Raw genomic sequence first — 52,753 nt, 5'->3', positions numbered from 1 at the left:
TACCGCAGTGGCTGATCGCCCTGGTGGCCCTCGCGCTGGTGGTGAGCATCAACCTCATCTCGGTGAAGTGGTTCGGCGAGCTCGAGTTCTGGGCCGCGCTGATCAAGGTGGTCGCGCTGGTCGCCTTCCTGATCATCGGCACGGTCTTCCTCGCGGGACGTTTCACCATCCAGGGGCAGCACACCGGTCCTAGCGTCATCGCCGACAGTGGCGGGCTTTTCCCCGCCGGCATACTTCCGCTCGTCCTGGTCACCACCGGTGTTGTCTTCGCCTATGCCGCAGTGGAATTGGTCGGTACGGCGGCGGGTGAGGCGGAGAACCCGGAGAAGATCATGCCGCGCGCGATCAACTCCGTGATCGCCCGGATTGCGCTGTTCTACGTCGGGTCGCTGGTGCTGCTCGGGCTGCTGCTGCCCTACACCGCCTTCAAGGACGGTGAGAGCCCCTTCGTCACCTTCTTCTCGCGGATCGGCGTGGATGGGGCCGGCTCGGTGATGAACCTCGTGGTGCTGACCGCGGCCTTCTCCAGCCTCAACGCCGGTCTGTATTCGACCGGCCGGATCCTGCGCTCGATGTCGATGAACGGCAGTGCGCCCACCATCGCGTCGCGAATGTCGAAGGGCGGTGTGCCCTACGTCGGCATCCTCGCCACCGGCGCGGTCGCGCTGATCGGCGTCGGCCTGAACGCTGTGGTGCCGGACAAGGCGTTCGAGATCGTATTGAACATGTCGGCGCTCGGCACGATCGTCGCGTGGGCCGCGATCGTGGTCTGCCAGCTGCAGCTGTGGCGCTGGTCGCGCACCGGTCGCGCGGAGCGTCCGTCCTTCCGGCTGATCGGCGCGCCCTACACGAGCTTCGCGACGTTGGCCTTCCTCGTCACCGTGGTTGGTCTGATGGCCTTCAGCGACGACGAAGTGCAGCGGGGCGCGGTGATCGCCATGGTCGTGGTCGTTGTTCCGGCGCTGGTCGGCGGCTGGTTCCTGGCGCGTAAGCGGGTGCTGCGCGTCGCGGAGGTCCGTCAGGGCGTCACCGGGCAGTTCCCGGTTCTGGCCGAGCGGCCGCCGCGCAAGAACGCGGCGGGTGGCGATACGGTGGTGATTCTCGACAAGCCCGACGAGGAGTGAGCCAGCCTCCGCCCCGGGCGCTACCGCCCGGGGCGGATAACCTATTCCCAATGTTGGGAACAATACTAACGCGCATCGACAGGTAGCGGACCAGAATGAAACCCCGATCGAACGGTGGGTCTGAGAGGTTCGTATGCCGGAGCACCCCAGCGCATCCGACCGTCCACTCGCGCATCCGTGGGCGAATCGGCGAATGCGCGGCACCGAGGTGCCTCGGCGAAGTTCTCACCCATGGGCGACTCGGCACCTGCTCAAGACCGAGATCCCCCCACGGCTGCCCAATCCGTGGTCGACGCCTCAATTTGCCGAGGGGCAGCCGAAGCAGCGTGCCGTCGCCGTCGAGTCGATGCCGAGCATCGTCGAACGCACGGCCGCTGCGGACATCGCGTCCATACCCTCCTCGGAACTCACGATCAGCACCGCCGAGCTGCTCGACGGCCTTCTGGAATCGGATCCCGGTTCCGGCCGCAGCGGCCGGTCGCGACCGAGCGGGCGAAGGTTGGGTGACGGCCTCGTGTCCATGCCCAAGGTGAGCCCGCTCGATCCGCGTTCCGCGGTCATGCAGAGCCCGGAAATGCCGGAGCACAAACGGTTTTGCTGGAAGTGTCAGCAGCCGGTCGGCCGCACCACAGACGCCGGGCCCGGCGTGGTGGAGGGCGAGTGCGGCCGGTGCGGATCGCCGTTCAACTTCCGACCCTCGCTCCAGCCGGGGGAGATGGTCGCCGACCAATACGAGGTGCAGGGCTGCCTGGCCCACGGCGGGCTCGGCTGGATCTATCTCGCTGTCGATCGCAACGTGAGCGACCGCTGGGTGGTCTTGAAAGGGCTGCAGAATCCGCTCGACTTCGAGGCTCACGTGGTCGCCCTCGCCGAACGCCAGTTCCTCTCCGAGGTGGCCTACCCCGGCATCGTCAAGATCCACAACTTCGTCAAGCACCAGTCCCGCCGCGACGTTCCCGACGGCTATATCGTCATGGAGTACGTCGGCGGCCGCTCACTGAAGAAAATGCTCGATCTGCGTGCACCGGAACGTATTCCGGTCTCGGAGGCGATCGCCTTCATGATGGAGATCCTTCCCGCGCTGGATTATCTGCACTCGTTCGGACTCGCCTACAACGACTTCAAGCCCGACAACATCATGGTCAGCGAGGACGAGGTCAAGCTGATCGATCTCGGCGCCGTCGCCGCGATGGAGTCCTACGGAAGCATCTACGGCACCCCCGGCTACCAGGCGCCCGAGATCACCGAGACCGGCCCGACAGTGGCCTCGGACATCTACTCCGTCGGCCGTACCCTGGCCGCACTGGTGCTGGACATGCCCAAGACCGCCGACGGTCACCAACTGCCCGGGATCCCTTCGGCGGACGAGCAGCCGCTGCTGCTGCGCTATCCGTCGTTGGACCGGCTGTTGCGGCGGGCCACCGACCTGGATCCGCAGCGACGCTTTCCGACCGCCTATTCGATGTACGGCCAGCTCGCTGGCGTACTTCGGATGGTACTGGCCGCCGATACCGGCATGGAGCATCCCCAGGCATCGCTCGAATTCGGGTCCATGCGTGGCGATTTCGGCATCGAGACACTGATCGGGCAGACCGACGGGATGGCCGACGGACGCCATCGACTCCCCGCGCTGGATGCGCCGAGCGTCGTTGCGGCCCTGCCGGTTCCGTTGATCGACAGCGAGGACCCCAGCGCCGACCTGCTGTCCACCCTGCTGCACGGCGACCCGAGGCACGCCCTCGACGCGCTGCGTCGCACTGCCGACCGGATCGTCTCCGGCACGATCCGGGAGCCGGAGACCTTCGAGCTGGAGGGAACGCTGACCGCAGTCCGCGCGCACCTCGATCTGGGGGAGGTGGTGCCCGCGTGCGATCGGCTCGCCGATCTGCGACCGAGTTATGCCACCGACTGGCGGATCGAGTGGTACTCGGCTGTCGCCGCGCTGCTGGACGGCCAGTACGAACGCGCCTACGAGTACTTCGATCTGGTGCACGGCATGCTGCCCGGTGAGATCGCGCCCGCCCTTGCGCTGGCCGCCACCGCGGAACTCACCCTGCAGCATCTCGGCGAGCTCGACGACGACAACCGCTGGCATCAGCTCGCCATGGAGTACTACCGGACGGTGTGGCGGACCAACCACGGCGTGGTGAGCGCGGCCTTCGGACTGGCCCGCAGGCTCGCGGCCGACGGTGCACTGCGCGAGGCCGTCGCCGTGCTCGACCAGGTGCCGGAGGCATCGCGGTATCAGAGCGTGGCGCGGATGACCGGCTGTCTGCTGCTGGTCTCGCAGCCGATTCCGGAGACCACCGAGGCCGACCTCATCGAGGCGGCGGCGCGACTCGACGCTGCGCCGGACGAGCCGAGAGCGCTGCAACTACAGGTCATCGTGGTGGGTGCGGCGTTGGAGTGGGTGCGCGCCGGTGGGCAGTCGGCGGAACCCGAGGCGACCCTGCTCGGTTTCCCGGTCACCCTTTTGGGCTTGCAGCGCGGGCTCGAGTCCAGTCTGCGCGCGCTGGCCCGGATCGCGCCGCACCGCCTGCACCGGTATCGCCTCGTCGACCTGGCCAATCACGTGCGGCCGAAGTCCAGGTGGTGACCGGGCTCAGACCGTCCGTGCGGTGAGCATGAAAAGCGCTGGTGCGGCCAGGATAACGAGCAACCACAGCCAATTGCCGGTGGACAGGGCGAGTACCACTGCGAAGACCACGGCCGCCCCCGCCAGCACCGCGAGGCGAGGCAGTGGATTGGTCGGTGGCAGCTCCGGTGCCTGCGGTGTGCCGCCTGGCAAATCGGCGAACAGTTCGGCCAGTTGGCTCTTGCTGGTCGCCGCGGCGACGACCGCGCTGAGTTCGTCGAATTCGGTCAGGCTCAGTCTGCCCGCGCCGAGGTGTTGCGTCAGCTCGCGCATTGCTCGCTCGCGGTCCGCGATACTAGCCGGGGGGCCCGCAGATTCACCCATGTCGGAAGGATAGGCGTAGGGGCAAAAGCCGTGCACCACGTGAGTTTTCCAAGGGCGGGAAGGTCGGCCTGCCGCGCAGGACACTGCCGTATGCCGCCGTGCCCCTGTCCGAATGAATCGGCGCGGACCACGTGGAGTTTGCTGATTTGTCGCCGGAGAGTGGGTCGCCGTCAAAATGCCCGCGCACCGGCCGTCCATTCGTGTTGCGATGTGGTTTCCTTGAGGTATGACTGCGGGCGTGGAGTACACGATCGACGAGCTGGCGCGGGAGGCCGGTACGACCGTGCGCAGCCTACGGGTTTACCACGAACGGGGCGTACTGCCGCCGCCTCAGGTCAAGGGCCGGACCGGCTTCTATGGCGCCGACCACCTGAACCGGGTACGGACCATCAGCAGGCTGCTCGATCGGGGGATAAAAATCAACGGCATCAAGGAATTGCTCAAAGCCTGGGATCGCGGTGACGACCTGGGCGACATCCTCGGCGTCGTCGAGCCCGACATGGCCGAGACGGTCGTCGTTGCTGCCGGAGACCTGATCGCGGCGACCGAACTCGCCGAGCGCTACCGCGATGTGCCCAATGGCCTCGCGCGGGTTGTCGCGGCGGGGCTGTACGAGCCGGTGGACGCGGCGACTTATCGGATCGCGGATCGTCGGCTGGTGCACAGCCTCGATCGCATCGTGGACGCCGGCATTCCGGCCGACGAGGTGCTCGGCGAATTGGAGAAGCTGCGCGCTGACGCCGACCGCATCGCCCGCCGTTTCGTCGACCTCTTCCGCCGCACCGCCTTGGCGTCGTTCCAGGAATCCGACCGAGGCCCGGCGGAGGTCGCCGAGCTCGAGGAACAGCTGACGGCGACGCGCGCGGTGCCCGGCGCGGCGACCGCCGAGCTCGTAAACCTATTCGTCACACGGTATCTCGGCCAGGACACCGAACTCGCGGACGCACTGCCGGAGGCATGACCTGCTCGGCTCGGGCGGGGCCGACCGGAATTGTTTCCGTTTCCACTTTCCCATCGTTGGAGATATGTGGCAGTAACGTGCCGTTAATTAGCGGTATATTGGTTGCATCTGGCCGCGTGCTCGCCACACGCGGAGCTACCTATGGCCATGTACTTAGGTATGGCATGCGCAATCTACTGATGCGCGCGAGCGTCGCCTTCGCCGAAAATGTCCCAATCGCACAAGGCAGCAGATGGGTGTGGGCAATGGGAAGCGTGACCCTGTGGATGCAGATGTCGCTGGACGGCTTCGCGGAGGGGCCGGATCAGGAAATCCACTGGCCAGTGGTGGACGAGGAACTGTGCGAGTCGTTGATGGACGAACTCCGCTCGGCCGACCTGTTCCTCTACGGCCGGAAGACATTCGAGATCATGGCATCGTTCTGGCCGACCGCCGACGTGGATCCGGCGATATCGGAGTTCTATGTCGACTTCGCGCGGTGCTGGAAAGAAACGCCCAAGCTCGTCTTTTCGCGCAGCCTGCCTACCGCCGGCTGGAACACGAGAATCATCCGGGAGGATCTGGTCGAGGAGATCACCGCGCTGCGCGGGCGGCCCGGTTGCGACATGGTCCTGTTCGGCGGCGCGGAGACGGCGTCGGCGTTCATGAAGCACGATCTGATCGATGAGTACCGGCTGTTTGTCCACCCTATCCTGCTGGGTGGCGGTATCCCGTTGTTCCCGACACCCGCGGTGGTATCGGGGTTGCAGCTCGTCGATGTGATGACGTTCGACAGCGCTGTTGTCCAGATGCATTACCAGCAGATGGCCTCGGTGTCTTCGGTCTAGCGCACGCATACCCCGAGGTAGCGGCCCCGCCGCCCGAACGGTGGCGGATGTCGTGTGAACTCGAGTCGGCATTGTCGAGCGCGTAGCGGCTTCGTCGGCTAGCTTTCGTTGTATGTCCCTGGTTCAGGCACCAGGTGGCGTGCTGCCTGCATCCACCAGTGAATTCATCGGCCGGGAAACGGAATTGGACCGGTTGGGCGCGTTGCTGGACGGTGACGCGCGCCTGGTCACCTTGGTCGGCCCCGGTGGGATCGGCAAGACGCGATTAGCGGCGGAGGGGCTACGCCGCGGTGTGCGTGCCAGGCGCAGGCCGGTTAGCTCCATCCGGACGGTCGACGCTCAGGTCGCCGCCATCCGGCAGAAGCTGATGATCTCTTCCCGGGCCGACATTGTAGGCCACATTCCCGAAGAACTCGTCGATCGCGTCCGGTACGAATCCGAGCGAAGACCCCGCCGTGCCCGCAAGGGAGCGCACAGTGGATAGGCTGCTCCGACCGATGGTTTTTGATCGATAGGTGCACGTGCATGTCGGAACTGAACCGCGGCGGTGGCGACGGCCCCGCCGCGCCCAGTGAGTTCGTGGGCCGGCACGCCGAACTGCGGCAGGTCGACGCACTGCTGGGCTCGCCGAATGCCCGGCTGATCACCCTGGTCGGACCGGGTGGCATCGGCAAGACGACGCTGGCTGCCGAGGCGGTGCGCCGGTATCGGGGCGCGGCGCGGCACACGGTCTATTGGACACGGCTTGCCCGCCTGGCGCCCGGCGCGGAGACCGGAGCGGTCGCCGAGGAGGTGGTGCAGTCGGTCGCGAAGGGCGGCATCGCGGGCCGGTCCGCCTGGGACGCCCTGGTGGACACTTTCAGCGGTGGCGACGCGGGCGAAGCCCACAGGGCGATCCTGGTGCTGGACAACTGTGAGCACGTGCTCGACGGGGTGGCGCCGCTGATCGTCGGCCTTCTGGAAGTGGTGCCCGGACTAACCGTCGTCGCGACCAGCAGGGAACCGATCGGCTGGATCGACGAGCACCTGGTGGCCGTGCCGCCGCTGTCCAGCGATCACGCCCTCGAGCTGTTCCGACAGCGCGCCCAACTCACCGGGCGGCCTATCCCGGAGGATCCGGGACAACTTGCCATCGCCGCGCGGATCTGCGGGCATGTGGACAACAACCCGCTGTTCATCCGGCTTGCTGCCGCCCGCCTGCTGCACCGGCCGCCCGCGATCGTGCTGCGCGAACTGTCCGGCGATACCGACGACCGGCGTCTGCAGTGGTCCCACGGCGCCAGGGGCGGAGTCGGGGAACGGCACCGCAGTGTCCGTGACGTGATCGCCTGGTCCTATGGTCTGTGTACCGACCGCGAACAGCTGCTGCTGGACCGGATGTCGGTGTTCGCTACCGGATTCGACACCGACAACGACGAAACCCCCTGCGGCGGAGCGGAATTCGATGCAATCGCGGCGGTGTGCGCAGACCCTGCGCTGCCGGAGGAGGAGATCGATCGCCTGTTGGAGCGCCTGGTCGAACGGTCGCTGCTCTCCGTGCACATCACGGCGGTTACCGTCCGGTACTACCTGCTCGAGAGCGTCCGTGTGTTCGTGCGAGACCGGCTGTCGGTCCGTCACGACGACCTGGACGAGGCGCGGCTGCTTGCCCGGCATCGGCGCTATTACCGGGACCGGGTCGCCGCGGGTCCTGCCACCTGGTACGGCCCACGAGAACAGGACTGGCTCGACTGGGCGCGCGCGGCGTGGGACAACATCCTCATCGCCATCGAGACCAGCCTCGCCGACCCCGAGGAGGCCGTGGTCGGCCTGGAGACCGCCACGACGCTGATGGCGCTGCGTGTCCCGTTCATCACCGGATCCAACCGTGCCATCACCGGTCTCACCGAACAGGCCCTGGAAGCCACTCGGTGGGTCGACCCGCCACCGACCCACCTCCGCGTCGACGCGACCGCGCTGGTCGGATGGATCGCCATCTGGCAGGGCAGACACGTCTACACCGCGCAGCTGCTCGACGAATGCGCCGTGGAGTGCCTGTCCGACCCGGATCTGCGCCGCCGTTGGCGCGAGAGCACCGCCGTCGACATCGGTTTGCCCGCCGCGGTCGAGTTCACCTGGGGGCTGGAGCTGTTGCTCGTCCACCTCGACCTGCGGGCGGTCGATGTCTTGGCGAGGGCACGAAGGAAATTCGCCGCCGCGGGCGACCGGGCTGGAGAGCAGCGCAGCGAGCTGTTCGAGGCGCTCACCTGCGCGAACCTCGGTGACGCCGATTTGGCGCTCGGTGTCGCGCGCGGCCACCTGGGCCGGGCTGTCGCCTCCGACGCGGGCTGGGCGATCTCCTGGGCGGAGCTCGCCTGGATGATCGCGGTGTCCAGACACGGTGACCCACACGAGGCGGTGAAGCTCGGACAGTCGACTCTGGAACGGGTGCTGACGAACGGGGACACCTGGACAGCGGGCTGGGTTGCCCATTTCATCACGATGGCGCTGACCTATATCCTGTCCTCCCAGATCGCCGCGGGCGACGCGGGCCGGGCCACATTGACCGCCGCCGCCACCCGAATCGCCCATCTCCAGGGCGGTATCGCAACGCTGCACCGATCGATGGGCATCGTCGCGGACCGGGTGACGCTGGTGGCGCGCGGTACCGCCCATGCCACCGAGGTCGCGACCTCGGTCATCGGCGCGGGCGCCTATGCGGCCGCAGCCGGTCGCGGTGCCCGCCTGCGGCCGGAACATGATGAGCTGCAACGGTTTCTGCTCGGCAGGCTCGCCATCGACCAGGTGCCGAGCCTGCGCCCGCAGGTCAGGGCGACCGCCTCGCGCTGGGACGAGTTGACGCCCGCGGAACGCGAGGTCGCGGTGCTCGCCGCCGCGGGCTGGGCCAACAGCGCCATCGCCGCGCGCAGGGGTAGTTCGATTCGGACGGTCGACGCTCAGGTCGCGGCCGTCCGCAGGAAGTTGATGGCGGCCACCAGGGCTGACATCACCTGGCACGTACCGGATCACCTCGACGAGCGGGTACGGCTCGAATCCGAGCAGCGGGCGCTGCGAACGCAGCTACGCCCGTAACCGTCGCGGCGGTTACGGGCGTAGCAGCGGTTCGATTTCGGTCAGGTCAGGGAGCCGTCGTTGCAGAGGCTCGCCGACCGCCAGGACTTCTGCGGCGCGGTGCCCGGGTCGAAGGCCCACTGGTCGATCGATCCGGCAGCCTTCCAGAACAGCCCGCCCCGACCGTCCGCGACCACCTGATACACGTCCTCGGAGCCCTCGATGAGCTGGCTTCCGACACAGTAATCGTTGTACTCCGTGCCGAATTGGCGTGCGCCCGCGCTGAACAGGCCGGCGGGGTTGGCGTACGCGCCGGGGTTGGGAACGGTGCTCCGCTGCCCCACCGCACCCCCGCGGTGCCAATAAGGAGCGCCGAACTGGTCGGTTCCGCAGGAGAAGCTCGAGCCGCCCGCGACGACCGTGTCGCCCTGACCGTGGGCTCCGCCCGCCCAGAGGCAGGCAGCGCCCTGGGCCTCGGCGGTGCCCGCGCCGAGGCTGAGGCCGCCCACCGCCATCGCGGCCGACGCCAGCAGCGTGAGCGTGCGCGCCGTGGTGGAGCGCTTCTCGCTACCGGCAGACGTAGCGCGGAGTCCTCTGATTGTAAGCATCGGTCCGCGAGCGAGTGCGTCGACCGCGAAGTCACTGGCACCAGCTGGCCTGCGGGCGGCACACGGTGTAGCCGCTGCCGTCCGGCCGCTGCACCTGCGACCAGCTCGAGCTGCCGTTGTCACCTGTGACGGCGCCGCTCGGGGCGGGCTGGTTCTGGCGCTGGTGGTAGTCGCGAATGGCGTTGTTGTGCTGGTTTTCCCGCAGGGGGCTGCGGTCCTGGTGGTGGAAACCCATGGGATCGATGTGGTGCCAGCCGGTGGTGTCGCCCGAGCCGTTGCGGGGGTCCGAAGGACCCCCGTGCGACTCGGCGGCGGCGAGGCCCGCACCGCCCACTGTGATGGCGCCGATGATCGCGGCGCAGGTGAGCAGTCGCCGGGCTGTGGTGTTGGTGGTCATCGTAAGTCTCCGTTCGGATTCGAGCTGTGGTCGGCGGTGCCGTTCGCGGATCGGTCGACCCGGCGAGTGTCGGTGGTCGGAGCATCCGCCGAAGGATGGGAAGGGGTCCGGGCGGCAGCCGTCGCGGTCGTTGTTGCGGTCGCGGTGCGGCGCCGGTCGTCACGGTCCCGGTCGTTGTGGTTTGAGGAGCCCGGCCTGTCGTGTCCATGGCGGCCCGGGCATTCGGGGCTCGATGCCGCGACGGTCGCGTCGGGCTCGGCCAGCGCTTCGGTCGGCGCCGGGGGGTCCGGCGTGGCCGCTATCGCGCTCACGATCAGCGGTCGGACGAGCCAGGTCTGTGTCCGTCGCTGTGGTGGCGTGATCCCGGTCATTGTTGATTCCGTTCTCTCGTCACCTCGGGGATCGGGGGCGGGCCCGGTGTGGTCCGCTTGATCGTTCCCCATCTATCGTGCCGTTGGATAACGTCACATTAACTGACGTGTCGATGATTGTCGAGGGTTTTTCTCAGGATTGGGAAGCCTCGCGACGGACTGCTTGCCCATTGGGGCGTCTACCTGCGGCGATGCTGACCGTGCTCAGGGTCGACTTAGCTCGTGGCTTCATTAGAAATACGGCCGATCGACCGTATTGTTCGGGGTGCAGTCGACGTCAGCGAAACCACGGGTGCGCAGTTGGGTGGGTCAAGGGGGTGCAGTGTGCAGCGATGGCGCTGATCGTGGCCGGTAGCGTTCGCCGGAGGCGCCGGCTTCTCAGCCGCGGCCCGAACTCGACGGGAAGGCGGGGCAGTGCGCATAGCGCCTGATCACGACAATTGCAGAAATCCATCGATGCTGCGGCGGGCGCGGTCGGCGGCCTCGATGTCGCCGATTCGCAGAGCGGTGTTGGTCGCGCAGAGCACCGCGTCGATCTGGAACGCGATCAGATCCGTGTCCAGCGCGGCGATCTCGCCGGCGGACACCGCGAAGCGCAGTTCGCGTTCCAGCAGGCCGACCCAATCTCGCTGATCGCGAAACAGAGCGTCGCGGACCGGACCCGGCTTGCTGTCGTACTCGGCCATCGTCGCGACCCGGAAGCATCCGCCTGCGAACAGCGGCGTCTCGGCGTAGACCATCCAGTGTCCGACCAGTGCCCGCAGTCGGGCGACGCCGTGCGCCGCGGGCCGCGCCGGTTCGACGACCGCCTCGATGAACCGGTCTCGTGCGTAGTCGACGGCGGCCAGCTGCAGCGCCTCCTTGGTGCGGAAGAGGGTCTGGATCCCGGCCTTGCTGAGCCCGGTATCGGTGGCGAGCCTGCCGAAACTCAGGCCGGTCAAACCGTCCAGCGACGCGATGTCGACCGCCTGCCGCAGTACCGCCGCTCGTGTCTTCGCGCCACGCAGTAGGCGCTTGTCGGTGATCTCGGCGGTGCGTTGCCGGTCGGAGCCGTCGCCACCTTCCATACGGTCGATCGTACTCATGCATACTCGCATCGAACTGAGGGAGCTGGCCGGCCGCCCGGCAGCGCGACTACGCCGAGAACCGAGTGCCGCCGCGCGAGCGGCCTTCACAGCCGCGGGTCGACCGGCTCGGACTCCAGCGCGAGGACCGCGAACACTGCCTCATGGATCCGCCACAGCGGTTCGCCCGCGGCGAGCCGGTCCAGCGCCTCGAGGCCCAGGGCGTACTCCCGCAGCGCCAGCGAGCGTTTGCGGCCCAGCGCACGGATGCGCAGCCGATCGATGTTGGCGGTCCGCAAGTACTCCGGGCCATAGATAATCCGGAGATACTCCACGCCACGGCACTTCACGCCGGGCTGAACAAGGCGGCCGTCGCGGGCCGCCTCGCCGGTCCTGGCGCGGACCAGCGAAGCCAACGGCTTCACCACCATTCCCTCGCAGCCCGCCGCTGTCAGCTCGGTCCACCAGGAGACCGCGGCGGCCTCGCTGTCCGGGTCGTCGAGATCGACGTGCACGTGTCGGGTCGGCGCCAACAGCGCGGAATCGGCCGCGACGAGTCGGTCGATCCGGTCGAGATGCCAATCATGATCGCGGACCGCGAGATTCGCGCCCTCGGCGGCGAGGATCTGGAACGGCGCCAACCGTAACCCGGCCATGCCCTCGACCGGCCAGCAGTAGCGGCCGTAGGCCGCGGTGAACGCCGCCGCGTCGTCCGCACGCGCGGACGTGCGTGCCGCGAGGTCGGCGACATCCAGCCCGCGCGCCGCGACTGCACCGAGCACCTCGGTGGCGGCGCGGAGTGCGGACCTGGCCGCCGCGCCCACCGCGGCGTACTGGTTGCGGAGCAGGCCCACGGCCTTGGCCGACCAAGGCATCAGCTCGGCGTCCAACAGCAGCCATTCGCTGCGCAGATCCTCGAAAAGGCCCGCCGCGTCGGCGGCCGCGCGTACGCCGGCCAGCAGCGACTCGGTCTGCGCGGGATCGTCGAAGAACGGGCGTCCGGTGCGGGTGTAGAGCGCGCCGGTGCCGCCGTCGTCGATGCCGAAACGGTCACGTGCCGCGGCCACCGAACGCGCCACGAGGACGATGGCCCGCGAGCCCATGTGCTTCTCCTCGCACACGAGTCGCCGCACCCCTTCGGCGCGGTAGTAAGCGAACGCCTCGGCGGGGTACTCCAGGAAGCCCGCCAGCTCCGAGGTCGCGCACGGTGCCATGGTCGGCGGCAGGTAGACCAGCCGCCGCGGGTCGAGGGCGAAGCGGCTCATCACCTCGAGCGCGGCGCTCGCGTTCTCCTCGCGCACGCCGACCCTGCCGTGGTAGCGGGTCTCTACGACGCGACGGCCGAGCACGTCGTCGAGGTCGAGAACGCCGGGGTCGCGGCGCACCACGCCGTCCGGCGTAACACTCTTAATGGCCTGCAATGGGCGCACCGGCTCGTACCAGACCTGTTTCGCGGCAACGGATACCGGCTCGCGCTCCGGATAGCGCAGCGCCGAAAGCCGGCCGCCGAATACCACGCCGGTGTCCAGGCAGAGGGTGTTGTTCACCCACTGCAGGTCGAGCACCGGCGTGTGCCCGTACAGCACGGTGGCGCGGCCGCGATAGTCGTTGGCCCACGGGTAGCGCACCGGAAGACCGTATTCGTCGGTTTCCCCGGTGGATTCGCCGTACATCGCGAAGGACCTGACCCGGCCCGACGCGCGGCCGTGATACTCCTCCTTGAGCCCCGCGTGCGCGACGACGAGCTTGCCCTCGTCCAGCACGTAGTGGCTGACCAGCCGCCGGCAGAACTCGTGTGCCGCCTTACGGAAGTCCGCGTCCTCGGCCTCCAGTTGGGCAAGGGACTCGGCGAGGCCGTGCGCGACACGGACCTTCTTGCCATCCAGCGCACGCACCAGCTTGCTCTCGTGATTTCCGGTGACGCACAGAGCCGTACCCGCGGCCACCATGCCCATCACGAGGCGCAGCACACCGGGGGTGTCCGGTCCGCGGTCGACCAGGTCGCCGACGAACACCACAGTGCGCCCATCCGGGTGCCGGGCGCCGACGGCTCGGTGCCGGTCGTCCCGCTCCAGGACGTATCCGAGTTCGCCGAGCAGCGTCTCCAATTCACTACGGCAGCCGTGCACGTCGCCGATCACATCGAAGGGCCCGGAGTGGTCGCGCCTGTCGTTCCACGCCTTCTCGTCGACCAACGCCGCGGCCTCGATCTCCTCGACGCCGCGCAGCACGTACACCTTGCGGAACCCTTCGCGCTCCAGTCCACGCAGGCTGCGGCGCAGTTCGCGCTGTTGCCTGGCGACAACGTGCGCTCCGCGGTCGGCGCGGTCGGCGCGGCGCGCATTGCGCTCCAGGCACACCGCGTCCGGCACGTCCAGCACGATCGCCACCGGGAGCACGTCGTGCGCACGGGCCAGCGCGATCAACTCCTTGCGTGAGCGCACCTGCACATTGGTGGCGTCGACGACCGTGCGCAGGCCGCGCCGCAGCCGGATGCCCGCGATGTGGTGCACCAGCGCGAACGCCTCCGGAGTCGCTGCCTGATCGTTCTCGTCGTCGCTGACGACCCCGCGGCAGTTATCCGACGACACGATGGCCGTCGGCCGGAAATGCTTGCGCGCGAATGTCGACTTGCCCGATCCGGTGCTACCCACGAGCACCACCAGCGACAGCTCGGGTACCGAAAGCTCTGTCATGACCCGTCTCCGGTTCCGTGCTTGGTGAATATCGCCATCTGCGTCGGTGGCCCGAGTTCGGGGTCCGCCACGCCGACCGGCCGATACCGCACCGTGTACCCGTGCCGTGCCGCTACGCCGCCGCCCCAATCAGCGAATTCCGCACGAGTCCATTCGAATCGGTGATCGGCGTGGCGGAACTGTCCGGCCGCCAATCCCTCGAATCGTTCATTGATCTCGGCGTTCGGCGTCGTGACCACCACCGTGGTCGGCGCCGCGGCGCCGAACACCGCGTGTTCGAGCGCGCCGAGCCGCGGCGGGTCGACATGCTCGATAACCTCCATCAACACAGCAGCGTCGTAGCCGCGCAGTCGGGCGTCGGTGTAGGTCAGTGCTCCTTGCCGCAGCGTGAGGCGACGCGACACCTGCTCCGGCAGGCGGTCGACGCGCACCCGGCGCTCGGCGATATGCAATGCCCGCATCGACACGTCGACGCCGACGATCTCGCTGAACCTGGTGTCCACCAGCAGGTCCCGCAGCAGTGCGCCCTCCCCACACCCGAGATCGAGCACGCGCCGCGCGCCTGCCTCGCGCAGCGCGTCGAGCACTGCCGCGCGGCGGGCCACCGCCAGTGCCGTTGTACGCGTGCCGGTTTCGGAATCTTCCGAAGCGGAGCCGGAGGCAGCGCCAGCTGTTCCGCCGGCTGAACTATCCGAAGCTTTTGCGGCGTCGTGCGATTCGTTCTCAGGCACGAAACCGAACACCGTGGTAGCTGCCGTGCCTGTGGAGTCGAGAGCGCCGCGGACGGCGGTGCTCGTCACCGCGTCGACAGAGTTGTGCGACCGCACTGCGTCGGCCGAGTCGTGCGACGGCTCTGCGTCATCGGTCTCGTCGACCGCGTCCAACTGCTCGGGTTCGACATCGTCCACCTCGGCGAGCCGTGCCAGTGCTGTTCGCACCAGCGACTGCCGCCGCGCCAGATACCGCCGCGTGATCCAGCCGCGCTCCGGGTGCGCGCCGAGCCATCCGCCACCGGCCCGGATCAGCTTGTCGACCTCCTCGGCCGCCACCCAGTAGTGCTTGGCTCCGTCGAGTACCGGAAGCAGCACATAGAGGTGGGACAGGGCGTCGGAGAGTCGCATGGTGCCGTCGAGTTCGATGCGGAGCAGATAGGAGTCGCCCCAGTCCGGAAAGGCCGGGTCGAGCGGAAGGGGCGTCGCCGTCACCGTCCAGCCGAGCGGGGCGAACAACCGCTCGGCCACCGCGGCGCCGCCGCGACACGGCACCGACGGCAGTACGAGGCGCAGCGGCAGCGGCGTACGCACCAGCTCGGGTCGCAGATCGCAGCGGCCGTGCAGCGCGGTGCGGAACACCGCCCCGATCGCCACGGACAGCAACGAGGACGCCGCGTACGGCCGATCGTTGACGTACTGGCCGAGGCTGAAGTCCGGTGTGCTGCGTGCACGTCCGCGCACCAGTCGAATCGGGTCTACCTCGAGCAGCAGCACCGCCGTGCACTTCGCGTCGGTGGCCTCCGGGTACACGACATGCGCTGTGCCGTAGGACTGTTCGAACGCCTGCACGCGGCCGGGGTTCTTGTGCAGCAGGAACCCGAGATCGGTCGCAGGCCACCCGGCGCCGTCCGGCGGCGTACAGGTGATCGTGAGAAGCATCCTGCGATCGTCGCCCAGCCGACCGGGCCCCGCAAGGAATTTCGCGCTGCGTCAGGCGCTCCGGTACGGCCAGGCCCAGTCCGCGACCTCGGGAATGTCCGCACCGTACTCCCTCGTCCACGCTCGTGCGCTCCATCGCGCGTCGACCATTTCCTGACGCAGTCCGGCGGCCTGCTCACGCAGGCTCGGCACGCGATCGATCACATCCATGACCAGGTGATAGCGATCGAGGTCGTTGAGCATCACCATGTCGAACGGCGTGGTCGTTGTGCCTCGCTCCTTGTAGCCGCGCACGTGCATCTCGCCGTGGTTGTTTCGCCGGTAGGTGAGCCGGTGGATCAGCCAGGGATAGCCGTGGAAGGCGAAGATCACCGGCCGGTCGTAGGTGAACAGCGTGTCGAACTCGCTGTCGGGGAGGCCGTGCGGATGCTCGTCCTGCGGCTGCAGCCGCATCAGGTCGACCACATTGATCACCCGAATCCGCAACTCGGGCAGACGTTCTCGAAGAATCGCCGCGGCAGCGAGGGTTTCCAGCGTAGGCACGTCGCCCGCGCAGGCGAGCACCACGTCCGGGGTGGTACCGAGCGCATCGTTGTGGCCCGCCCAATCCCAGATGCCGATGCCGCGCGCGCAGTGCTCGGTCGCGTGGTCCACCGAAAGCCAGTCGGCCTGTGGCTGTTTGCCCGCGACCACCACATTGATGTAGTGCCGCGAACGCAGGCAGTGGTCGTAGGTGGACAGCAGCGTGTTCGCGTCCGGCGGCAGATACACGCGTACGATCGACGGCTTTTTGTTCAGCACCACATCGAGGAAGCCGGGGTCCTGGTGGGTGAAGCCGTTGTGATCCTGCCGCCAGACGTGCGAAGAGAGCAGATAGTTCAGGCTGGCGACCGGCCGCCGCCATGGCACTGCCGCGCTGGCGTCGAGCCATTTGGCGTGCTGGTTGAACATGGCGTCCACGATGTGGATGAACGCCTCGTAACAGGTGAACACCCCGTGCCTGCCGGTGAGCAGATAGCCCTCCAGCAGGCCCTGGCACATATGCTCGGACAGCACTTCGATCACCCGGCCCGCGGGGTCGAGTTTCTCGTCGTACGCTCCGATCTCGGCCTGCCAGTCGCGCCCTGTGACATCCAGAATGTCCTGCAGTCGATTGCTGGCCAGCTCGTCGGGCGCGAAGGTGAGGAAGTTGTCCGGGTTCTGTCTGGTGACGTCGCGCAACCACCCGCCGAGAACCCTGGTCGCCTCGTGCTGAGTCGCGCCGGGCGCGGTCACCTCGACGCCGAATTCACGCCAATCCGGCAGGCGTAGGTCACGGACTCGGGTGCCGCCGTTGGCAACCGGGTTGGCGCTCATTCGTCGATCGCCCTCGGGCACCTGGTCGAGCAGCTCCGACACCGGCCTGCCTGCCTCGTCGAACAGTTCTTCCGGCCGGTAGGACCGCAGCCACTGCTCCAGGGTCTGCCGGTGGCTCGGGTCGGTGCGCGCGGCGGGCAGCGGGACCTGGTGGGCGCGGAACGTGCCCTCGACGCGATCGCCGTCCACCACCGGCGGGCAGGTCCAGCCCTTCGGCGTGCGCAGCACGATCATCGGCCAGATCGGCCGCACGCCGTCGGCTCCGGCGCGCGCGGCGCGCTGAATCTGGGCGATGCGCTCCAGGCAGGTGTCCATCGCGCCTGCCATGGCTTGGTGTACCGCCGTGGGATCGCTGCCCGAGACTATGACCGGCTCGTAGCCGTAGCCATGGAGGAGTGCGACCAGTTCCGTCTCCGGGATGCGCGCGAGAATGGTCGGATTGGCGATCTTGTACTCGTTCAACGCGAGGATCGGCAGTACCGCGCCGTCGCGTGCAGGGTTGAGGAACTTGTTCGCGTGCCAGCTCGTGGCCAGCGGACCCGTCTCCGCCTCGCCGTCGCCGATCACGCAGAACACGGTGAGGTCCGGATTGTCCAGCGCCGCGCCGAAGGCGTGCAGCAGCGAGTAGCCGAGCTCGCCACCCTCATGGAAGGAGCCGGGCGTCTCCGGCGCGCAGTGGCTCGGCACGCCGCCGGGGAAGGAGAACTGTGCGAACAGCACGCCCATGCCGGTGCCGTCCTGCGGAATGTTGCCGTACAGCTCGGAATACGTGCCTTCCAGCCAGGCACACGCGTTCGGACCCGGCCCACCGTGACCCGGGCCCGTGACGAAGACCGCGTCGAGACCGCGCTGCCGGATCGCGCGATTGGCGTGCGTCCAGACCAGGTTCAGGCCGGGCACGGTACCGAAGTGGCCGAGCAGCCGCGGTTTGATGTGCTCGGCGAGCAGCGGTTCACGCAGCAGCGGGTTGCTCATCAGGTAGATCTGGCCGACGGCGAGATAGTTGGCCGCGCGCCACCAAGCATCGATCGACGTCAGTTCGTCGCGCTCCAGCGGGCCCGGCACGTCCGCCAGGCGGTAGGAGCGTGGCGCGACGGTGTCGCCGCCGGTACTGCCGACGTTGTCGGCCGAGGTATCGCCACCTGCACTTGCCATGTGGGTCATGCGCCGACTCTCCTCATGCTCGGGGCATCGGGGGAGCGGCGAGGACCGCTGTCCCGGATCCTGCACCGTTGCCGATCGGAATCGGCAACGCCGTATGGAGAATTCCCCGTCAGCCTAGCGGGATGCGCCGCTCCGGGTCGGTGAAAACACGCCGCGGTGCGCCGGAGCGCGGGCGGCGCGCCCCAGCGGGGTCCGCCCCCACGTGGTCTAGGGTCCGCCGCATGCACACACTCGGCAGGATCATCGGGATCGGCACCATCGCGGCGACGGCCATCGCGCTGGCAGCTTGCGGCTCGGACAACGACACGTCCTCCGCGACCGCCTCGTCCGCGAAGACCTCCGTGTCGGCGGGAGCGTCCGCCGCGCAGAGCCCGGCCACGCAGAGCAAGGGCCGCGAATGCACCGCCGAGGACATCGGCGTGACCGGCGAGTTCGGCACCGCACCGACGATCACCATTCCGGACAGCTGTGACCCGCCCAAGCAGCTGATCGTCAACGACTTGAGCGAGGGCAGCGGGCCCGGCGCCGAGACCGGCCAGCAGCTGACCATGAACTACGCACTGATCACCTGGTCCGACAAGAAGAAGCTGGACAGCTCGTTCGACCGCGGCACGCCGTTCCAGCTCACCCTCGGCGCGGGCCAGGTCATCGAAGGCTGGGAGCAGGGGTTGGTCGGCGTGCGGGCAGGCTCCCGCAGGCTGCTGATCGTGCCGCCGGACCTGGGCTACGGCGCGGGTGGACACGGCATCGCGCCGAACGAGACGCTGGTCTTCGTCACCGACGCGGTCTCGGTGGGCAAGTAGACGGGCATGCAGGCCCCCGGAAACACCGCCGAGTGCAGGCCCCCTCGGCCGGTCAACTAACCTGGTCGGGATGCCTACGCCGCATCCCTCGTTCGTCCTGGCCGAGGCCGGGGCCCCGGCTCGGGTCAGCGCCGATGGGGAGTGCGGCGGCCAGCACGCAAGGCCGCTTCGCTGTCATTCCGACGTCCGGAGTGCGTGGTGGCGCCCGTAAACCGAACGTCAACCAGTACGAACAACGAACAAGGAGCATGTCCGTGAAGAGCACCGTCGAGCAGCTGAGCCCGACCCGGGTCCGGATCAATGTCGAGGTGCCCTTCGAGGAACTGAAGCCGGACTTCGATCGTGCGTACAAGGCGCTGGCCAAGCAGGTCCGCATCCCTGGCTTCCGTCCAGGCAAGGCGCCCGCGAAGCTGCTCGAGGCACGTCTCGGCCGTGGTGCGATCCTGGAGCAGGTTGTCAACGACGCGCTGCCCGGCCGCTACAGCGAGGCCGTCACCACCACCGAGGTGAAGGTCATCGGTCAGCCCGACATCGAGATCACCAAGATCGAGGACGGCCAGGAGCTGGCCTTCACCGCCGAGGTCGACGTGCGCCCGGAGATCACTCTGCCCGATTACGGGAGCATCGCGGTCACCGTCGACTCCGTCACCATCGGCGACGAGGACATCGAGGAGCAGCTGCAGTCGCTGCGTCAGCGCTTCGGCACCCTGACCGGTGTCGAGCGTCCGGTGCAGGAGGGTGACTTCGTGTCCATCGACCTGTCGGCGACCGTCGACGGCGAGGAGGTGCCCGAGGCCGCCACCACCGGCCTGTCCCACGAGGTCGGGTCCGGCCAGCTCATCGAGGGCCTGGACGAGGCCCTGATCGGGCTGTCGGCGGGCGAGTCCAAGGACTTCACCTCGACGCTGGTCGCGGGCGAGCACGCGGGCAAGGACGCCGTCATCACGGTGACGGTGCAGACCGTCAAGGAGCGCGAGCTGCCCGAGGCCGATGACGAGTTCGCCCAGCTGGCCAGCGAATTCGACACCTTGGAGGAGCTGAAGGCCGACCTGCGCGACCGCGTCGAGCGGGTCAAGAAGGTGCAGCAGGCGGGCGAGATCCGCGACAAGGTGCTGGAGACCCTGCTCGAGCAGGTCGAGGTGCCGCTGCCGGACGCCGTGGTGCAGGCCGAGATCGACGCCGTGACCCACGACGCGGTGCACGGCTTCGATCACGACGAAGCGAAGTTCGCCGAGTCGCTGGAAGCCCAGGGCAGCACCCGTGCGGAGTTCGACTCCGACACCAAGGAGGCCGCCGAGAAGTCGGTGAGGACCCAGCTGCTGTTGGACGCTATCGCCGAAGCGGAGGGCACCCAGGTCGGTCAGGAGGAGCTGACCGAGCGGATCCTGTTCCAGGCGCAGCGCTACGGCCTGTCGCCGGAGCAGTTCATTCAGCAGGTGCAGCAGGCGGGCCAGCTCGGCGCGGTGTTCGCCGACGTGCGCCGCGGCAAGGCGCTCGCGGGTGTGGTCGGCAAGGTGACCGTCACCGACTCGGCGGGCAACGCGGTGGACACCGCCGAAATGTTCGGTGGCCCTGAGGATTCCGACGAGGGCACGGTCGACGAGGCCACCACCGCGAGCGCCGAATAATTCCGTGGAATGCCGGCGCGATCGGCGCCCGAGGGGTGCACTGATTGCGCTGAGAGCGAAGAAGGGCGGTACCGGGAGTTCGGTGCCGCCCTGCTTCGTTAATGTTTGTGACAAAGCGAACCAGAGATGGCTGTTCGGCAATCAGCAACGAGCCGGCGAGAGAAGGCAGGTATCCGTGACAATCAACCAGGCAGGGGTCATGACAACCGCGACTGCTGGTCTCAACCTCAGTGATTCCGTGTACGAGCGCCTGCTGCGTGAGCGCATCATTTTCCTCGGCACCCAGGTCGACGACGACATCGCGAACAAGCTGTGCGCGCAGATCCTTCTGCTCTCGGCCGAGGATCCCACCAGGGATATTTCGCTCTACATCAACTCGCCGGGCGGTTCGGTGACCGCCGGTATGGCCATCTACGACACGATGCAGTTCGCCGAGTGCGACATCTCCACCTACGGCATGGGGCTGGCCGCTTCGATGGGGCAGTTCCTGCTCACCGCGGGCACCAAGGGCAAGCGCTACGCGCTCCCGCACGCACGGATCATGATGCACCAGCCCTCGGCAGGCATCGGTGGTTCGGCCGCCGACATCGCGATCATGGCGGAGCAGTTCGCGCACACCAAGCGGGAGCTGAACGAGCTGCAGGCGCAGCACACCGGCAAATCCGTGGAGCAGGTCACCGCCGATGCCGACCGCGACCGCTGGTTCACCGCGACCGAAGCGCTCGAATACGGCTTCATCGACCACGTGATCAGCCACGCGAACCAGGCCAACGGCGCCGAGAAGTAACTCCCGGATCACCCACAGGCCGCCCGGATGAACGAATGTCCGTCGGCCGCAGAGACTTTGGAGACGAACATGGCCAATCAGATCGACCCGCGTGCCGGCCTGTCCGGCATCGCACCACAGAGCCCGCAGGCGCGCTACATCCTGCCGTCGTTCATCGAGCACTCGAGCTTCGGCGTCAAGGAGTCCAACCCGTACAACAAGCTGTTCGAGGAGCGCATCATCTTCCTCGGCGTGCAGGTGGACGACGCCTCGGCGAACGACATCATGGCGCAGCTGCTCGTGCTCGAGTCGCTGGACCCTGACCGCGACATCACGATGTACATCAATTCGCCGGGTGGCTCGTTCACCTCTCTGATGGCCATCTACGACACCATGCAGTATGTGCGCGCCGACGTCGCCACGGTGTGCCTCGGCCAGGCGGCCTCCGCCGCAGCCGTGCTGCTCGCCGCTGGCACGCCCGGCAAACGTGCCTGCCTGCCCAATGCCCGGGTGCTGATCCACCAGCCGTCGCTGGAGGGTGGCATCCAGGGGCAGGTGTCGGATCTGGAGATCCAGGCGGCCGAGATCGAGCGGATGCGTCGCCTGATGGAGAGCACCCTCGCGCGGCACACCGGCAAGGATGCCGACACCATCCGCAAGGACACCGACCGGGACAAGATCCTGACGGCCGAGGATGCCAAGGAGTACGGGATCATCGACACGGTGTTCGACTACCGCAAGCTGAGCGCCCAGAAGTAACACTTCGGGACGTCGTTTCCGGGCAATCCCGGGGCGGGTGAATTGCCGATCCCGGCGGCAGTTGACTCGTAAATTGTTCTACAACAGGGAATTCCGGCCGGGAGGTGTGCCACTCGGGCATGTCGTCCGGCCGGACTGCTTTTCGCGGTGTCAGGGGCTCGAAAAAATCCTTCGGACCAGGCGCCGCGGGCAGTCGGTCGGAGCTCGTGTTGGCGGTCTGACGGACAGATCGCATTCCGGTGCCGTGAGAACTCGCACAACCCGCCGGAGAAACATGCTCGAGTTGTCGACCTCCATCCCACACACCGGGTACGGTCAACCTAGGGACCTTTGCTCCCGGTTGACAGCACTGCCTGATGCTCCGGAAAACAGTCGATGTGTATGCGGCTGCTGCGGAGGCGGCGGACAGCTGGCAACCTGGACGGACGGTTGCACGCGGACAAGGAAGTAGGGACCCACGAGATGGCGCGCATCGGAGATGGCGGCGATCTGCTGAAGTGTTCTTTCTGCGGAAAGAGCCAGAAGCAGGTCAAGAAGCTCATTGCGGGACCAGGGGTGTACATCTGCGACGAGTGCATCGATCTCTGCAACGAGATCATCGAGGAGGAGCTCGCCGAGTCCAGCGAGGTCAAGCTCGATGAGCTGCCCAAGCCCGCTGAGATCCGGGACTTCCTGGAGAACTACGTCATCGGGCAGGACACCGCAAAACGCACCCTCGCGGTGGCCGTCTACAACCATTACAAGCGCATTCAGGCCGGCGACAAGAGCCGCGACAGCCGCGGCGAGATCGTCGAGCTGGCCAAGTCGAACATCCTGATGCTCGGTCCCACCGGCTGCGGCAAGACCTACCTGGCCCAAACGTTGGCGAAGATGCTGAACGTGCCGTTCGCCATCGCGGACGCCACCGCGCTCACCGAGGCGGGCTATGTCGGCGAGGACGTCGAGAACATCTTGCTGAAGCTGATTCAGGCCGCGGATTACGATGTCAAGCGCGCCGAGACCGGCATCATCTACATCGATGAGGTCGACAAGATCGCCCGCAAGAGCGAGAACCCCTCGATCACCAGGGACGTTTCCGGCGAGGGTGTGCAGCAGGCGCTGCTGAAGATCCTGGAGGGCACTCAGGCGAGCGTGCCGCCGCAGGGCGGGCGCAAGCACCCGCACCAGGAGTTCATCCAAATCGACACCACCAACGTGCTGTTTATCGTGGCGGGCGCGTTCGCTGGCCTGGAGAAGATCATCTCCGACCGCACCGGTCACCGCGGCATCGGCTTCGGTGCCGAGGTCAGGTCCAAGGCCGAGATCGACACCACCGACCACTTCGCCGAAGTCATGCCGGAGGACCTGATCAAGTTCGGCCTGATCCCCGAGTTCATCGGCCGCCTCCCCGTCGTCGCCTCGGTGACCAACCTGGACAAGGAATCCCTGGTCAAGATTCTCTCCGAGCCGAAGAACGCGCTGGTCAAGCAGTACGTCCGGCTGTTCGAGATGGATGGGGTCGACCTGGAGTTCACCGATGACGCGCTGGAGGCGGTTGCCGACCAGGCGATCCTGCGCGGAACCGGTGCCCGTGGCCTGCGGGCGATCATGGAGGAAGTCCTGCAGCCCGCGATGTACGACATTCCAAGCCGCGACGATGTCGCCAAGGTGGTCGTCAACGCGGACACCGTCAACGACAACGTGCTGCCGACCATCGTGCCGCGCAAGGCGCAGCGGGCGGAGCGCCGGGAGAAGTCGGCGTAATCTCGGGAACTGAGTGTAAAGCCCGGTCTACCGGGTACACCCCTGTGAGGGTTGAGTAAACAGCCTAGCTCCGGCCTCTGTGTGGCCCGGGGCGAATTACTACCGCAGGCAACGTCATCCGGCCGCCGCGGACGACTGGACCGAGGTCCTCATGTCGACAGGTTTCGCCAATCCCTCACATTTCATCCATGCCGCACGCACAGCAGGCCATCCCGCCGAGCGGTTGCAGATTTCTGTCACCGCGCCGAGCGACGTGGTCACGCTGTGCGCCGTCGCCGGTGAGGCCGACTATCACACCGCCGACGTGTTCCGGAGCCGACTGATCGGCTCGCTGAACTCAGCGGGTCCACTGATAGTCGTCGACCTGTCCAAAGTGACGTTCTTCGGCGTCGCCGGGCTGCACGTATTGATCGATGCGCGGTCTTGGGCCGGCCACACCGGTCGCCGTTTGCGCCTGGTCACCGGGCCACGCTGCGTGGACCGACTGCTCGATGTTGCCGGTGAAGTCGCCTGCTTCGAGCGCGTCACGAGCCTTGCCGACGCGGTGCTCAACGCGGCGTGAGGTCGCGCCGATCACTACGATCGGACCATGTTTGGCAACCGGCGTCTGAAGCGCAAGATCGATGCGCTGAACTTCAAGCTCGATCTGATCATGCAGCACCTCAGTATCCAGGATCTGCCTTCGGTCGACCCCATTCGGGCCGCTGCAGCCGTGCCCAGTGGTGATGGCTTGGGCGAGATCGACGCGCTTCTGGCGCAGGGCAAGAAGATTCAGGCCATCAAGCGGTACCGAGAACTGACCGGGTCTGGGCTCAAAGAAGCCAAGGAGGCTGTTGAGCGGCGATACCCGTACTGAGCTAGTGCTTTTCGCGCTGGAAACTGCTCGTCCTGAGTGTGAGATCATGAACTGTGCCTCGGCGCAGTGGCGAACGCCGCCGCCACCAGGTCCGCGGCAGGCGGGCCTGCCAGGGTGCATTCCATCCGACTGTGTTCGCACAACTCCTGGTGCAGCAGTTTGCCGAGCAGGCCGCTTCCTCCGGGCCGCAGCAGCTTCTGGGATAGCGCTGCGTGCGGTGCGATCCCGTCGAAGAACTCCGTCAATGCCGCCGGTGGATGCGCCGGCTCCGGTGTTCCACGCCAGGCGTGCAGGGCCGCCACCGCATCTCGGACAACCTCCGCGCAGGCATCCACCGCCAGTGCCTGCGCATCGGTGTAATGAGGTAGAACGCCGATCGGCTCACACCGGCGCGCCGCACCACGGCAGCGACACTGACCTGTTCGAGCGAACGCTCCCTGCATTCGGCGAGCAGCGCGGCCCGCAACTTCGCCCGAGTCCGCGCCGCTCGTGGATCACCATCGCTCATCCGGCGATCAGGACCGCGGCCAACCCGAGCGCCGCGGGCAGCGCCTGCGCGAGCAGAATCCGCCGATTCGCCGTGATCGCCCCGTAAACCCCCGCGATCAGCACGCACACCAGGAAGAACACTGTCACCTGAAATCCGACAGGGTCATCCGCCACCAGCCCCCACACCAGCCCGGCCGCCAGAAATCCGTTGTACAGCCCCTGATTCGCCGCCAGGGGTTTTGTCGCCACCGCCATCTCCGCATCGAACCCCGACAGCTGTCGCCCCGGCGCCCGATCCCACAAGAACATCTCCAACACCATGAAGTACGCCTGCAACGCCGCCATCAATCCAACCAGCACGCCCGCCGCAACCACCATCGAACGGCTCCTTCCGTCAGATTTTCTGAACAGCTGTCCATAAATTATGGACAGCTGTCAAGAAACCTCGCTCCGGCTCGCGGTGTCGGCGGCATGCTAGCGGTGCGAACCGTGGACCAACTGGATGTCGGCGTCCGACGCCGTCCACTGCGGTGCGACACCGCCGGCTTCCGGACGGTCGTCGGAGTCGTCGAGGATCGCCTGCGGCTCCGGTAGCGGGTCGTGCGAATTCGGATCGGGCAGACTTCGGACCTGCTCGGTGGCGAAGGTAATGGCACGGCCGTAGCGGGCGCTGGCGGCATCGTGGATGAGCAGCGCGACGCCGATCATCACCGGTGCCACTCCGTGCATAGAGGCGTCGAACCACCGCCCGGCACTCATATACGGGTAGGTGTTCAGACCGACCGTCAGTGCCAGTAGCGCGACTTCGGCGGCCGCGACCTGGCTGCGGTTGTCCAGCACACCCCATTCGGTGACCTTGTTGGTGCCGATCATGATGATGATCAGCGACACACTGATCATCGCCTCGAGCAGATAGCTGAACCAGTACAGCGGATCGTCCGGCCCGCCAGGCGCGATGTTGTGCTGGACGTTGACCGCCGACCACAGCATGCCCGCGGCGACCACGCCTGCCAGCGCGCCGAGCGACCACGATCGGTGCCGGTACAGGGAGGCCAGCCTGGCGTGCGGGCTGGACTCGCGCCGCTGTGCGGCAATGGCTTTGCGTGCCAGCAGGAGATCTCTGATGTCCGCCTTCTCGATGGCCTCCGAGGTGTGCCGCGCGCGGTCGGACGCCTCGGCGGCGGCCTCGGCTTGCTTCCAGCGCTGCTCCCGATTCTGGGTCCGGATCCGTTCGGCGAGTTCGCGTTCGGCGTTCAGTTCTTCCTCCGACAGCGCGCCGGTCAGCGCCGGATCGAACTGGTACGCGAGGCGGCCGCGGGCCTTCTCGACCCGCGTCGCCAGCCGCGCGACGTCGTCGTCGAGGGGATGTTCGTCGAGCATGCGGCTCCAAACGGTTGGGCGGAGGGGAACTCGAGAAACCGTAGACGCCGACACGGACCCCGTTCATCGAACGCGCAACAATAACTCGCTGACCGGATGCGGACCGGCGGCGTCAACACCTCCTATTCTTAGTCCATTCCCGGCCGGAGCGACAGCCCGGAGGCAGACCTGGGCCGAAGTGCCAGGTCGGCCACTGTCTTTCAGGCGGAGTCGTCCGGCCGAGACTGCTCATCCCAGGGCACTCGACACGAATCCGTGCTGAACCCCTGCGCGGTGATGCCGAGCGCGGAGTTGAACCGGGCGCGCGAATTCTCCAGCGAGATCTGGTAACTGAGCTCCACCACGCCCGCCCGGCCGAAGCGTCGCTCGAGATCGGCGACCTGCTCGTCGGTGACGGCGGTCGGGGTGGCGGTCATCGCGTCGGCGTAGGCGATGGCGGCGCGCTCGTCGTCGGAGTACAGCGGCGATGTCGCGTAGTCGGCGATGTGTTCGAGCCGCTCGACATCGAGCTCGCCGAGGCGCATGACCATGGCGCCGAAGTCGACGCACCAGGAGCAGCCGACGGTCCACGCGGTGCGGTAGACGGCGATCTCGCGGATGACGGCGGGCAGGACGGTGCTGGCCTTCTCCGCCGCGACCTCGTGGACCGCGCTGGCGGCGAGCAGTTTCGGATGGTTGGCGGTGACCGCGAAGGGCTCGGGCACTTCGCGGAACCGGCGCTTGGCGATCCGATACAGCAGCTTGGTCGCTGGTCCGGCCTGCTGCGGGGTGACGGCGGCGATACGGGTGGCACCCATGTCGATCTCCTTCGATCAGCGGATGTGGTTCCTACTTCTCGGACGAGAGACCGCGACGGAATGTGATGGGACCGCGGTGTGACCTGGCGCACCAGCGCCCCACAGCGGGCTACTCGGGCTCGACCCGCATGTCCTCCTGGCTCCAGTAGGCGCGCATCCCGGTGATTCGGCCTTCCTCGTCGAACTCCATCACGTCGATCGGTGACAGGACGAAGCGCTGTCCACCGACCTTGGTGACGATGGTAAACGGGAACGCCGCCTGGTTGCCCGCGATCCGCACGTCCTCGGGCCGCAGCTCGGTTTCGCGGTCCAGCGCGGCGATCACCCCGTAGAACTCGCGGATGGCGTCGTGACCGCGCTTGACCGGGGTGCCGACCGGGTCCTCCACCACCGCGTCGGGCGCGTACAGCTTGACGATGTCCTCGGTCGGACCCGAGCCGACCAGCTCGACGTACTGCTCGACCACATCGCGGATCTGCTTGGCCACGGACCCTCCTCCGAATTGAAACACGTTCTAATTCAGTAGCCTAGCAGGGCCCGCACGTCCGTGGTCGAGGCTCGATCCCGCCCGCGTCGTCCAGCACGACGACCCGGACACCGGTCGCGAGCAGTGCGGTCGCCGACAGTCCGAACAGGGTGCGGAAGGCGTCACTGAAATGGGAGGGACTGGCGAACCCGGCGTCCGCGGACGCGCTGGTCAGGCTTGCTCCCCCGGCGATCGCCCGGCCGGCGCCGAGCATTCTGGCCCAGAGTCGATACCGCCGGAACGAGGTCCCGGCCTGCGACGAGAACAGATGCAGGAATCGGGATTCCGACAGGTGCGCTGCCGCGGCGAACCGGTCGGCGGTGATTTCGCGGGCGGGATATGCGAGGAGAGTAGCCATCGCCTCCCGGACGCGGTCATCCATCGGCGGACGCGGTGCCGCGCCGACGAGATCCGCCAGCGCCCGAGGGTCGGGCGGGTCCTGGCCCGCAGCTTCCGCGAGCCTGGTCTCACCCCGGTGCGAGAACCCGAAATCATTGTCCCACAGCGCCATTTGCGCGCGGCATGCGCGCGCTCGACGTGATCCGGGATCGAGATAGCAGAACATCATGCTGTCGCCGTCCGCGACGACCCGATGCACCGTTCGTGGTGGGATCAGCGCGCTGCGCACCGAGCGCGCGGTTCGGTCCGACTCGAGCGTGAACGGAGCGTCCACGCCGATGGTCAGGCAGTCCACCGCAGTCGAATGGGCATCGAGGCGCAGCGACGGTCCGCGATAGATGGCCTGCCCGGCCCACAGCCACAGGGCTGCGGGCCGGTGCGCCTCCTGCGGAATGTTCATGCTCGCCATGCTGACACGGACGAGGCGCGGCGAGGAGGGCGATTGTTCTGCTGTCGCGCCTGCGCTCGTGGGACACGGTGACGATCGGTCAGCCGATCGCGCCCGATGTAGGGGATCGTCGTTGATCCCCCTGGTTCGCCGTTGAACCTTGATCCCGCGTTGGAGCCGCCGTTCATCCTGTCGTGGAAAACGTCGCCGGTGTTACCGCACCGCGGCGGCCTCTTCGGTGTAGTCGCCGTACCGGGGCGCGCCCGCGTTGCGGTATGTGCCGATGACGACGCCGCTGCTGGTTGGGCGGGAATCCGTGAGCCGGAGGCCGGTGGGTTGGACGTCGGCGGTGAACAGCCGCTTTCCGGTGCCGAGCAGCACTGGGAAGGTCAGCAGGTACAAGGTGTCGACCAGGCCGTTCGCCAGCAGGCTGTGTGCCAGGTTCCCGCTGCCGTGCACCTGGAGTTCGCGGCCGGGACGTGCTTTCAGCGCGGCCACCTCGGTGATCAGATCGCCGCGCAGCAGTTCGGTGCCTGCCCAGTGGGCGCGGGTCAGCGTCCTGGTCGCGACGTACTTGGGCAGCGCGTTGAGCTTCGAGGCGACCGGGTTGACCGGATCGGTGATGTTCGGCCAGTAGCCCGCGAAGATCTCGTAGGTGCGCCGTCCGAGCAGGAACGCGTCGACCCGGCCGAACACCTCGTCCATGAACGCGCCGAAATCCGCGTCGCCGAACGGCACGGACCATCCGCCGTGGGTGAATCCGCCGCTGGGATCCTCTTGCGGCCCACCGGGTGCTTGGTAGATGCCGTCGAGGGTGACGAACTGGGTGAGAGACAGCTCCATGACGTGGTATTCCTTTCGTCCACTTCGGCCGCCGAACGTGGGCCGGTTACCTGTTCGGACGGCGTAGACCCGGATAAGTCATCGCTATTTCCGCCGTTGCGGCCCCGGTGTGTCGACCTTGCGCTCTCGGCGGCGTGATGTTTACTCGGTCCGGTCAACCGGATGTTCGAGTGAGTGGAAGCGGAGGAGACATGGCACTGCCTACCATGACCGCAGAGCAGCGCACCGAGGCGTTGGCCAAGGCGGCTGCGGTCCGCAAGGCACGCTCCGAACTGATCGGCAAGGTGAAGGAGGGCAAGGTTTCGGTTGCCGACCTGCTGAAGAAGGCCGACTCCGACGAACTGGTCAAGAAGACCAAGGTCGCCGCCGTGATCAAGGCCCTGCCCGGGGTGGGGCCGGTGAAGGCGGCGAAGCTGATGGACCAGGCGGAGATCCCCGAGGACCGCCGGATCGGCGGTCTCGGCGCGCGCCAGCGTGCGGCGCTGCTCGAGGCGCTGAAGGACTGACGGGCGCGGCAAGGTTCGCCGGACCAGGGAACGAACGCTCACGTCGGCGGCACGCGGCGCGGGCGCTCGTTCAGGAGTTCAGGAAGAACGCGGCGTCGTATCGCAGCCGCACCGGATCACGCCCGTGGTGACGACCACCGCCCACGGGCGTCCCGGACGAGAGTTTCCCGCACCGAACGGCAGGACCGTCCGCGGTGTCGGTCAGCGGGACGCGCGCGGACGGCGGCGCGGGAAACGGACATCGATCGGACGCGGGTCCGACAGCGGAATATCGCCGCGCGGCGGAGCGAAGACGCAGACCAGTCCGCCGGCAATGAGCAGGAATGCGGCGATCAGACTGATCGTGTAACCGGCGGTGCCCAGCCCGTCGGGCCGGTGGAAGGCGTGATAGACGAAATGCGGGAGGCCGAAGGTCAGCCAACCGACGCCCGCGATCCGGGCGGCGGCGGTGCCGTCTACGACGAGAGCGGCGACCGTGACGGCGGTGAGCGCCAAGAAGAATGCCCCGACATCGGCCGTCAGATGATGGTTGTAGGGGCCGTCGACCGCTACCCACTGCGCGCCGAACCCGGGGAAGCTGGTGTACCAGGAGTGCGGCGCCAGCATGGCCCAGAGTCCGATGATCCCGCCTTGGACGGCCAAGACGACCAGAACGGTCCGCGTCATCAGCAAGCGGCGACGATACCGCTCGAATCGCATGCGTACCCGCAGGCCCTCGCCGGTCCCCTGTACCGAGATCCGCATCGGTCGCTCCGTTCTCGCCGGCCGTATTTCCGACTCCGTCCAGCCACGCTAAGGCGGACAATCCGGTGCAGGCAATAGTGAGTCACGCCAACAGTGCTGCGGCTCCCGGTTCGGCACAGACCCGCTCGGGGCGGCTGTAGACGTTCATGGTGTCCCCGCGTAAAAAACCGACCAGCGTGAGCCCCGCCTCGGCGGCCAAGTCGACCGCGAGCGAACTCGGCGCCGACACCGCGCCGAGCATCGGGATACCCGCCATGACGGCCTTCTGTACCAGCTCGAATGATGCGCGCCCGCTGACGATGAGCACCAGATCGTGTGCGGGAATGCGGTTCTCGCGCAATGCCCAGCCGATCACCTTGTCCACCGCGTTGTGCCTGCCGATGTCCTCGCGCACCGCGAGTGCCGCGCCGTCGACGGTGAACAGGCCGGCGGCGTGCAGACCGCCGGTGGCGTCGAACACCGACTGTCGGCCGCGCAGCGTATCCGGCATGGCGGCCAGTGCCCGGCTGTCCACCGCCGGACCGTCCGCGGGCAGCGGGAACCGGGTGTGGGTGCGCACCTCGTCCAGAGCGGACTTGCCGCACAGGCCGCATGCGCCGGTGGTCAGGAATGCGCGGGTCCGGACGGGGGCTGGGGTGCGCAGCGTGATGTCGAGAACGTTGTAGGTGTTGCTGCCCTTTTCGTCGGTGCCCGCGCAATATCGCGCGGCCATGATCACTTCGGCGGCGTCGATCACGCCCTCACTCAGCAGGAATCCGTGCACCAGGTCGACGTCGTTGCCCGGGGTGCGCATGGTGACCATCAACGACTGGCCGCCGATACGGATTTCGAGGGGTTCCTCGACGGCGAGGGTGTCGGGCCGCTGGATCTCGCCGGAGGGGGAGATCCGGCGCATGCGGCGGCGGGCGGTGACCCGGCTCATGGCCGCGCCTCGCTGCCGTTCGGCCCTGTCTTCCACCGAAGTGCCGTGTCGAGGATCGGCTCGTTCATGCTGCGCTCGGTTCGAATCGGATGGTGACCGCTTTGGACACCGGCGTATTCGAGCGTGCCGCGACATGATCCAGTGGCACGAGCGGGTTGGTCTCGGGGTAGTAGGCGGCGGCATTGCCGCGCGGGGTGGGGTAGGAGACGAGGCGGAATCCTTCGACGCGGCGCTCGGTGCCGTCGGTCCATTCGGAGACCACATCCACCAGGTCGCCGTCGGCGAAACCGAATTCGGTGATGTCATCCGGGTGCACCAGCACCACCTTGCGGCCGCCGTGCACGCCGCGGTAGCGGTCGTCGAGGCCGTAGATGGTGGTGTTGTACTGGTCGTGGCTGCGCAGTGTTTGGAGGATGAGCCTGCCCTCGGGCACCGGTAGCCAGGTCAGTTCGTTGATCGCGAAGTTGGCTTTGCCGGTGGCGGTGCGGAACTCGCGGTTGTCGCGCGGTGGATGCGGAAGTCGGAAACCGTTGCGCTGCCTGACCTTCGCGTTGTAATCCGCGCACCCGGGCACGACCCGGGAGATCGCGTCGCGAATGGCGTCGTAGTCGCGGGCGAACCGCGCCCATGGCACCGGATGGTCCGCGCCGAACAGTGCCCGCGCCAGCTCGCAGACGATCGCTACCTCGCTGCGCAGCTCGTCGCCGACCGGCTTCAATCGTCCGGTGGACAGGTGCACCATCGACATCGAATCTTCCACCGAAACCTGCTGTTTCACGCCGTCGCGCAGGTCTTCGTCGGTGCGGCCGAGGGTGGGCAGGATCAAGGCGGTCCGTCCGTGCACGACATGGCTGCGGTTGAGCTTGGTGGAGACCTGCACCGTGAGCGCGCAGCCGCGCAGCGCGGCCTCGGTCACCGCGGTGTCCGGGGTGGCGGAGACGAAGTTGCCGCCCATGCCGAAGAACACCTTCGCTCGGCCCTCCCGCATGGCGCGGATGGCCTCGACCGTGTCGAAGCCGTGCGCACGCGGGCTCGTGATGCCGAATTCGCGGTCCAGCGCGTCGAGGAACTCCTCGGGCATCTGCTCCCAGATACCCATGGTGCGGTCACCCTGGACGTTCGAGTGGCCGCGCACGGGGCAGACGCCGGCGCCCGGTTTACCGATCATCCCGCGCAGTAACAGCAGGTTGGTGGCCTCTTCGATGGTCGCGACGGCATGCGGCTGCTGGGTCAAGCCCATGGCCCAGCAAATGATGATGTTGTTCGACCGCGCGAACAGCTCGGCGGTGCGGTCGAGTTCCTCCCGGCTCAGGCCGGTCGCTGCCAGTACGGTGGCGAAATCGACGGCTCGCACGTTCTTTTCGTACTCGGTGAATCCGGCGCAGTGGGCGTCGACGAACTCCCGGTCGACCACCGTTCCCGGCGCGCGATCCTCGGCTTCGAACAGCAGGCGCCCGAGCGCTTGGAACAAGGCCAGGTCGCCACCGAGGCGGATCTGCAGAAAGTCGTCGGCGATCGCGACGCCGCTGGTGACACCCTTGACCGTCTGCGGGTCGCGGAAGCCGAGCAGCCCGGTCTCCGGCAACGGGTTCACGGCGATGATCCGTGCGCCCTTCGTCTTCGCGCCTGCCAGTGCGCTGAGCATGCGCGGATGGTTGGTGCCCGGGTTCTGGCCGGCGACGATGATCAGGTCCGCGGCCTCGAAGTCGTCGATCGAGACCGAGCCCTTGCCGATCCCGATCGAGCTCGACAGTGCGGCGCCGGAGGACTCGTGGCACATATTCGAGCAGTCCGGCAGGTTATTGGTGCCGAAGCCGCGCACCAGCAACTGGTAGAGGAACGCGGTTTCATTGCTGGTGCGGCCGGAGGTGTAGAACACGGCTTCGTCCGGAGCGGCCAGGGCGTGCAACTGATCCGCGATCATGCGGTAGGCGTCGTCCCAGGCGATGGGGGAGTAGTGGGTGTCGCCGGGCCGCAGCACCATCGGATGCGTGAGTCTGCCCTGCTGGCCGAGCCAGTACCCGGATTTGTCGCTCAGCTCCTCGATCGAGTGCGAGGCGAAGAACTCCGGACCGACCGTGCGCAGGGTCGCCTCCTCGGCGACCGCTTTCGCGCCGTTCTCGCAGAACTCGGCGGGCCTGCGATGGCCGGTCGGCTCCGGCCAGGCGCAGCCGGGACAGTCGAAGCCATGCACCTGGTTGACGCGGGCGAGGGTGCGGGCAGTGCGAATCACGCCCATCTCCTCGACCGAGCGCTTCAGCGCCACCGCCACGGCGGTGAGGCCGGCGGCCTGCTCCTCGGGCGGAGTCACCGTCAGCTCGGACTCGTCGATATCCCGGATCGGCCCGTTTCGGTGCATGACGTCATTGTCCTCTCCACACGGTCCGCGTCGGTACGGGACCGGCTTCTCGCATGGTATGCACACCGCGGCGCGGTGAGTGCCGCGCGCTGCTCGCGGTCGGTGTCGTGGGGATTCTGCCCAGCCGCCCGGTGCGCCGTCGGTCCGGCCGCACGGGCCGCGGCGGCGGTGCCGACCACACAGCGAAGCGGCAAGCGCCGCTACTACCTTATCGCCTCCATCGGGTCCGAGACGGCTGCTCAGCCTCGCCGCCGCGCGCCCGCGATGTCGGCGCCACCTGTGCAAGGGCCGTCGCCGCGATAGGTGAGGACGCGCTCGCTGATGCGGACGCGCCAGCCGGGCAGGAGTTCGGTGGGGGCCGTGCCGATTCGGGTCCACTGATCGGTGCCGGGGGCAGCGATGAAGGTGCCCGAGGTGGCGGCGCCGTCACGCACGTAGACCTTGCCGCCGTCGACCGACACATAGGCGTGGACGCGAGAGACGCGGCGGTCCCGCTGGATGACGATCGGATCGGCGGTCGCCGCGCGGACCGACTCGTCCACCTGCGGACCGCGCCCGATGACGTAATGGCGGTCCAGCGGATACGCTGCGCCGTCCGCCGAGACCAGCGCACCGACGGCAGCGTCCCCGGGCATGGCGGACGGACGAATGACCCGTGTTCCGCCGTTCTCCAGTGCGGCCTTGCGCAGCGCGACCGGCTCGGGGCGCGCCTGTGCCGCGGGCTGCACCTGGGACCAGGCGAGCGGCCGGTCCGCTGCGGGCCGGGGTGGGCGTGGCTTGGCCGGCGGGCGCGCCGATTCGGTCGGCGGGGCGGGAACCGGCACGACGGCGTCGGAAGCGCCGGTCGGCTCGGGCATCGCGCCGAACCCCGACGCGGCCGTGGGTTCGGGCTCGGGCTGCGAACCGGCGGCGCGCTCGGGTGGCGACGTATTCGCGGTGGCCTCGGTGGCCTTCCCGGCCCGCCGCACCGCGGCGTGCAGGACGAAGCCGCCGCCGGGAACCGCACCCGCGCGTAGATCGGTGCGCGGCCGTGGGGTCAGCGGTGCGCCGGTATCCGCGCCGATCGCGATGCGCCGCGCCGGCTCGCGCACAATCTCGTCCACCCAGGTGAAAGCCCGTGCGCCGGCCAGGCGGCGGGTGCCCTCAGCGCCCTGGATCTCGGCGGTCACCGGTCCGCGCAACAGGATCAGCATTCCGTCCGCCGTCGGCGCGACGACACCGAACGGCGGCGGCTGCGAGCTGCCGCCGAAGATCGCCGCGGCCAGGCGCGTGGCCAGCGCCGCACCAGGGTGTTCCTCGTCGGCGACGGCCTCGATGATGCCGAGTATTCGATCTGTAGAGGCGGTTTCGCCACCCAGGTAGGCGACAACCGCACCGAAGCGGGCGACCAATCCGTCGCCTGGTGCGATACCTACGGTGGACGGATTTCTGCGCACCCGCGCCCTCCTTCCCGGCGCAACTACCGGCATACCGAAGCCAGCATAGAGCGTCCACGCCGTGCGAACTCCGGCCTCGACGCACTCCGCGGCGGGGTCCGTGTTTCTCCCACGTTGCGGTCCAGTGGTCGAAATCCTCGCTGTCATGCACCTTCTCGCTACCTGGCTCGACCGTGGTGAGCTGGTCTTTGTGGTCTTCGACCCATCTGAGCGCTGTCCAGCGTGTTCATTCGCGACTGTGGCATAGGTCTCGGCAACGAGCCTCGGTGTAGCTTGGCAGCGGTGTTCGACACGAACGACGTTCGTGTCAAACGATGTTCGTCACGAGCTATGCTCGGATCATGAGCGCAGCAGCTGTCAGCCGCCGAGCCCGCCCGGCCAAAGCTCCGCTGAGCCGCGAAGTGATCATCGAGACCGGCCTGCGCATCCTGGACCGGGACGGCGCGGCGGCGCTCACCATGCGCCGCGTCGCGCAGGACCTGGATACCGGTGCTGCCTCGCTGTACGTCTACGTCGCCAATCGCGACGATCTGATGGGCGCCATGCTCGACCACGTGCTGGGCACCGTTCCGGAATCGGTCGGGGCGACCTGGCGCGATCGGCTCACCGCGTTGGTCGAGTCGACTGTCGAGGCGATGAGCCGCCACGAGGGGCTGGCCCTTGTCGCGCTCGGTGCGATTCCGGCCAGCCCGAACGCGCTGCGCCTGGTGGAGCGGATGCTGGTGCTGCTCGCCGAGGCGGGACTGGACGAGCGCACAAGTTCCTGGGCGGTGGACCTGATCTACCTACACATCACTGCGGCGGCCGCCGAGCAGAGCGCCCATAACACCAAGGACGGCACTGAGCAGGACTACGTTGCCGCTGTCGAGCAGCACTTCGCCCAACTGCCTGCCGACCGGTATCCGACGATTGTGGCCATGCGCGACACCATGCTGGCAGGCAACGGAGACGCGCGCGCGGCGTGGGCGATGCGGGTACTGGTCAACGGCATTCTCGCCACGCCGGCCGACCGATAGTGCTGATCGTTCGCTAACGGGAGATTGGCCCCGCGTCGGTCCGGAACGGAGTGGTTACCCACGTTTGCGGCGGAAGGCGTCGACACCGTTGCGCTGGACCATCGAATATGCCGTTCGCCACCGCGAGCGCTGGGGTGCAGGCTCGGCGCCCGCCGCCATGCGGTGCAACTGATCGGTGTGCCACTGCAGATCCACCGCTCCGGCGAGCGAGCGAACGGTGCGCGAGCGTGAGATCGGATCTGTGCGTACCCGTGACACCCAAGCGCTGGGCAGCTGCTTGTGCCCGGCGAGTAAGGCCCGGCCTGCGTCCGGGAACAGGCATGCCGGTCGCCCGAGGCCGATAATGTCGCAGTCACCCGTTTCCAACGCCGCCACGATGGCCGCGCGCGACCGAAATCCGCCGGTGACCGCGAGGGGAGTGGCGGCGGCGATGGCGCGGACGGTGTGGGCGTACTCCAGGAAGTAGGCCTCACGCTGCTGGGCGCTCCCAAGGCGATCGGTGGGGCGGCCCATCATCGCCAGCGACTCGAAGCTGCCGCCGCTGATTTCGAGCAGGTCGATCCGCTCGGTCGCCAGTCGGGCCACGACATCGCTGGATTCGTCCTCGGTGAAGCCTCCGCGTTGAAAGTCGGCGGAGTTGAGTTTCACCGAGACCGCGAACTGTGGGCCTACGGTGGTGCGGACCCGCCGCACGATCTCGAGCAGGAACCGCGCCCGCCGGGTGGGGTCACCGCCCCAGTCGTCGTCGCGGTGATTCGCCAGAGGCGACAGAAACTGCGATACCAGGTACCCGTGTGCGGCATGGATCTGGACCCCGTCGAAACCGGCTTTCTCGGCGATCTGCGCTGTTGTCGCGAACCGGTCGATGATGTCGTGGATGTCGGGCTCGGTGAGTGCGGTGGGAACCCGGAATCCGGGGATGTCGGCAGCTATCGCCGACGGGGCCACCGGCGCTTGTCGATTGACAACCGGATTGGCTTGGCGACCAGGGTGGCAGAGCTGCATCCAGATCGGCGACCCGCCGGCATGCGCTGTCTCGGCCCATTGCGTCAGTGTGACCAGGTCCCGTTCGTCGTCGACCACGATATTGCCCGGCTCGCCCAGTTGCGCACGATCGATCATGACATTGCCGGTGAGCAGCAGGCCGAATCCGCCTTCGCTCCAACGACGGTAGAGCCGCAGGATCCGTTGGTCGGGACTTTGTCCCAGGTCGCCGAGAACCTCGCTCAGCGCGGCTTTCATCACCCGGTTGGGCAGTACCTGGCCGCAGGGAAGAGGCAAGGGATCGGACAAAATCATCTGCGAACTTTAGCTGTCGGAGTCGGTACCCGTCCTCCTCGAACAGGTTGCACCCGTGCCCGTCGAGCGGCGTTGGATCGAATGCGATCCATTCGGAATACGTGCACACTGACGTCCTGAGATGAGGAGGAAGTCGTGTCCGATCCTGCCATAGCTGTTGTCCCGGGTGGTCTTCCGCTGTTGGGGCACGCGTTACAGTTCCGGAAAGACCCGCTGGGTTTCTTCGGGTCCCTTCGTGAGTACGGGGATATCGTCCAGGTCAAGCTGGGGCCGCAGCGGGTGTATGTGATCAACTCCGCGACGCTGGCCCATGAGATGTTGGTCGACAAGCCGCGCAAGTTCGACAAGGGCGCGTCCATCGAAATTACCCGTGACCTGGTGGGTTACGGTCTGGCCAGCTCCGAGGGCGCGATGCATCGCAGCCACCGGCGACTGATGCAGCCGGTGTTCCGCCGTGAACGAATCGTCGAGTACGCGCAGATCATGCGGGAGCAGATCGTCGAACAGATCGGAACGTGGCGAGAGGGGCAGGTTCTCGACGTCCGGCAGGAGATGGCCGCGTTGAGTTTCGCGGTCGCCGCCAAGACGCTGGTGCGCTCCCACCACGGCAAGGAACTGGAGCAGGAAATGCGGCTGAACATGCCGCGCATATTCGAACTGTTGTACCAGCGGATGATCGCGCCGCTTCCGGTGTTGAACAGGCTGCCGTTGGCACGCAACCGGGAATATACGTCGTACCTGGCCCGGCTGCATCCGATAATCGACAAGCTCATCGTCGAATACCGCGCCGAGGGCAACAGCCGTAACGACCTGCTGGCGTTGTTGATCGAGGCACGGGATTCCGAAACCGCAGGTGGGCTGTCCGACGAGGAGATCCACGACCAGATCATCACGATCATGGTGGCCGGGTCCGAGACCAACTCGGCCACACTGACCTGGGTGTTCTACCTGTTGAGCAAGCATCCGGAGGTGGAGCGGCGGCTCCACGAGGAGGTAGATCGGGTGCTCGGCGATAGGCCCGCGGACTATGCGGATGTCCCGAACCTCGTCTATACCGCGCAGGTGATCAGTGAGGCATTACGGTGCTACCCGCCCGCGTGGATACTCACCCGGCGGGCCAACGAAGATCTCGAACTCGGCGGTCACACGATCCCGAACGGATCGTCGGTCATGCTCTGTTCATATGCGGTGCAACGTGATCCGAGAAGTTTCGCCGACCCCGACACGTTCGATCCGGACCGGTGGTCTCCGCAGCGGGTCGGAGAGATCCCGCACAAAGCCATGTTGCACTTCGGTGCCGGTCCCCGGCGCTGCATCGGTGACGTGTTCGCTGTCGTGGAAGCCACCCTGGCGGTGTCGACGATCGCCGCCCGCTGGCGGCTGCGCCCCGATCCGGGTGCGACGACGGCCTTGGAAACGGTTGTCGCAGCAACTCTGATCCCACGCAGTCTGTTGCTGACCGCGGAAAAGAGACGTTGATGGTGGGCGGCATCCTGCCCGGCACGGCTTCCACTGCCGTCGCGGACGCCTCGACCGGCCGCGCTGACCGAACCGCACAAATATTCAGCCGAACCGAATCCTCCCCATATTGGGAAACCATCCGGTCCGCATCGTCCATACACTCCTCCACAATGCACGGCCTCCACCGAAGGACTGGGGCCGGAGGTCGGCCGCCCCCGAAGTCCTCGGGTCGGCCCGATAGGAGAGGCACAGATGACTGCCGTCGAGAATGACACACAGGTGAGCGAGTTCGTGCGCGGCGACTCCGAACGGCTGGAAACGGATCTTCGGGTATTCCTGTCCGAACTGACGGTCTCGGCGTCGAAAGTGGCCGGCGCGGCCTACGGGCCGCGGGAGCTGGACACCGCACTGCGGCAGTCGTTTCACGACCCGATCACCGACGCGCTCGGCTCGAAGGTGGGGCAGGAGGCCCTGCGACCGGCAGGCGGTCCCGGCTTCCGGCCATCGATCGTGTACTGGGTCTTCCGCAACTACCGGGGCTTCGCCAGCACCGGCGAGGCGGCGGCCGACTTGGCGGTCATCCGCCGGGTGGCGGTCGCGGTCCGAATTCTGTTGAAGGCCGCGGTCGTTCTCGACGACATCGAGGACGGTAGTGCGGTGCGATACGGCGAGCCCGCACTGCATGCCACCCACGGGGTTCCGCTTGCCCTCAACACCGGAGCCTGGATGGTGCTCGCCGCGCTGCGCCACGTGGAAACACCCGCCGTCGTGAACTACCTCGTGCAGACCGTCGAGAACGGCTTCATCGGTCAGGCGATAGATATGTCCACCCGGCTGGCCGAGGTCCGGCGCGACATCGTCGCGGCCGAGGTGAACGATCGGGTGAAGTTCTGGGAGTCGGTCGCGACGCTGAAGACCTCGACGCTGTTCCGGATGCCACTGAACGCGGCCGCGACCGCGTTGCGGGTGCCGGACGACGAACTGACGGTACTCGATGACGCGATGCGGCAGCTGGGCTTGGCGAGCCAGATCTTCAACGACCTCACCGATTTCGTGCCCGAGTTCGGCGGGGCCAACACGTACGAGGATTTCGACGGGCTCACCAATCGGGTATGCCTCGAACTGCTCGGCGCCGAACCCACGTTGCCCGAGTTCGGCACCGACATGGTCGGCGACCGGTTGAAGACGTTCACGCTCGGTCACCCCGAGCTCCGCGAGACGATCGTCGAGCTCGCCGCCCAGGCGGTCGAGCTCAAGGAAGACGCCAAGAGCCGGATTCACCAACTGTGCCGGTCGACAGACAGCGCAACGTATTTCGACATGACGATCGATCGCAAGGGTCACGTGATGGATCGGCTGTATGCCGCGGTTCGCGCATGATCATGCAGCGGCTTCGCGCCGAAACCCGGGCATGGCATGACGCACTGGAAGCAACGCCTTTCAGTCTCGAACTTTTGAACCGGTCACTGTTACTCGGCCGATATGTGGGTCAGCTGAGGGCTTACCGGATCATCCTCGACGCTCTGGAGACCGGGCTGGCTGGTTCGGACGACCCGATCGTGGCCGCGGTGTGGCGCTCCGACCTCGCGAAAGTGCCTTTGTTGGAACAGGATCTGGAGTTCTTCGATGCCGTGCCCGCCGATGACATGGCGGCCACGGCACTCACCGTGGCGGACCGGTTCGCGGCGGTGATCTCCGAGCGTATGGCGAAAGACCCCGTCTCGTTGTTGGGGTTCCTGTACGTCATGGAAGGTTCCACGATGGGCGGATTGGAGCTCACGCCACATGTCCGCGCGACATTCGGACTGGCCGACGGTCGTGGGCTCACCTACTACGGCAGCGGTGACCGGCAGCGCTGGACAGCCTTCGCCGCTCGGATGGATGAGGCTGTTGTCGACGAGCCCCTGCAGCAACTGGTGCTGGCGGCGGCGGACAAGGGCTACCGGGCGATAGCGGACACGCTCGCCGCACTGTCTCGTCCGGATCACGAAGACTCGACGCCTGGGGAGTAGCGCCGATCGATACCCTGAGCCTGATTACTTCGGCGGGCGGGTCTCCAGGTCTTTCGTAGATGCGCCGAGATGTCGCTCCCTGAGCAGGATCGGTTGTGACGCTCTTGGTCACCGGATCGACTTCGGTCGCGCGCAGTACGTCATCGCTGAGCTGTGTATCGGTCCTATGCGCGCCAAGGACTTCGGACCTACTCGTGTAGATGTGGATCCCGGCCAGGATCTGGTCCAGGTGCCCGGAGCTCGACATCGGCTGCCCCAGCGTCTTTGGTGTGGCTCGAACGCCCCGGGCTGACTTCCTTTCTTCCCCGAATTGGGAACGATAGGGACTCGGCGGCTGCGGTATAGCGGTCATCATGTTCGCGGCAGCGATCGGCGGCACGGTGAGGGAGTCGGCATGGTGGACCGAAGTGAGCCGGCCGTGCCCAGACTGACCAGGGATCAGCGATGGTCGGTGGCGGCGGCTCAGCTCGGCTGGACGGTCGATGCCCTCGATTATTTCGTCATCGTTTTCATTTATCCCGCCGTTGCGGAAACATTTCGTCTCGGCCTGGTCGACGTTGCTTTCCTGGCGACGGCTACTCTGATCATGAGGCCGGTCGGTGCATCAATTTTCGGCCTGTGGGCCGACCGAATGGGGCGAAGTATACCCTTGCTGGCGAATGCGGCATTCTATTCCGTCGCGGGATTGCTGTGTGCATTTGCCCCGAACTTTACTGTGCTGGTCGTGCTACGCCTGCTGTACGGTATCGGCATGGGGGCCGAGTGGGGCCTCGGGGCGGCACTGACGATGGAGAAGGTTCCGGTCGGACGTCGCGGATTCTTCTCCAGTCTCATACAGCAAGGCGAGCCGTGTGGATATCTGTTGGCATCGATGGCGTCGCTGCTGGTGATGAACCTGTGTGGACTGTCGTGGCGCTGGATGTTCGTCGTCACCACTATTCCGGCACTAATTGGTCTGGTAATTCGGGTGCAAATCACCGAGTCCAGTGTGTGGGAGCACACGCAGGCGCGTATGCGGATATCCGGTGTTTCGACACGAAATATCCTCATGCATCCGAAGAATATTCGGCGCTTCGGCTACCTTGTACTGTTGATGACGGTATTCCACTGGATGGCACTCGCCACTCAGGACATCTATCCCACCTTCCTTTCCGATGCACACCATGGTGGTGTGGGATTGTCAACCGCGACCGCGCGATGGATCGCCGTCATATACAACGTGGGGGCGATCATCGGAGGCTTCATGTGCGGCTCGCTGTCGCAGCGCATCGGACGGCGCACGACGATTGTGTCGTGCACCGTGCTGGCGTTGCTCACGACGCCGATTGCTTTTTGGACACACAGTGCCGTGCTCCTCGGATCGGGTGCATTCCTGATGCAGATGATGGTGATGGGTGCATGGTCCGGAATTCCCGTGTATCTGACCGAGATGTCACCGGATGCGGTCCGTGCTTTCTATCCGGGAATGGCATACCAGGTCGGTTTGGTGTTCGCGGCATTCGCCTTGCCTGTTCAGCAGCACCTCGCCGATGCACAGGGATATCCGCTCGCCCTCACGGTGACCGTAGTGCCCGTGTTCATCGTGCTGGCCGCACTGACTTCGACCGGACGTGAGCCGGTCCGGGGGCAATGGGGATCCGAACACTCCGAGGGTACGACAGCGGCTGCTCTTTGACACAGCCGGAGACCACGCGGATATCCTCAGCGCTGGCGCATACGCGGTCAGCTATTCATCCGTAGGATTCAACGGAATTCCCCCGCTCGCCACCTATTGCATTTGATCGAGACGATCGTCCAGCCCGCCGCGCAGGCGGTCGATCTCGAGGATGACGCCAAGCGCCGGATTCACCAACTGCGCCGGTCGACGGACAGCGCAACGTATTTCGACATGACGATCGGTCGCAGGGGTCGTGGTGGACCGGTTGCCTGCTGCGGGCGGAAAACTCGCTGGCCCGGCCGCGGCCGTCGGCGCACAATGGCCCGATGATCCGCCCGGCGACGACGCATGACCTTCCAGCGCTGCAGGACATCGAGCGCGCGGCCGGTGCGCCGTTTGCGGAGGTCGGCATGACAGCAGTGGCCGACGACGAGCCGCCCACACTGGACATGTTGCGTGAGTTCCAGCGGGCCGGGCGCGCCTGGGTCTGGGCCGATGACGCCGACCACCCGATCGGTTACCTGATTCTGGGCGTCGTCGACGGCCTCGCCCACATCGACCAGGTCTCGGTGCGCCCCGATTACGCAGGGCAGCGGATCGGTCAGCGGCTCATGGAGCGGGCCGTGCGGTGGGCAGAAGCCGAGGGAATGGTGGCGATCACGCTGACCACGTTCACCGAGGTCGCCTGGAATGGACCGTATTACGAGCGACTCGGCTTCCGCTACCTGCCGGTGCACGAGGAGACACCCGGCCTGCGGGCGCTGCGGGCGGCCGAACGCGCCAACGGCCTCGACCAGTGGCCGCGCGCGTGTATGCGCGCGGAACTCGCCGCGTGGTCGATGGACCGACCCGAGCACGGGTGCGGCGAGAACGGGTCCTAGGAGATAGGCGCGAGCGCCGCCGCGGCGGCCGCGGCGGCGGCTGCCCGGTCCTCGGCGACCAGTCCGATGCGGGTACGCCGATCCAACAGATCATCGGCGTCGAGCGCGCCCTCATGCGAGACCGCGAACGCGAATTCGGCACCGATCACATCCATTCCGGGCGCTACGGGTTCGGCAAGCGCAGGATCGCGGCGCGCCGCGGCCAGGACCGTGGCCGCCTCGTTGCCGTAGCGCTCGATCAGCACCGAAGAGGCGTCGATACGATCGCGCGCCGCCCCGGAGACCGCGCCCACCAACGGAATTCGCCGAGTGCGGCACGGCTTCGCAGTGAGCCCGCCGAACGCGACCGCCGCGTCGACGGCGTCCTCCGCCATCCGCCGATAGGTGGTGAGCTTGCCGCCGACAACCGTGACGACACCGGTGGGCGCGTGTAGCACCGCGTGCTTGCGCGAGATGTCGGCCGTGCTGTCTTCGGCGGTCTGCAGTAGCGGGCGCAGCCCCGCATACGAACCGCGAATATCGGCGCGCGTCAACGGCTCTCGCAGCGCGGGGTTGATCGTGTCGAGCAGGAAGTCGATTTCGGCGTCGGTCGGCTTCGGCTGGTCTGGCACGGGCCCGGGTGCGTCCTCGTCGGTCAGGCCCAGGTAAACCCGGCCGTGCGCGGCGGGGAAGGCGAAGACGAACCGGCTGGTGCTGCCGGGTACCGGCACGGTCAGCGAGGCGTTGAGGCCGTCGAAGGACGCGGCGGAGAACACCAGGTGGGTGCCGCGGCTCGGGCGCAACTCGATGCTGGGATCGACCTGGTCGGCCCATACGCCGGTGGCGTTCACCACCGCGCGCGGCCGCAGCTCGAGGGTCTCGCCGGTCAGAGTGTCGCGCAGCGTCGCCGAATTTCCGGTCACGTCGAGGGCTTCCGCGCGGGTCAGCACCGTCGCGCCCTGCGCCGCTGCGGTGCGTGCCAGGGCGACTACCAGGCGCGCGTCGTCGACGAGCTGCCCGTCCCACGACTGCAACCCGCCGCGCAACCCCTCGCGGCGCACGGTCGGCGCGAGCCGCAACGCCTCGGCGGCGGCGACACGGCGTGACCGGGGCAGGATCGCGGCAGGTGTTCCCGCGCCTCGCCGCAGCACGTCGCCGGCCAGGAAACCAGCGCGCACCAGCGCGCTCTGCGCTGGGCCGATGCCAGGGACCAGCGGCACAAGCTGCGGTAACGGGCGCACCAGATGCGGTGCGGTGGTGCGAATCAGGATGCCGCGTTCTACCGCGCTCTCGTGGGCGATGCCGACCCGGCCGCCGGCCAGGTAACGCAGCCCGCCGTGGATCAGCTTGGAACTCCAACGGCTGGTGCCGAAGGCCAGATCGTGGCGTTCCACCAGGACGGTCCGCAGTCCGCGGGCGGCGGCGTCGAGCGCGGTGCCTGTACCGGTGGCGCCGCCGCCGATCACCAGGATGTCGATCTCGGCGCCGTCGCCGAGCCGGCGCAGATCCGCGGCGCGGCGGTCGGCGTTCAGTGCGGAGTCTCCGGTACGCACCCAATTCGTGGTCATCGCAATGCCTTTCCGATCGAGGAGGGTGCCGCGGTGCTCATCGCGGCTGGTTCCTGCCGTCGCCGAGGTAGCCGTCGATCGCGCGACGGAGCTCGGTGTCGAGGTCCTCGCCCGCGAGCATCGGCGCGACGGTGCCCGCCGACTGCACCGCGGACTGGGCGATCAGCAGCACCATGGTGGCCATCCTGTCCGGATCGCCGTCGCGGATGGAGCCGTCCTGCCTGCCCTCGCGGATGCCCGCTGCGAACAGCTCGATCAGCGCCCGCTGGTTGCGGCCGAGTCTGCCGAACACGTAGGTGAGCATCAGATCGGTGTCGGTGCGGAAGATCTTTCCGAACAACGGATTCGACCGGATCTTCGCGGCGCCCGCGACCACGCCTTCGACCAGTCTGGCGCGCGCCGTGCCCGCGGACGGCATGGTCGCCGCGACGATGCCGCGTAGCTCGCGCACCAGCAGCTCGGCCACCAGCGAGCCGGTGTCCGGCCAGCGGCGGTAGACGGTCGGCCTGCTGACGCCCGCCCGGCGTGCCACCTCGGTGAGCGTGGTGCGGCGTACGCCGAACTCCTGCACGCAGGCGCGAGCCGCGTCGAGGATCGCGAGGTCGATGGCGGAGAGTGCGTGCTCGGTGTCGTCGGTGGTCTCATCGGGAGCGGTCAAGGTGTCACCACTGGTAGTCGGTCTGTCGGAGGCTCGGCCGCCGACCAGGAGAAAGGGGCTGACATTCGTTACTGCTTGACAGTACATGTCAGACTGTAACGCATGGCGACGCAGCAGCACACCGTCGAGGGCTCGGCTCTCCCGGCAGGCCCCGTGGTCAGCGGGTCTGCGGCGAGTATGGTCTGGGATGCCTGGGGTATCCCTGCCGGACACAAACCACTTTCCGCGCGGATCCGGGGCCTGCTGACACAGGTGTTCGGGGTGTCCGGCGACCCGGCGGCGCGACGCGATGAGGGCGACGTGCCACTGCGTGACTCGGCGCTCACATCCGCGCAGCGAGCCGGGTTGGCCGATGTGGTCGGCGCTGACAACCTGTCGGCCGACCACCGCGAGCGGTTGCTGCACGCGGGTGGCAAGAGCACGCCGGATCTGTTGCGCCGCCGCGCCGAGGGCCCGCAGGACGCGCCCGACGCGGTCGTCTTTCCCACCGATCACGACCAGGTCCTCGCCGTGCTCGCCTACTGTGCCGAGAACGCGGTCGCCGTGGTTCCGTTCGGCGGCGGCACCAGCGTCGTCGGCGGTGTCGATCCCGTGCGCGGTCGCTTCGACGCGGTGGTCGCGCTGGACCTGCGCAGACTCGACACCATCACCCGGATAGATCCGGTCAGCGGCACCGCGACGCTCGGTGCGGGACTCACCGGTCCGCGCGCGGAGCAACTACTCGGCGCGCACGGACTTTCGCTCGGCCACTTCCCGCAGAGCTTCGAATTCGCCAGTATCGGCGGATTCGCCGCGACGCGGTCCTCCGGTCAGGCGTCGGCAGGCTACGGCCGCTTCGACGACATGGTGCAGCGGCTGAAGATCGCCACGCCCAGCGGCACCCTCGAACTCGGCCGCGCCCCCGCCTCGGCCGCGGGACCGGACCTGCGCGAGCTGTTCGTCGGCTCCGAGGGGACGCTCGGCGTGATCACCGAGGTTACGCTTCGGGTGCATCCGGTCCCGGAAGCCGTTGCCTACCAAGCATGGTCGTTTCCCGACTTCGAAACAGGCGCCGCGGCACTGCGCTCGGTCGTGCAGGCCGGCGCGGCACCTACCGTCCTTCGGCTGTCCGACGAGGCGGAGACCGGAATCAACCTGGCCCGCTCCGGCGACATCGGCGGCAACCCGATAGCTGGCTGTCTGGCCATCACCACTGTCGAAGGCAGCGCGGTGCACGTCGCGGCCCGCAGCGTCGAGGCGAACGCCCTGCTCGCCGCGGCGGGCGGCACCGCGCTCGGGCCGACGCCCGCCGAGGAGTGGGAGCACGGACGTTTCGCGGCGCCGTACCTGCGCGACGCGTTGCTGGACGTCGGCGTGCTGTGCGAAACACTCGAGACCGCGACCACCTGGTCGAACGTGACGGCGCTGAAGGCGAAAGTGACCGGCGCGCTGACTGACGCGCTCGGTGGGCAGGGCACGCCGCCGCTGGTCATGTGCCATATCTCGCATACCTATCCGACCGGCGCGTCGCTGTACTTCACCGTCATCGCCAAGCAACTGGACGACCCGATCGTCCAGTGGCACGTCGCCAAGCAGGCTGTCGGCGACGCCATCGTGGCGGCGGGCGGTACCATCACCCACCACCATGCGGTCGGCACCGACCACCGGCCGTGGCTACCGGACGAGGTCGGCGACCTGGGTGTGCGCGTCCTGCGCGCGGTGAAGGCCGAACTCGACCCCGCGGGCATCTTGAATCCCGGGAAGTTGGTACCGTGACCGGGAGTTCGCTCGTGCGGGCGGTCACCGTGGTGACCAATCCGCAGTCCGGGCTCGGCAGGGGAAACGAAATGGCGAGCGCCGCGATCGCCCGGTTCCGTACGCGTGGCGCCGAGGTCACCGAGGTGTGTGCCCCGACGGCCGCCGAATCGGTTCGGCAGGTGCGGGATTCGATCGCAAGTTCAGGGCCGAAACCCGATGCGGTGGTCTGTATCGGTGGGGACGGTCTGATCAATGTGATTCTCGCGGCCGTTGCCGAGACCGGCGTCCCGCTCGGCATGGTTCCCGCGGGCACCGGCAACGATCTGGCCAGGGAGCTCGGTGTGCCGACGGACGCCCCGATCGCGGCGGCCGATCTCATACTGAACGGACGGACCAGGACCATCGACCTCGGGCGCATCGATTTTCCCGCGCCCGGCCCGACGCCGATGTGGTTCGCGACCGTGACCGGCACGGGCTTCGACGCACGCGTTACCCTGCGCGCCAACGACATGCGCTGGCCGAAGGGGCGGCTGCGCTACACGGTCGCGGCACTGGCCGAGATCTCCGGTCGCTTCACCGTGCCCTACCGCGTCGAGTTGACCGGTGCGGTCACCGAGGGGCTGACCAACCCGGGTGCGGGCTCCCTGCTGGAGACCGAGGCGGTCATGGTCGCGGTCGGCAACACCCGCACCTACGGCGGCGGCATGCTGATCTGCCCGGATGCGGTGCTGGACGACGGACTGCTCGACCTGACCGTGGTCGGCGCGCTGTCCCGGATGGAGATGCTGCGCCTGCTTCCCGCGCTGTCGGCGGGCAAGCGCCAGAATCATCCGGAGGTCAAGCAGTTCCGAGCCGCGGCGGTCACGCTCACCGCGCCGGGCGCGCCCGCGACCGCGGACGGCGAGCCCGCCGGTACCTTGCCCGTCACCATCCGCGCGGTGCCCGGGGCACTGACCGTATTGGTGCCCTGATCACGGGGTGAGCCCGAACCGCGGCATCGGTGTCCGGGCCTGCCGGATCCCGTGGCTGACCTTCGCTTCGCCCGCAATTGACTTTGTGGTCAAATGTAATTAACTTTATCTACAAAGGTATTTTTGATCGTTCTCCATGGCCCGCGCTGGTGCGGCTGGGCCGTTAGCTCACCCTATGGAGTCATCATGTCGTATGAGACGCGGAACGCCGCGGAAGTGACGCACTGGATCCGCGACGCCGCGCACCCCCTCGCCACGGTCGAAGCGGATGGGGCACCAGCGGATCTCGCGCCGTTGGCCGATCGGGCCGGTGACGCCGTCGTCGTCGGAGTCGGCACGACCACCCGCGCTGGGCACGAGCTGTCCGCAACGGCGCATCGCATATTGCGAATATTGGTGGAGAGCAAGGGGTTTCGGGCGCTCGCGCTGCTCGATGACGAATCCGTCGTCGGGGCCATGGACGAATACGTGCGGACGGGCGCCGGTGACCCGCGGGCGATCCTGAGCGACGCGTGGGTGCCGTGGCGCACCGCCGAGACACTCGCCGTCCTGGAATGGGCGCGCAACTTCAATCGCGCGCATCCGCGCGACCCGTTGCACCTGTTCGGCCTGACTCCAGCGGATGCCAAACTGTCGCATTACGCGCAAGTAGCACGGTTCGTCGAGACCGTTGCGCCGCAACGGGTCGGAGACCTGAGATCCCACTACGACCCGATCATGACAGCCCATCGGCTGGGTGAGCACATTCAGCGCGCGAACGGCACCCATCCCGGGCGCCCGTTCGCCGACCACGCCAAAGACGCGCTGACGCTGGTCGAGTCGTTGCCGGGCGCCGCCGACACGCCCGACATCCTGGACGTGGCCCGCCTCATCCTGCGATACCACGAGAACAGCACCGCCTCGGGTCGCCGCGACTTCGCTGCCGAGACCGCCGATGCCGCCCGCCGTATCGTGGACTGGCACGACCGCACCGGGCATCGGATCGTGTACTGGGAGGGGGTGTCGAACACCGCGGTCGCGCAACAGCTCACCCTGGCTGCCATGTCACAGGAATTCCCGACCACAGGATCCTTGCTCCGGAACCGATTCGGAATCGGCTATCTGTCGGTCGCGATCACGTTCCATCACGGCAATGTTCGCGCCGACCTGGCCGTTCCCGAGCCGGCGGAGGACTTCGCCGACACCGTGCTCGCCCAACCCGAACTCGGGAACTACTTGCTCGATTTGCGGACCGCACCCGCGGGAGCGGTCCAGCGGTGGCTGCGTCGGCCCGCCAAGCTCCGTCTGATCGTCGGAACCTACAGCCCCGACCGCGACACCGACCACCACATCGCCGGTGCCGGCCTGGGCGACTGGTTCGACATCGTGCTCCACATCCGAACCATCACCCCGACACACTCGCTGTAGTCGCAGAACAGGCGAATCATCAGGTGGTAGCCGCGAATCGTTGCCTGACCCAGTCGGCCGTCGCTGGCCGACGTCGGCGCGGTGAAGTCCTCAACATCCGATGCCGTCCACGCTCACGGGTAGGCGTCGGTGAAGCGGCGGATCGACGCGATCCGCCTGCTCACTGGCGACCAACTTGGCGTGATCCTGGTGTTCGATCGTCGGTGGGGGCGGTGCCCGCAACTCTCGAGCTGCACGATTCGGCACTCGCCGGTGCCGTGAAGGGGGCCCTGCGATGAAGCCCAACCAGTAACTCGCTGATCGGACCAGGCCGACCCGATTTCTCCGAGTCCGCCTAGTCTGTCGGCATGCCAACCGCAAGGGTGTGGTCGATGACTACCACGACACCAACCGAAGCCTCCGCAAAAGATGTTGCGCGCGCCATCGTCGCGGAGCGACTGGCTGCAGGCGCCGAGATCACCGGGCCCGCAGTCTCCGTCTTCTGGCATTTGGGTGAGCTCGGCGAGGGCCAGGAGTGGCGGGTCATCGCCCGGACGGGAGCAGCCGCACTAGAGAAGCTGGCGGCGCGCGTCAGCGAACTGCACCCCTGGGACAGTCCCGAAGTGACCGCTACGCCGATATCTTGGTGCACCGACACATACGCCGAGTGGGTCGAGCGAGCTACAGCCGGGCCGGAATAGGAACCTGGGCTGTCTCTGCCCGCAGGCCCGGCCCTCCTGCATTCGGCACCGCCGCATCGTTGGGCCACCCCACGCACCCGCGTCAGCGGGCGCACGGACGCCACTTGCATGGCCAACGCAAGCGCCTGCTCTCGTCTAGGATCGAATCGCGCGGTTGCAGGAGCACCTTCTCGGTGAGTAAGTCTATGTCGTGGTACCCGTCGCTGAAAGTTGACGGAACGGTTCGCGGGTTGTGGCAGGCTGGGGCGGTGGTGTTGCTGTGCACCGCGGTCATGCCCGGGTTGGGCAGGGCGTTATCGGCAGCGCTGGCACCGCGGCGCAAGCCGCTGGCCGTTCATGATCCGGGCAAGATCGTGCTGGATCTGGCGGTGTCGGTGGCTATCGGCGGGGAACTGTGCCGCCGATTTGGCGGTATTGTGCTGCAAGCCTGAGGTTTTCGGGTCTGTAGTGTCTGGTTCGACGATGTCGCGGACGATTACGGCGCTGGCAGCTGGTGCGCCGAAAGTATTGTGCGCGATAGCTTCTACGTGTGTGCGGTAGACCCGCGACGGCCACGGTCAGCTACCGGTGACGCAGTGGTGCCCGGCCACTGCGATATCGCCGCGCGGCGACCACAATCAAGCTGCGTCTCGAGCGGACCGAGGAAGGTCAGATCAGCGGCAGCTCGGCCATACGCGCATCGAGCGTCCGTGCGGCCTCGGAGCCCGGAGCCCGGACATGTATCAATGTACGGGCGTTGTGCAGTTGGCCAGAGACCCGCGCTGACCCGTTCGAGGTCTCGGCCTCCACGCCCTCGAGGATTGCGCTCAGCCCGGCGTCGAGGTCCCCGGCGTCGATGTGGATCGTTCCGAGCAGGATGTGGGACGCTGCGCGGTCTCGGACAGCTTGCAGCCTCAGCGATTCTTCGGCAGCTTCGATCGCTGCTGTGAGGTCACCGATCTGGTGAAGTGCCTTGGCGCGCATACGGGCAACATGTGCCGCTGTGCAGAAGTAGGCCAGTGACTGTTCCGGCGTGCGCGGTGTGGTGACGTCGAAGCTGTCGGCCCGATTCAGTGCTTGCCGTGTGTCGGAGGCGTGTCCTGCTTTGGCCTGGGCGAGAGCCGTGATGCCGGCTGTGTGCGCGCGGAGTAGCGGATCGCCTGACCGAGAGGCGCGCATCTCGGCCGCGGCTGCCTGGTCGGCGGCCACGGAGGGCTTGCCGACTTCCTCGGTCATCCCGGACCACTCCGCCATTGCCATCGCACCGGCGGCGTCGTCACCGATCTCGTCCGCGACGTCTCGCGCGGTTTCGAAATGCTCCTCCGCTGAGCCAGTACGCCCCAGGTCGAACAGTTGCCATCCGGCCGAGGTGGAGATCTTGCTGCGAATCGACTTCAACCGGCGTTCCAGCGGATCCCGTAGACCGGCGAGCAACGCCTCGGCGATGTCGACCTGGGCAAGTGTTGTGCGGATCGCAGCCTGCGGGCCGAGTAGATCATCCTGAAGTCGAGCTTGGTTGAGCATCGCCTCGATGTTGTCCAAAACAGCTGTGTCGACGCGGCGCGGAGTCGCGACCGCGCGGATTGTGCGTTCGACCTCGTCGGCACTGAGCGCAGCCGTGATCGCTGGCGCTGCTGCCGTGATGACGGCGATTGCTCTCATCAGCTCTCGGCGCTGCACTTCGTCAACCTCCTCGCCGCCCCGATTCCAGCGTAGGGCAGCTTCTGTCGGCGGAACGTGAAAACTGATCACCGCGCGGCAACTCAAAATGGACCATCTGGTCGGTGACCCTGGCTTGATCCGAGCCAGGGAGGACCGAAGGGATGCTTGCTGTGGAGGATTGGGCTGAGATTCGTCGTTTGCGCCGGTCAGAG

Annotated in this window: 47 protein-coding genes; 25 read left to right on the top strand and 22 right to left on the bottom strand. The window is 67.3% G+C overall.

Features of this window, described 5'->3' with window-relative positions; all coding sequences use genetic code 11:
* Both AB4Z47_RS26700 and AB4Z47_RS26695 read left to right on the top strand, forming a co-directional pair.
* Positions 1-1,124: amino acid permease (locus AB4Z47_RS26700; protein ID WP_441954747.1), on the top strand; the 1,124-nt coding region annotated here is incomplete at its 5' end.
* Between the two features lie 133 nt (positions 1,125-1,257).
* Complete coding sequence (locus tag AB4Z47_RS26695) at positions 1,258-3,720, top strand: tetratricopeptide repeat protein (protein ID WP_441954746.1); 2,463 nt, start codon at positions 1,258-1,260, stop codon at positions 3,718-3,720.
* Positions 3,721-3,726: 6 nt separating this feature from the next.
* Here AB4Z47_RS26695 and AB4Z47_RS26690 read toward each other — a convergent pair whose 3' ends face one another.
* Positions 3,727-4,083, bottom strand: a complete 357-nt coding sequence (locus AB4Z47_RS26690) for a DUF1707 SHOCT-like domain-containing protein (protein WP_441954744.1) — start codon at positions 4,081-4,083, stop codon at positions 3,727-3,729.
* A 226-nt stretch (positions 4,084-4,309) separates the two neighbouring features.
* On the opposite strand from AB4Z47_RS26690, the gene AB4Z47_RS26685 reads away from it, so the two are divergent.
* The 4 genes from AB4Z47_RS26685 (at position 4,310) to AB4Z47_RS26670 (ending at position 8,943) form a co-directional block, all read left to right on the top strand.
* Positions 4,310-5,044: a MerR family transcriptional regulator gene (locus AB4Z47_RS26685; protein WP_441954742.1), complete on the top strand. Its 735-nt coding sequence runs from the start codon at positions 4,310-4,312 to the stop codon at positions 5,042-5,044.
* Positions 5,041-5,871, top strand: coding sequence for a dihydrofolate reductase family protein (locus AB4Z47_RS26680; protein WP_441954740.1), 831 nt, complete (start codon positions 5,041-5,043; stop codon positions 5,869-5,871). The genes AB4Z47_RS26685 and AB4Z47_RS26680 overlap by 4 nt, the downstream gene beginning before the upstream one ends.
* A gap of 112 nt (positions 5,872-5,983) precedes the next feature.
* Entirely contained in the window at positions 5,984-6,355 is a 372-nt protein-coding gene (locus AB4Z47_RS26675; protein ID WP_441954738.1) for an AAA family ATPase, read from the top strand.
* A 41-nt stretch (positions 6,356-6,396) separates the two neighbouring features.
* Positions 6,397-8,943: an ATP-binding protein gene (locus tag AB4Z47_RS26670; RefSeq protein WP_441954736.1), complete on the top strand. Its 2,547-nt coding sequence runs from the start codon at positions 6,397-6,399 to the stop codon at positions 8,941-8,943.
* A gap of 41 nt (positions 8,944-8,984) precedes the next feature.
* Here the strand turns inward: AB4Z47_RS26670 and AB4Z47_RS26665 are convergent, their stop codons facing one another.
* From AB4Z47_RS26665 to AB4Z47_RS26640, 6 genes are all read right to left on the bottom strand, one after another.
* Positions 8,985-9,530 (bottom strand): hypothetical protein, encoded by a 546-nt coding sequence (locus AB4Z47_RS26665; RefSeq protein ID WP_441954734.1) that lies wholly within the window; start codon positions 9,528-9,530, stop codon positions 8,985-8,987.
* A 31-nt stretch (positions 9,531-9,561) separates the two neighbouring features.
* Positions 9,562-9,927, bottom strand: a complete 366-nt coding sequence (locus AB4Z47_RS26660) for a hypothetical protein (RefSeq protein WP_441954733.1) — start codon at positions 9,925-9,927, stop codon at positions 9,562-9,564.
* An 802-nt stretch (positions 9,928-10,729) separates the two neighbouring features.
* The gene (locus AB4Z47_RS26655) at positions 10,730-11,383 is read right to left on the bottom strand and encodes a TetR/AcrR family transcriptional regulator (RefSeq protein WP_441954731.1); all 654 of its coding nucleotides are present in this window, start codon (positions 11,381-11,383) and stop codon (positions 10,730-10,732) included.
* 86 nt (positions 11,384-11,469) lie between these two features.
* Positions 11,470-14,058, bottom strand: coding sequence for a polynucleotide kinase-phosphatase (locus tag AB4Z47_RS26650; RefSeq protein WP_441954729.1), 2,589 nt, complete (start codon positions 14,056-14,058; stop codon positions 11,470-11,472).
* Entirely contained in the window at positions 14,055-15,710 is a 1,656-nt protein-coding gene (locus tag AB4Z47_RS26645) for a 3' terminal RNA ribose 2'-O-methyltransferase Hen1 (RefSeq protein WP_441954727.1), read from the bottom strand. Before AB4Z47_RS26645 ends, AB4Z47_RS26650 begins: the two co-directional genes overlap by 4 nt.
* A gap of 51 nt (positions 15,711-15,761) precedes the next feature.
* A complete protein-coding gene (locus tag AB4Z47_RS26640; RefSeq protein WP_441954725.1) occupies positions 15,762-18,230 on the bottom strand; it encodes a phosphoketolase family protein in 2,469 nt (822 codons plus the stop codon).
* A gap of 221 nt (positions 18,231-18,451) precedes the next feature.
* On the opposite strand from AB4Z47_RS26640, the gene AB4Z47_RS26635 reads away from it, so the two are divergent.
* The 7 genes from AB4Z47_RS26635 (at position 18,452) to AB4Z47_RS26605 (ending at position 24,785) form a co-directional block, all read left to right on the top strand.
* Complete coding sequence (locus tag AB4Z47_RS26635; RefSeq protein ID WP_441954723.1) at positions 18,452-19,033, top strand: FKBP-type peptidyl-prolyl cis-trans isomerase; 582 nt, start codon at positions 18,452-18,454, stop codon at positions 19,031-19,033.
* 254 nt (positions 19,034-19,287) lie between these two features.
* Positions 19,288-20,661 carry a trigger factor gene (gene tig, locus AB4Z47_RS26630; RefSeq protein ID WP_441954721.1) on the top strand — a complete coding sequence of 458 codons (1,374 nt, stop codon included), beginning with the start codon at positions 19,288-19,290 and terminating at the stop codon, positions 20,659-20,661.
* 199 nt (positions 20,662-20,860) lie between these two features.
* A complete protein-coding gene (locus tag AB4Z47_RS26625; protein WP_357266297.1) occupies positions 20,861-21,448 on the top strand; it encodes an ATP-dependent Clp protease proteolytic subunit in 588 nt (195 codons plus the stop codon).
* 69 nt (positions 21,449-21,517) lie between these two features.
* The gene (locus AB4Z47_RS26620; RefSeq protein WP_441954719.1) at positions 21,518-22,186 is read left to right on the top strand and encodes an ATP-dependent Clp protease proteolytic subunit; all 669 of its coding nucleotides are present in this window, start codon (positions 21,518-21,520) and stop codon (positions 22,184-22,186) included.
* Positions 22,187-22,648: 462 nt separating this feature from the next.
* Positions 22,649-23,929 (top strand): ATP-dependent Clp protease ATP-binding subunit ClpX, encoded by a 1,281-nt coding sequence (gene clpX / locus AB4Z47_RS26615; protein WP_441954750.1) that lies wholly within the window; start codon positions 22,649-22,651, stop codon positions 23,927-23,929.
* A gap of 151 nt (positions 23,930-24,080) precedes the next feature.
* A complete protein-coding gene (locus tag AB4Z47_RS26610) occupies positions 24,081-24,491 on the top strand; it encodes an STAS domain-containing protein (RefSeq protein WP_441954717.1) in 411 nt (136 codons plus the stop codon).
* 27 nt (positions 24,492-24,518) lie between these two features.
* A complete protein-coding gene (locus AB4Z47_RS26605) occupies positions 24,519-24,785 on the top strand; it encodes a ribosomal protein L7/L12 (RefSeq protein ID WP_441954715.1) in 267 nt (88 codons plus the stop codon).
* Between the two features lie 44 nt (positions 24,786-24,829).
* Here the strand turns inward: AB4Z47_RS26605 and AB4Z47_RS26600 are convergent, their stop codons facing one another.
* From AB4Z47_RS26600 to AB4Z47_RS26570, 7 genes are all read right to left on the bottom strand, one after another.
* Positions 24,830-25,087, bottom strand: a complete 258-nt coding sequence (locus tag AB4Z47_RS26600) for a hypothetical protein (RefSeq protein WP_441954713.1) — start codon at positions 25,085-25,087, stop codon at positions 24,830-24,832.
* Positions 25,088-25,289: 202 nt separating this feature from the next.
* Positions 25,290-25,652 carry a DUF1304 domain-containing protein gene (locus AB4Z47_RS26595; RefSeq protein ID WP_441954711.1) on the bottom strand — a complete coding sequence of 121 codons (363 nt, stop codon included), beginning with the start codon at positions 25,650-25,652 and terminating at the stop codon, positions 25,290-25,292.
* A 96-nt stretch (positions 25,653-25,748) separates the two neighbouring features.
* Positions 25,749-26,654, bottom strand: a complete 906-nt coding sequence (locus tag AB4Z47_RS26590; protein ID WP_441954709.1) for a hypothetical protein — start codon at positions 26,652-26,654, stop codon at positions 25,749-25,751.
* A gap of 200 nt (positions 26,655-26,854) precedes the next feature.
* Positions 26,855-27,451: a carboxymuconolactone decarboxylase family protein gene (locus tag AB4Z47_RS26585; protein ID WP_441954707.1), complete on the bottom strand. Its 597-nt coding sequence runs from the start codon at positions 27,449-27,451 to the stop codon at positions 26,855-26,857.
* Between the two features lie 109 nt (positions 27,452-27,560).
* Positions 27,561-27,938 (bottom strand): nuclear transport factor 2 family protein, encoded by a 378-nt coding sequence (locus AB4Z47_RS26580; protein ID WP_441954705.1) that lies wholly within the window; start codon positions 27,936-27,938, stop codon positions 27,561-27,563.
* Between the two features lie 40 nt (positions 27,939-27,978).
* Positions 27,979-28,776, bottom strand: a complete 798-nt coding sequence (locus AB4Z47_RS26575; RefSeq protein ID WP_441954703.1) for a helix-turn-helix domain-containing protein — start codon at positions 28,774-28,776, stop codon at positions 27,979-27,981.
* Positions 28,777-28,977: 201 nt separating this feature from the next.
* On the bottom strand, positions 28,978-29,607 hold the full coding sequence (locus tag AB4Z47_RS26570; RefSeq protein WP_441954701.1) for a dihydrofolate reductase family protein: 630 nt from the start codon (positions 29,605-29,607) through the stop codon (positions 28,978-28,980).
* 191 nt (positions 29,608-29,798) lie between these two features.
* On the opposite strand from AB4Z47_RS26570, the gene mihF reads away from it, so the two are divergent.
* A complete protein-coding gene (mihF, locus tag AB4Z47_RS26565) occupies positions 29,799-30,113 on the top strand; it encodes an integration host factor, actinobacterial type (protein ID WP_040865486.1) in 315 nt (104 codons plus the stop codon).
* Positions 30,114-30,314: 201 nt separating this feature from the next.
* Here mihF and AB4Z47_RS26560 read toward each other — a convergent pair whose 3' ends face one another.
* The 4 genes from AB4Z47_RS26560 to AB4Z47_RS26545 all read right to left on the bottom strand — a co-directional run bounded on the left by AB4Z47_RS26560 (position 30,315) and on the right by AB4Z47_RS26545 (position 35,574).
* The gene (locus AB4Z47_RS26560) at positions 30,315-30,857 is read right to left on the bottom strand and encodes a hypothetical protein (protein WP_441954699.1); all 543 of its coding nucleotides are present in this window, start codon (positions 30,855-30,857) and stop codon (positions 30,315-30,317) included.
* A gap of 82 nt (positions 30,858-30,939) precedes the next feature.
* Positions 30,940-31,779, bottom strand: a complete 840-nt coding sequence (fdhD, locus tag AB4Z47_RS26555) for a formate dehydrogenase accessory sulfurtransferase FdhD (RefSeq protein ID WP_441954697.1) — start codon at positions 31,777-31,779, stop codon at positions 30,940-30,942.
* Positions 31,780-31,843: 64 nt separating this feature from the next.
* Positions 31,844-34,138: an FdhF/YdeP family oxidoreductase gene (locus tag AB4Z47_RS26550; RefSeq protein ID WP_441954695.1), complete on the bottom strand. Its 2,295-nt coding sequence runs from the start codon at positions 34,136-34,138 to the stop codon at positions 31,844-31,846.
* 239 nt (positions 34,139-34,377) lie between these two features.
* Positions 34,378-35,574 carry an FHA domain-containing protein gene (locus AB4Z47_RS26545; RefSeq protein ID WP_441954693.1) on the bottom strand — a complete coding sequence of 399 codons (1,197 nt, stop codon included), beginning with the start codon at positions 35,572-35,574 and terminating at the stop codon, positions 34,378-34,380.
* 341 nt (positions 35,575-35,915) lie between these two features.
* On the opposite strand from AB4Z47_RS26545, the gene AB4Z47_RS26540 reads away from it, so the two are divergent.
* Complete coding sequence (locus AB4Z47_RS26540) at positions 35,916-36,590, top strand: TetR/AcrR family transcriptional regulator (RefSeq protein WP_441954691.1); 675 nt, start codon at positions 35,916-35,918, stop codon at positions 36,588-36,590.
* A gap of 54 nt (positions 36,591-36,644) precedes the next feature.
* Here AB4Z47_RS26540 and AB4Z47_RS26535 read toward each other — a convergent pair whose 3' ends face one another.
* Entirely contained in the window at positions 36,645-37,889 is a 1,245-nt protein-coding gene (locus tag AB4Z47_RS26535) for an NADH:flavin oxidoreductase/NADH oxidase family protein (RefSeq protein ID WP_441954689.1), read from the bottom strand.
* A 135-nt stretch (positions 37,890-38,024) separates the two neighbouring features.
* Here AB4Z47_RS26535 and AB4Z47_RS26530 point away from each other — a divergent pair, with 135 nt between their 5' ends.
* From AB4Z47_RS26530 to AB4Z47_RS26510, 5 genes are all read left to right on the top strand, one after another.
* Positions 38,025-39,368 (top strand): cytochrome P450, encoded by a 1,344-nt coding sequence (locus AB4Z47_RS26530; protein WP_441954687.1) that lies wholly within the window; start codon positions 38,025-38,027, stop codon positions 39,366-39,368.
* A gap of 234 nt (positions 39,369-39,602) precedes the next feature.
* Positions 39,603-40,730 carry a polyprenyl synthetase family protein gene (locus AB4Z47_RS26525; protein ID WP_441954685.1) on the top strand — a complete coding sequence of 376 codons (1,128 nt, stop codon included), beginning with the start codon at positions 39,603-39,605 and terminating at the stop codon, positions 40,728-40,730.
* A complete protein-coding gene (locus tag AB4Z47_RS26520) occupies positions 40,727-41,362 on the top strand; it encodes a biliverdin-producing heme oxygenase (protein WP_441954683.1) in 636 nt (211 codons plus the stop codon). Before AB4Z47_RS26525 ends, AB4Z47_RS26520 begins: the two co-directional genes overlap by 4 nt.
* A 394-nt stretch (positions 41,363-41,756) precedes the next feature.
* Complete coding sequence (locus AB4Z47_RS26515; RefSeq protein WP_441954681.1) at positions 41,757-43,037, top strand: MFS transporter; 1,281 nt, start codon at positions 41,757-41,759, stop codon at positions 43,035-43,037.
* A 308-nt stretch (positions 43,038-43,345) separates the two neighbouring features.
* Positions 43,346-43,900 carry a GNAT family N-acetyltransferase gene (locus AB4Z47_RS26510; protein ID WP_441954679.1) on the top strand — a complete coding sequence of 185 codons (555 nt, stop codon included), beginning with the start codon at positions 43,346-43,348 and terminating at the stop codon, positions 43,898-43,900.
* On the opposite strand, the gene AB4Z47_RS26505 is transcribed toward AB4Z47_RS26510, so the two are convergent.
* Together AB4Z47_RS26505 and AB4Z47_RS26500 are read right to left on the bottom strand one after the other, a co-directional pair.
* Entirely contained in the window at positions 43,897-45,447 is a 1,551-nt protein-coding gene (locus AB4Z47_RS26505; protein WP_441954677.1) for a glycerol-3-phosphate dehydrogenase/oxidase, read from the bottom strand. The genes AB4Z47_RS26510 and AB4Z47_RS26505 overlap by 4 nt on opposite strands.
* Positions 45,448-45,484: 37 nt before the next feature.
* Positions 45,485-46,105: a TetR/AcrR family transcriptional regulator gene (locus AB4Z47_RS26500; RefSeq protein WP_441954675.1), complete on the bottom strand. Its 621-nt coding sequence runs from the start codon at positions 46,103-46,105 to the stop codon at positions 45,485-45,487.
* A 177-nt stretch (positions 46,106-46,282) separates the two neighbouring features.
* Here AB4Z47_RS26500 and AB4Z47_RS26495 point away from each other — a divergent pair, with 177 nt between their 5' ends.
* From AB4Z47_RS26495 to AB4Z47_RS26475, 5 genes are all read left to right on the top strand, one after another.
* Positions 46,283-47,860, top strand: a complete 1,578-nt coding sequence (locus AB4Z47_RS26495; RefSeq protein ID WP_441954748.1) for an FAD-binding oxidoreductase — start codon at positions 46,283-46,285, stop codon at positions 47,858-47,860.
* On the top strand, positions 47,857-48,813 hold the full coding sequence (locus AB4Z47_RS26490) for a diacylglycerol kinase (protein WP_441954673.1): 957 nt from the start codon (positions 47,857-47,859) through the stop codon (positions 48,811-48,813). Before AB4Z47_RS26495 ends, AB4Z47_RS26490 begins: the two co-directional genes overlap by 4 nt.
* Positions 48,814-48,999: 186 nt before the next feature.
* Complete coding sequence (locus tag AB4Z47_RS26485; protein WP_441954671.1) at positions 49,000-50,220, top strand: erythromycin esterase family protein; 1,221 nt, start codon at positions 49,000-49,002, stop codon at positions 50,218-50,220.
* Between the two features lie 371 nt (positions 50,221-50,591).
* Positions 50,592-50,900, top strand: a complete 309-nt coding sequence (cutA, locus tag AB4Z47_RS26480; protein ID WP_441954669.1) for a divalent-cation tolerance protein CutA — start codon at positions 50,592-50,594, stop codon at positions 50,898-50,900.
* Between the two features lie 173 nt (positions 50,901-51,073).
* The gene (locus AB4Z47_RS26475) at positions 51,074-51,331 is read left to right on the top strand and encodes a hypothetical protein (protein WP_441954667.1); all 258 of its coding nucleotides are present in this window, start codon (positions 51,074-51,076) and stop codon (positions 51,329-51,331) included.
* Positions 51,332-51,548: 217 nt separating this feature from the next.
* On the opposite strand, the gene AB4Z47_RS26470 is transcribed toward AB4Z47_RS26475, so the two are convergent.
* Positions 51,549-52,541, bottom strand: a complete 993-nt coding sequence (locus AB4Z47_RS26470) for a hypothetical protein (RefSeq protein WP_441954665.1) — start codon at positions 52,539-52,541, stop codon at positions 51,549-51,551.
* Positions 52,542-52,753 lie beyond the last annotated feature (212 nt).

This window comes from Nocardia sp. 2TAF39 (assembly GCF_052114905.1).
Lineage (GTDB): Bacteria > Actinomycetota > Actinomycetes > Mycobacteriales > Mycobacteriaceae > Nocardia.
The sequence above is the reverse complement of the archived record's forward strand: the minus strand, read 5'-3'. Positions and strand labels throughout refer to the sequence as shown.

What these genes read in the sequence shown, in the direction of transcription:
- AB4Z47_RS26525 (WP_441954685.1), top strand. Translation starts at nt 39,603, where the DNA reads ATGACTGCCGTCGAGAATGACACACAGGTGAGCGAGTTCGTGCGCGGC.
- clpX (WP_441954750.1), top strand. Translation starts at nt 22,649, where the DNA reads ATGGCGCGCATCGGAGATGGCGGCGATCTGCTGAAGTGTTCTTTCTGC.
- AB4Z47_RS26645 (WP_441954727.1), bottom strand. Translation starts at nt 15,710, where the DNA reads ATGCTTCTCACGATCACCTGTACGCCGCCGGACGGCGCCGGGTGGCCT.
- AB4Z47_RS26505 (WP_441954677.1), bottom strand. Translation starts at nt 45,447, where the DNA reads ATGACCACGAATTGGGTGCGTACCGGAGACTCCGCACTGAACGCCGAC.
- AB4Z47_RS26665 (WP_441954734.1), bottom strand. Translation starts at nt 9,530, where the DNA reads ATGCTTACAATCAGAGGACTCCGCGCTACGTCTGCCGGTAGCGAGAAG.
- AB4Z47_RS26560 (WP_441954699.1), bottom strand. Translation starts at nt 30,857, where the DNA reads ATGCGGATCTCGGTACAGGGGACCGGCGAGGGCCTGCGGGTACGCATG.
- AB4Z47_RS26570 (WP_441954701.1), bottom strand. Translation starts at nt 29,607, where the DNA reads ATGGAGCTGTCTCTCACCCAGTTCGTCACCCTCGACGGCATCTACCAA.
- fdhD (WP_441954697.1), bottom strand. Translation starts at nt 31,779, where the DNA reads ATGAGCCGGGTCACCGCCCGCCGCCGCATGCGCCGGATCTCCCCCTCC.
- AB4Z47_RS26610 (WP_441954717.1), top strand. Translation starts at nt 24,081, where the DNA reads ATGTCGACAGGTTTCGCCAATCCCTCACATTTCATCCATGCCGCACGC.
- AB4Z47_RS26660 (WP_441954733.1), bottom strand. Translation starts at nt 9,927, where the DNA reads ATGACCACCAACACCACAGCCCGGCGACTGCTCACCTGCGCCGCGATC.
- AB4Z47_RS26550 (WP_441954695.1), bottom strand. Translation starts at nt 34,138, where the DNA reads ATGCACCGAAACGGGCCGATCCGGGATATCGACGAGTCCGAGCTGACG.
- AB4Z47_RS26690 (WP_441954744.1), bottom strand. Translation starts at nt 4,083, where the DNA reads ATGGGTGAATCTGCGGGCCCCCCGGCTAGTATCGCGGACCGCGAGCGA.
- AB4Z47_RS26590 (WP_441954709.1), bottom strand. Translation starts at nt 26,654, where the DNA reads ATGCTCGACGAACATCCCCTCGACGACGACGTCGCGCGGCTGGCGACG.
- AB4Z47_RS26495 (WP_441954748.1), top strand. Translation starts at nt 46,283, where the DNA reads ATGGTCTGGGATGCCTGGGGTATCCCTGCCGGACACAAACCACTTTCC.
- AB4Z47_RS26540 (WP_441954691.1), top strand. Translation starts at nt 35,916, where the DNA reads ATGAGCGCAGCAGCTGTCAGCCGCCGAGCCCGCCCGGCCAAAGCTCCG.
- AB4Z47_RS26640 (WP_441954725.1), bottom strand. Translation starts at nt 18,230, where the DNA reads ATGACCCACATGGCAAGTGCAGGTGGCGATACCTCGGCCGACAACGTC.
- AB4Z47_RS26585 (WP_441954707.1), bottom strand. Translation starts at nt 27,451, where the DNA reads ATGGGTGCCACCCGTATCGCCGCCGTCACCCCGCAGCAGGCCGGACCA.
- AB4Z47_RS26575 (WP_441954703.1), bottom strand. Translation starts at nt 28,776, where the DNA reads ATGAACATTCCGCAGGAGGCGCACCGGCCCGCAGCCCTGTGGCTGTGG.
- mihF (WP_040865486.1), top strand. Translation starts at nt 29,799, where the DNA reads ATGGCACTGCCTACCATGACCGCAGAGCAGCGCACCGAGGCGTTGGCC.
- AB4Z47_RS26510 (WP_441954679.1), top strand. Translation starts at nt 43,346, where the DNA reads ATGATCCGCCCGGCGACGACGCATGACCTTCCAGCGCTGCAGGACATC.
- cutA (WP_441954669.1), top strand. Translation starts at nt 50,592, where the DNA reads ATGACTACCACGACACCAACCGAAGCCTCCGCAAAAGATGTTGCGCGC.
- AB4Z47_RS26620 (WP_441954719.1), top strand. Translation starts at nt 21,518, where the DNA reads ATGGCCAATCAGATCGACCCGCGTGCCGGCCTGTCCGGCATCGCACCA.
- AB4Z47_RS26670 (WP_441954736.1), top strand. Translation starts at nt 6,397, where the DNA reads ATGTCGGAACTGAACCGCGGCGGTGGCGACGGCCCCGCCGCGCCCAGT.
- AB4Z47_RS26680 (WP_441954740.1), top strand. Translation starts at nt 5,041, where the DNA reads ATGACCTGCTCGGCTCGGGCGGGGCCGACCGGAATTGTTTCCGTTTCC.
- AB4Z47_RS26695 (WP_441954746.1), top strand. Translation starts at nt 1,258, where the DNA reads ATGCCGGAGCACCCCAGCGCATCCGACCGTCCACTCGCGCATCCGTGG.
- AB4Z47_RS26520 (WP_441954683.1), top strand. Translation starts at nt 40,727, where the DNA reads ATGATCATGCAGCGGCTTCGCGCCGAAACCCGGGCATGGCATGACGCA.
- AB4Z47_RS26595 (WP_441954711.1), bottom strand. Translation starts at nt 25,652, where the DNA reads ATGGTGGTTGCGGCGGGCGTGCTGGTTGGATTGATGGCGGCGTTGCAG.
- AB4Z47_RS26650 (WP_441954729.1), bottom strand. Translation starts at nt 14,058, where the DNA reads ATGACAGAGCTTTCGGTACCCGAGCTGTCGCTGGTGGTGCTCGTGGGT.
- AB4Z47_RS26655 (WP_441954731.1), bottom strand. Translation starts at nt 11,383, where the DNA reads ATGAGTACGATCGACCGTATGGAAGGTGGCGACGGCTCCGACCGGCAA.
- AB4Z47_RS26675 (WP_441954738.1), top strand. Translation starts at nt 5,984, where the DNA reads ATGTCCCTGGTTCAGGCACCAGGTGGCGTGCTGCCTGCATCCACCAGT.
- AB4Z47_RS26470 (WP_441954665.1), bottom strand. Translation starts at nt 52,541, where the DNA reads ATGAGAGCAATCGCCGTCATCACGGCAGCAGCGCCAGCGATCACGGCT.
- AB4Z47_RS26485 (WP_441954671.1), top strand. Translation starts at nt 49,000, where the DNA reads ATGTCGTATGAGACGCGGAACGCCGCGGAAGTGACGCACTGGATCCGC.
- AB4Z47_RS26635 (WP_441954723.1), top strand. Translation starts at nt 18,452, where the DNA reads ATGCACACACTCGGCAGGATCATCGGGATCGGCACCATCGCGGCGACG.
- AB4Z47_RS26625 (WP_357266297.1), top strand. Translation starts at nt 20,861, where the DNA reads ATGACAACCGCGACTGCTGGTCTCAACCTCAGTGATTCCGTGTACGAG.
- AB4Z47_RS26515 (WP_441954681.1), top strand. Translation starts at nt 41,757, where the DNA reads ATGGTGGACCGAAGTGAGCCGGCCGTGCCCAGACTGACCAGGGATCAG.
- AB4Z47_RS26605 (WP_441954715.1), top strand. Translation starts at nt 24,519, where the DNA reads ATGTTTGGCAACCGGCGTCTGAAGCGCAAGATCGATGCGCTGAACTTC.
- AB4Z47_RS26685 (WP_441954742.1), top strand. Translation starts at nt 4,310, where the DNA reads ATGACTGCGGGCGTGGAGTACACGATCGACGAGCTGGCGCGGGAGGCC.
- AB4Z47_RS26535 (WP_441954689.1), bottom strand. Translation starts at nt 37,889, where the DNA reads ATGATTTTGTCCGATCCCTTGCCTCTTCCCTGCGGCCAGGTACTGCCC.